Origin of the sequence: Streptococcus downei MFe28 (assembly GCF_900459175.1) — a bacterium.
In the GTDB taxonomy this organism is placed as follows: Bacteria; Bacillota; Bacilli; order Lactobacillales; family Streptococcaceae; genus Streptococcus; species Streptococcus downei.
The window spans coordinates 518043-575713 of the sequence record NZ_UHFA01000002.1 but is presented as its reverse complement, the minus strand read 5'-3'; the positions used below and the strand labels follow the sequence as shown (position 1 = coordinate 575713).

The following is a 57671-nucleotide window of genomic DNA, read 5'->3' as shown; positions in this document are numbered from 1 at the left end:
TCGTCTTGAAGTAGCGTTGAACAATCTGGGGAATTTCCGTTCGAATCCGATAGTGGATTTCCATGACGGTTTGCCCCAAGAAGCGCTCTCTTACTAAACGACTGAGCACCAAGAGATCCTCATCAAGAAAATTCTTAGGAATGGCAAATTGGCTGGTAACCGTATTGGAATCATCAAAGGTCATCACCGCTAGGGCATCATGATGACTGAGTTTGACAATATCAAATGCGCTCAAGCGCTGATTGCTAGGTTCCACATCCAGGGTAATCGCCGTGCAAGCCGTCAGCTCGGCCAGGACATCACTAGCTTTTTTAAGAACATCTTCCAACTTGAAGAATTCAAAATCAAAAGCCTTGATAACCTGGTAGGCATCCCCCTCGTCAACCCGCTCTAAATTAAGAAGGTGGCTGACATAGTACTGAAAACCCTGCCGACTGGGGAGACGACCACTAGAAGTGTGGGCCTTTTCTAGGAGCCCAACTTTTTCCAAAGCTGCCATATCATTACGAATGGTAGCGCTACTGGAAGAAATATAGGACTGTAAGGCCTTGGAACCAACGGGCTCGTGAGTTTGGGTAAACAGTTCGACGATGATGGATAAGATATCATTTTGCCGTTGTGTTATCATCTCAGCGACCTCCGTTCATTCTATTAGCACTCTAAGTCATCGACTGCTAATTCATGGTTCTATTATACCGCTCTAAAATGACCTGTCAAGAGGAAAACTCAAAAAATTAGCACTCTTTTTTAAAGAGTGCTAATTCATCTATTCCTCTAAATACATCCCTTAACCATCATATTGGGTTAGATTTTTTTCCTGAATAATGGCAATTAGTTTGTTGGCATACTCAGGGTCAGTGTCCACCCCTGCCTTTTGCAGGGCACGAGCAGCCGTCGTATATTCTTCTGTAGTAGCCAAAGTTGTGTAGAGCTGCTTGCCCCAATAGCCTGAACTAATTTCCTCCATATAATCATAGAGGCTATCCTGCCAGTCCTTATAAATCTTATAAGGTTGCTTAACCGTCTGCCACTTGCCTTTTTCATAGGACTGGGTGGTCAAGACGATTTTCGGATCACCAGGCTGGGCTAGGACTCCCAGATAATTATGGTAGCGAACGGCCAATAAATTGGAACCGTAGTCGGTCGACTGGGCCCCCTGCGCAATCAGCACCGAAGCCTTAACCCCATAGGCCTTGGACAACTTCTGGGCAACTGGTGCCACCTCCTTGATAAAGGAAGCCTGACTATAGCTGGTTGTCACCTTCGTATTGGCTGCCTTGGTTCTCATATTTAACAGGAGCGGTAAAAGGACAAGGGCCAGAATGAGCCCAAAGACCATTATGAAAGGCCGAAACTTTAGCCTTGACTGCATCTTTATTTTCCTCTCTAATTGCGACGTCTATGTGGGTTAATTGGAAATAGCAACCTACATTAACTTGTAAGTGGGCTAGAGATTTTTATAAAAAGCCCTTAGACACTTCATCTCTATATTCGAGTTTTACAGAGGTTGCGAGAAATTCTGATCTCTTATTTTTTCAATTGGGCGACATATTCTTCCAAGCTCAGGTTATGCTGGGTCATATACTTGGCAGAGGCCTTGCCGACATATCGGAAGTGCCAATCTTCGTAATCAACACCGGTTGACTCACTCTTGTCCTTTTCGAAGCGAAGGACAAAGCCATAATCTGGAGCAATTTCCTTAATCTGTTCAACCACATTAGGATCACTTTCATTGAGGCTATCAATAGTACTCATGTCGATAGCTAGCCCGGTCTGATGCTCGCTGGCTCCAGCTGGTTGCGAATAGGTTTTGACCTTTTCCTGGGCCTGCTCCTCGGTCAAACTAGGGTCATTGGACATTTCTTGTTTGACGTAACTATCAAAGAGTTCCTTTTGATAGGCAACACTGCGATAGCCGGAGATCAGATGCTCACTACTGTCAATCTTCTGAGCGGCTGCCAGAAATTCCTTGACATTATCGGCAATCCGAGCATCGACCTTGATATTATCAACGGTTGTTAGGTCTGGGTTAAGCTCCTTAGTAACATTATCACGATTGACCAGAATCAACTGCCAGTCGTCCTTGGAAACATCTGGCAATCCTGAGTCCGAGCTTGAGGAAGCCGCATCAGACGAGGAGTTGGCATCAGCTCTTGCCAGCTGCTTGCTCTTTGTCGTCTGACCAGCACTTTCCTTAGCCTCTTGGCTAGCCTTTTTATCATGGAAATAGGCAAAGCCAAAAATAAGGATTAAAACCGCAAAAAAAATCGTCAAAAATTGCTTGGTCCGCTTATTCATTTCTTTCCTTTTCTAAAATTTCCCGTCCTTTATGGCGGTAGCTCATATCTCCGATGGCTTCAATATGGAGGTCCCCATCCTCATAGGTTAGCTGACAGATACTGCCATTATCCAAAGCCAGACTCCTTGGCTGACTAGGGTCAATAAGCCCCATAAGAGTGGCAATGGTCATGCCGTGGCTAACCACGATGGCATCGCCACCACCCTTGCTTTCAACTTCCTTGGCAATATCGGTAAAACCTGAAATAATGCGGTCCTTAAGCACTTCCCAAGGTTGAGCCCAACCAGCTGTATCAACGGCCATAATGGCCTCTGCCATATCTTGGTAGGTCATTTCTTCCACCGGTTTGTCAAAGACCCGCGGAATAACGCCATTAAAGAGCTCGGCATCGTAACCACCATCCAGGCTACCGAAACACCATTCGCGGATGCGCTTATCTCGCTTGTAAGGAATGGTTTCTTGACCCAACTCCCGTAGGATAATCTCCATGGTCAAGAGGGTTCTGCCACTATCACTAGAATAGGCCGCCACAAAATGAAGACCTGCCGCCTTGAGACCTAGGCCCAGTTCTTGGATACCTTGCTCACCCTCCTTGGTCAAGGGCGTGTCAGACCAACCTTGGGCCCGGCCGATAGTATTAAACATGGTCTTGCCATGACGGGCAATAAATAAGCGTGTTTTCGTCATAAGACCTTTCTCCTTGATTTTCTTTCTATTATAACAAATTTAAGGAAATTAAAGAAGACGGCAAATATACCTGCTTTCCTAGGGATGGAAAACCCTTCTCCTGCTAGAAACCGTCCACCTTTTGATAGTCTCTGATGAATTGTTTGGGGCTAAGAAGCCGCTCATTTGTCAAGTCAATATAATCACCAGGATTGGCAAGGGCATAGATCCCATAGCCCCAGTAACGGCTAGACTTATGCCAATGAGGGAAAAGGCTAGGAATCAGCACTTGAAGTGTATTATCTTCCTTCCAGATTAACTCATTCTTCTTTAAGGCCTTAGCAACCCAGTCGGGGTAAGGAGCATTTGGGTCAACTCGCCAGACCTGGGCCGGCCTACCTTGGTAGAACACTGGCATAGAATCACCTCCATAACTAAAGCATAACATAATTTGACTGGATTAGACTGACAGGAAGAAAAACAATTGCCAAAGAATTTTGTAAGAAGTTCCTGCCAAAGTTAGTTGCCTCGCTTCTGTTGGGCAAAGGCTAGACAAAGGGCTAAGTAGGAAGCTCATCAAATCAATAAATTCCTTCTCCTCTCTACCATCTGTCAACTCTCTAGCTTAAGACTTCATCTTGTCATTACCGTAATTTCATGATATACTTCTCCTACCAAAGGAGGCTGCATGATGACTGTAAAAACACGAAAACAAGGTAATTCCATTATGATTACCATTCCAAAAGACTTTAACATTCCGACCGGCAAAGAGTACGAAGCTAACCTAACCGTAAACGGCGAAATTGTTTTCACCCCTAAGGAAGATGAGACCGCTCACTTTGTATCTGACATTGAGGCCTTTAAAAATGTCGATAAGATTTTGAAGGAGTATGATGGTATCTTCAAGGAATTAGTTGAACGATGACAAAGTACTTAACCGAAAGCCAAATTATCGCTCTCAATAAAAGAGTTATCGAGCATTATTCTCCCAATGAAAACATTGAACTTATGAGTGCATCTGCCTTAAATATGATTGTAAATTTACCAGAACAGTTTGTTTTTGGTCAGAAGCTATACCCAACTCTTTTTGACAAAGCAACCATACTTTTTGTTCAGTTGGTGAAAAAACACGTCTTTGCTAATGCCAATAAACGAACGGCCTTTTTGGTTTTAGTCAGCTTCCTACAATTGAATGGCTACCAGTTACTTGTTGAACAAGAAGAAGCGGTCGAATATACTGTGCAGATTGCGCTCGAGCCACTAACCGATGAAAAGCTGATGACCTACAAAGAATGGATTGCTAGCCACAGCTCCAAACTGTAAGCTAGCTGTCCTGTAGATGAGCTGAACCCTCGCAACGAATTGGATCTTTTCGAGAAGAAGCAAGGAACCGACAACATTTAGAAAGATAAACAAACATCAAGAGCCTGGGGGTCCCCAAGCTCTTTTTGAACCTAAACAAGCCGAAATCATTCAACTGCTCATCAGAATAATTGTAGGTCATTATTGTTTTCCTTTCTCACCATTAGAGTAGATTACTATAACTACCCTTTCAGTTTTTCCTTTCTTAGAATCTAATTTTTTCCAGATTCGCTCTTTTTCGTCCTTGCTTCTTCCAGGTAAACTACCATTGTGACTAATCTTATCCTCCAAAGCATGACCAACTCGATAGGAGACCTCTTTTCCATCCTTAAAAGTAAGCACAAGATTATATGACCAAACACCAGGTATTGAAGTATATTTAGGATTGCTTATTTTTATTTCTTCAATATCTTGATAAGAATCTTTTAGAGACTTTACTAGGCTAACTTCATACTGCCGATTGCGTTTTTCTACCTTTTGAAGATGACGAAAATAAAGGCCACCAGCTATCAGTAGGACAACCTGTAAAACTGCTAAAAACTTTTTCATATAAATCCCCCTGCTGATTAAAATAAACTAAAACAACCTTATTATAACACTCCCATCAAGTCAAACTTTTTCTAAAAGTATGAGCAAGAAAAATCCCCACCGAATTGGTGAGGAAAGATTGAGTTATAGCCGATGAATACTAAAAGTGGCAGGGACACGAAGACTTTTAATTCTTAAAGCTATGGATTGGGGCTGGAATTTGTCCGCCACGGGCGATGAAGTCAGCAGAAGAATTTTTATTGACCGACATGACTGGGGCAGAGCCCAAAAGCCCACCGAACTTGATGGTGTCCCCTTCCTTGCCCTTAGGGATGAGGCGGACAGCGGTCGTCTTCATATTGATAACCCCGATAGCAGCTTCATCGGCAATCATGGCAGCGATGGTTTCTGCTGGGGTATCCTCTGGAATAGCAATCATGTCCAGACCGACCGAACAGATAGCTGTCATAGCTTCTAGCTTTTCTAAATTGAGGGAGCCAGCTTCAACTGCCGCAATCATACCTTCGTCCTCAGAAACAGGAATAAAGGCACCAGACAGACCACCGACCTGGTTGCAGGCCATGACACCACCTTTTTTAACCTGGTCATTAAGAAGGGCCAGGGCAGCTGTTGTTCCGTGTGTCCCGACGGTCTCTAGCCCCATTTCTTCTAGAACCCGTGCAACTGAGTCGCCAACGGCTGGGGTTGGTGCTAGGGAGAGGTCGACGATACCAAATTTAACCCCTAGTCGCTCGCTGGCTAGACTACCAACTAATTGGCCGATACGAGTGATTTTAAAGGCGGTCTTTTTAACGGTCTCAGCCACCACATCAAAGGACTGACCCTTGACCTTTTCCAGGGCCCGCTTGACGACACCAGGACCAGAAACGCCGACATTAATGACCACATCGGCTTCACCAACCCCATGGAAGGCCCCAGCCATGAAGGGATTGTCCTCAACTGCATTGGCAAAAACAACCAGCTTGGCTGGACCCATTTCAGACAGGCGGGCGGTTTCCTTGATAATCTGCCCCATATCCCTGACAGCAGTCATATTGATGCCCGACTTGGTCGAGCCAATATTGACCGAAGAGCAGACAAAATTGGTCTCAGCCAGGGCCTTGGGGATAGACTTGATGAGAATCTCATCTCCCTTTTGATAACCCTTTTGCACCAAGGCTGAAAAGCCCCCGATAAAGTTGATACCGATTTCTTTAGCTGCCTTGTCCATGGCCTTGGCAAGGGGGAGGTAGTCGGTTGCATCCGTCGCTGCACCGATAATGGAAATCGGTGTGACCGAGACCCGCTTATTGACAATGGGAATGCCCAATTCAGCCGAAATCTCATCACCGACCGCAACCAGATTGGCCGCCTTGTCAACAATCTTGCGATAGACCTTTTCGGCAGCCCGATTGATGTCAGAGTCAATACAGTCAAATAGAGAAATGCCCATGGTAATGGTGCGAACGTCGAAGTTCTGCTCCTCAATCATGGCAATGGTTTCTGTAACCTGTTGAATGTCCATGGTAGGCCCCCTTACAACTTATGCATGGCATCAAAAATTGCCGAGCTTTGAATGTTAATCTTGACACCCAGTTGGTCACCCAATTTTTCTAACTCCGAGCGAAGTAGGCTAAAATCCTTCTTTTCTGGGGAGGATACCACCGTCATCATGGTAAAATACTCATCCAAAATCGTTTGCGTAATATCGTCAATATTTAACCCCAAGTCAGCAATCTTGGCCGAAACACCTGCGACAATCCCTTGACTGTCCTTACCAACTACTGTGATAATTGCTTTCATCTTTGCCACCTCTTCTTTCGTATTGTTAGTATTTTAGCATAGATTTACTATTTTTTTCAAAAAATTATCAGAATTTTTCACTAAAAAACGAATGATGGGGCAAAAACAAAAAGTCACCTCCACAAAGACGACTTCTGTGATTAAGGTTAACGATTTACCACCGTAAACCGCTCCTGCTGGTGCTGAGGGTTTTGGATTTCGTCAAGGATGGCTGAGGCCAAGGTTCCTGTTGAAGTCTCGGATTTTTCACCGCTGTAGAGGATGGTATCCGTTCCCAGAATACTGTCGGTCTTTTGGCCGTCGGTTAATAGGAAACCTGGTGAGATGGCTACCCAATTGACATTATCCACCTGATTGAGGAAATCAAATTCCTTGGCCTGTTGGCGAGGGGCATTAATCCAGGCTGCGACGTCTGGATTTTTTTCCAAATCGTCCAAGACACGCCCACCCTTGCCATTCTTAAGACTACCAGCTCCTAGGATGAAGAAGAGCCTTGGGCTTTGAGCCTCCCTAAAATAGGCAATCAACTTGGTCGCCAAATCAATATGCTGATAGGCAATGTCCAAACCCGCTGGAGATAAGGCATTAACCACCACATCGAAAGCTGCTAGATCTTCCTTGGTCAAATCAAAGGCATCCCGATGAAGATAAGAAACAGTATCACCAAAAAGGTCCTTGGCCTTAGCCAGATTGCGGACGATAGCTGTCGTTTCCAGACCACGCGCTTGGGCTTCCTTAGTAAAGCCCGTCCAGCTGCTCCTGTTGCTCCAATAATTCCAATTTTTGTCATAAAAAACCTCTTTCTGTCTGCTTTGTCTGTCTAGTTTACAGGCCTGCCTCCCCCATGGAAAGTGAGAATTGGGTTAGGAGACCAAGTTAGTAAATTGATTATATTTTTCCCAGAAATGATGATAGAACCAATCTTGCTTGTCAATTCATCCTAATAAGTCGATGGGAAGGGATCATCAATAATCCGTGAAACCTTGAAGTCTCCTTGCAGGGCTGAAGCTAATTGGAGGAGAACCGAGGCTGCACCAGAGGCTCCTTCGTAAAAGCCAATCAGCGCCGAAATATTATCGGGTTCCACTCGGGTATAGGCCTCTTCCCATTTAAAGGTTTCTTGACCATCAGTCGAATCCTTCTGCCCATCAGTCAAGAGTTGAAGGGCTGTTCGTTTGGCATAATCAAGGAAAACTTGGTCTCCCGTCACCTGCCAAGCACTCAGGAAGGCATTGAGGAAGCCGGCACTACCGCAGCAGTAGGCAATGGTATGCCAGTAGCCGTCTGAATGGGTTTCTGGAGCCCCTAGGTCTACAATACTATGAAGCAACTGCTTGATTTCGGCCAAATTAGTTGAATCCTCAGTCACCTTGTAATCTTCATAGAGGTAGCGGATGAGGCCAGCATTACCACCACAGTAGCCCAGATAGTGAACCGTATCCTCTGGTGTCTGACCATCACCAGTCAAATCGTGGGGAACAGAAATGGTTTCGTCGTCAATTTCATAAATGGCATGGTAGAAATCCTTGACACCCTGGGTCGCCTCCAAGAAAGTCTTGTCTCCACTAGCCTGATAGAGCTTGAGCAGGGTATAGGCAACACCGCCAGCCCCAATTGGAAAGCCAGGGATAATCTTGCCACCAAAGGAGGACCCTTCAAAATAACGACCGCCTCGAGGGAAGTCCTTGCCTTGCTCAAGCAGGACGCGACCAGCTTGGACAGCGAAATCACGCCAATCTTGGCGGTCAAATTGGTCGGCTAGGCTAAGAATCAAGAGGAGGGTGCCTGAGTCGGCTAGAATTCCAAAGGAACCAGACCAATAGGCCCCTTCTCCATCTTCTGCTGGTTTGGCATCGGCAATCGCACCAGCCACGACCTCTTCAACAAAGGTCTTGTAGGCTGGATCTGGTGAGAACTTGTAGAGCTCGGCAACCGCAAAGGAACGCTGTTGGAAAGATTGGTCAGCCATTCAAAGAGGCGGGCCCAAAATTTCACCCGATAATAGCGAATCAGGGCGATAGGTACCCCCAAGAGCAGACCCAGAGCAAGGGCCGAAAGACTGAGGTAGAGAGTGATTGGGGTATAACGCAGGGCAATCAGGATGCACTGCCAAATAAAGTGATAATCCATGCAAACCTCCTTGGAAAGCGAGAGGGTCGGTCAAGAAAAGTCAGAAAAGGGAGCAGCTAGTCAAAGAAAATCAAGCTTGTTCAGTTAGAAAAGAGGGGTTCGTAAAAACTAGCCATTAGTCAAGAGAAGGCCAGCCCGACTAGTCTCCTGGCAAAGCTTAGGAAGTGGAGAAAATCGACCAGTCCTGTCTGTGGAAAAATATTGATTTCCGAAGACTATTAGTTGGTATAATCCCCACCCAGATACTTCTTGGAAAGTTTCTTGAGGGTACCGTCCTTCTTGAACTTCTTGAGTACCTTGCTGACAGCATTATTGAGCTTGGCTTCCTCCTTGTCATTCTTTCTGAAAAGATAATAGGTGGAAGACTTATTGATGACCTTCTTGGAAGCGACATATTTTGAGCCCAGTTGCTTGTTGGTATAGTCAACTGTATACTTGGTCGCCAGGGTCGCATCAACGGTGCTATTCTTGAAGTTTTCCAGCAGAACCTGGTCCGACCAAGATCCGTAAACAATCTTGAAGGCTCCTAGATGTTCCTTAAGATAGGCCTCTAGGAGAGCTGGGGCATTCCCGCCTGCAATGGCATAGACCTTCTTGCCCTTGAGGTCATCCAGGGATTCATAGCCCCCTGTCAGAGACTGGATATGCAGGTCATAGTGGGTGTAGCCTACCTTAGAAAAAGCGTAGTCCTTGCGCCTTTCGGCATTGGATTCCAGCTGGTTAGCGACCAGGTCAAGCTTCTTATTTTTTAGAGCAGGGAAGAGGTTGGAAAACTCATAGTGCTCGATTTTAAACTTATACTGGGGCAATTCATCATCAATAGCCTGTAAGAGAGCAATTTCATAACCCGTATCATTGCCCTCCTTATCTTGGTAGACAAAGGGGCGAAAATTCGAGCCTGTCCCAATGGTAATGGTCTTGGCATCCGCATTATTTTTAGCCGACTTGTGGGAAGAGCTCTTATTGCTCAAGCCATAATAGAGACCCCCACCAATGATAACTAGGACCAAGAGCAGGCCTAAAAGCTTTTTTCTATCCCAATTTTTACTCATAACTTAACTCACTTTCTTTGAAACTTGTCTGATGAAGACCAATGCTTTGCTTGGGTTTGCTAGTAGTTTCTCCTAAATCAGATGCCGTATTTTCAACTAGGCTTTCCTCATTCTTAGCCTCGTCTGCACCAAAGAAGAGCTTGAAGGCCAAATGAATAACCACGCTGAGGACGATAAAGATAATACTTGCATCAATGAAGGCCTCAATCTGGTGGGCCGTATTGGTCCCGACCAGCTGGGCCTTACCCATGATGTCATAGATGCCCAAATAAGTGGCCAGAGAGGAATTTTGCAGGAGGGAAACGATGGACAACTCAATATTGGGGATCATTTCCTTGACGGCTTGGGGCAAAATATAGTAACGATAGGTCTGAACCTTATCCATGCCGATAGAATAAGCCGCATCGAACTGATGTCTAGGAACATTAGCGATAGCTGAGCGAATGATTTCGCCGAAGTAGGCGCCAGCATTGAGGCTGTAGGCAATATACATAAAGGTCAATTTGCTGACACCCGCTATATCTATGCCCAAGAGACCCAAGAGATAAGGAACCCCATAGTAAACAATAAAAAGTTGAACAATGACGGGGGTTCCTTGAATAAAGGAAGTGTAGACCAAGGTCAACTGATTGAGAATCGGTACCTTCTCCAGTCGAACAACCGCAAGTAGGAGACCTAAAAGCGAGCCCGCCAAGGTTGAAACCAAAACAATGAAGAAGGTGATGGGAAAGGCCTTGAGAATCTGAGGAAACAAGTCCAGCAGATAATGAAAATCGAAAAACATAGGGACCTCCATTCTTGATAAGTGGGGATGAGATAGCTAAGCCCTGCTGATCTTACAAAGCCAAGTAGCTAAAAAGCACTCCCATCCCTGATAAAACCCTCACTTGAAGGATAAGCCAGCTCTGACAAATGCCAGATTGGGCTGCCAATCAAAGGGTTAACAAGGACGAAAGTGCTTTTTCCCGCGGTACCACCTTACTTGAATAGGAAACCTATTCCACTCTAGCCATCTCCAAAATTCCTAGAAATTAAATCTTTGCCTCTCAAAAAGCTTTGGAAATCGCTTGTCCTGTAACGGGAACCCCCGAATCTAACTTGCCTAGGCTCGCTAAATTTGGCTTCAAGACCATCTTGGATCAGCTTTGGTTACCACTTTTCACCACCAGTAGCTCTTTGAAAACTGCGACTGACTTACTCATCTTTTTATCACCTATGTTTAATTTATTTTTGTTGGGGTCTATTGTACAAGCCTCGACAAAGCCCGTCAAATTAAGCTTTTTTATAGTTGGTCATAATTTTTTCTTATGAGATACTGACCTTGAGGCAAAGAAATAGCCTGATGAGCTTTCCTTAGGCTTACTCATGTTATGAAAGAGACAAGATCTTCTCCGAATGCCAGAGAAAAGAGCAAGGGCAATTTACAAGATCTCCCACTTTTTCAGCATCAAAAAAAGCCAGCCCAGCTGACTCAATTACTATTTTCACTTTCTGCTAGGCTCTCCTTGATTCGCTCAACGAAGGCCTCTAGAATGGGCGTGCTTTTACGTTTGTTATTGGTCACATAACCCAAGGTGTGAACAGGACTATCTGCCAAAGGAATCAGGACTATCTGCTCCTTGATAAAACCATTGACAATCCCTAAGCCCGAAGCATAGGCATCCGAGGCTGTTAATAAATTCATGACCGTTCCTCGGTCATTGCTGTACATGATGGTCTGATTATCCAAGACTTCCAGCGTATCCTCATCAAAATGGAGACCCGACTTCTCCTGGCGAAAACGGACCTGTGGATAACCCTCCAAATCTTCTTGGATCAAAACCTGGCGGTCAGCCAAGGGATGGCCCCGCCGCAGAAAAACTTGAGTGGGAAATTCTCCCAAGGAGGTAAAACTCAAATCTTGATTGGCCAAGGACTTCTCCAAGATATGGCGATTATTGGAATCCAAATAAATAATCCCCATGTCACTTTCAAAGTTATCCACACTCTCTAAAATCTTCTTGGTGGTCGTCTCGATCAGTTGGAACTCCTGGTAATCCGCCTGAAAAGACTGGACTACCTGAGTCAAAGGCAGTGAGAGAAAATCATAATGGTGGGAGGCTACCGTGAAACTCTTGCGAAAGTTATGCTGATAACGACTTTCTAGCAAATCCAATTCGCCAATAATCCGCTTGGCATACTTGACAAAATCATTGCCATCATCCGTTAAGCGGGCACCTGTATTGGATCGGACAAAGAGTTGCACGCCCAGCTCTTCCTCCAAATCCTTGATGGAGGCTGAGAGATTAGGTTGGGTCACAAAGAGCTTTTTGGCCGCCTGACTAAAAGATCCCATCTCGGCAATAGCCTGAGCATATCGACACTGTTGAAAATTCATTGACACTTTCACCTCCAAGCAAAACCGGGCCGCCGCTTGGGCCCTGTGCAATTCCGAACTTGCCTTCCGATAAGTTGGATAAGCGACCAATATCGGCCCCCTTATCCAACTGTCCAATTCATTATAGCAGAGCCCTAGCCTAATGTGGGAGCAAGCCCAATAAGAATATCTAAAGGGTCTATTGTATTTTTTAATGGCGGGTATTGTACCTAGACGATAAAAATTGCTAGATAAAAGCGTCACTTTGAATAGAGACTTAAATAACTAATTAGTATCAATTTAAGCTTAATACAGAAAATTACTATTTATCCTCACTTCCCCAGTTAGGCTTGTAAATCACTAGTTGGTGACACTAGCTTAGCCATATTCAAAAAATTACTAATTAGTGCCATATCCAAGCCGACAAAAAAGCCCACCCCACCTGACCTCCAAAGAAAGTTAGACTGGGTTGGACTTTACCGATTAGCAAAGCTAAACTTATTTGAGATTTTTAAAATGTTCAACATCACGGGCAATCATCAGCTCTTCATCGGTTGGGATAACCAAAACCTTGACCTTGGACTCTGGGGTTGAAATATCACCAACATAACCAAAGACATTCTTTTCAGGGTCGATTTCCATGCCGAACCAGGAAAGGCCAGCAATGATGTCCTGCCGCATATTGACGGCATTTTCACCCATACCAGCAGTGAAGACCAGGGCATCAGCACCATTGAGAACAGCAAAGTATTGACCGATGAATTTTTTGAGGCGGTCGATAAAGATATTGTAGGCCAGAACGGTATTCTTATCATGGGCCTGAATACCAGCCTCAATATCCCGCATATCGCTAGACTTTTCAGAAACACCCATGAGACCAGATTTCTTATTGAGCATTTCGACCACATCGGCCGCCGTTCCCAGTTCTGGATCCTGTTGAATCAAGAAAGGAATAATAGCTGGGTCAATATCACCCGAACGAGTTCCCATCATCGGACCAGCTAACGGAGTCAAGCCCATAGAAGTATCAACAGACTCGCCATGATAGTTAGCTGTAATTGAAACCCCATTTCCGATATGAGCCGTAATCAGCTTCAATTCATCCAAAGGCCGGCCCAAAATCTTAGCCGCTTCCTGGGCGACATACTTATGGCTGGTGCCGTGGGCCCCGTACTTACGCACCTTATAATCACGATAATATTTTTGCGGAATCGGATAGAGGTAAGCATACTTGGGCATGGTGGTATGGAAGGAGGTATCAAAGACAACCACGCTGGTAATGTCTGGCAGGATGTCACGGAAAGCCCGAATACCAGCTGCTGCACCTGGATTGTGCAAAGGGGCCAAGTGAGAAAGCTCTTCAACCTGCTCAATAACTTTTTCATCAACCAAGGCAGATTCCTTGAAATATTCACCACCAGCCACAACTCGGTGCCCAACACCAGTGATTTCTTGGTAATCCTTAATCAGACCGTGCTTGAGCAAATCCTCCAGGAGAATCCGAACCGCCATGGTGTGGTCAGGAATATCCAGCGTTTGCGAATCAGATTTATCATCATATTTGACCGTTGAGATTGAATCATTTAAGCCAATCCGCTCAATCAGCCCCTTGGCCAAGACTTCCTCTTCGGGCATTTGGTAGAGCTGCCATTTGAGACTGGAGCTGCCGGCATTGATTGCGATTGTTTTTGACATAGGCCACCCCTTCTAATGTAAACGTTTTCTAAACTCAAGTTTCATTATAGCAAAAATTTTCCTCAAAGAATATAGTCAGCTGACCATTTCTTGAAATTTTCCATAAAATCCAAGAGCTTATCTCGGTCTTGCAAATCACTCAGCGGATAGACGAAGGTCTCGGGCGCCTGAACAGTCTGCTTCTGCAGGACAAAGATAGACTTGGCATTGGCCGGATTGCCAAAAAGTTCCTCAGGTAGGGTAATGACGGCCACGATGTCAGCATAACCCTTGAGCCAAGCCTTGAGCAGATCACTCTGGGGACTGGTCAGAAGATTGACTGGAGCCAAGAAAATGGCAAAGCCCTTGGCTTTCAAATACTTGAGTGACTGCTCCATCAGCAGGTGGTGGGCGTATGTATGTTCATTTTGCGCAGCTACCTGATAACGACTGGCAATGCTATCGTCAGGATAGTAGCCAAGAGGCAGGTCACTAACTATAATGTCGCTCTCCTTAAGCAGGGAAGGTCTTACTGCATCCTCTTGGGCGAAGCTGAGTTCCGACCCCACCACATCAGCAATACTGGCTGACAAATCAATGAGGAGGTCATCCACCTCCAGCCCCAGGTAATCCAGCTTCTTACTGCTGTTATTAATCAGGATTTGAGCCAGATTACCCGTCCCAGAGCCAATCTCCAGGACATCTAGTTTTTGCTCCTTGGTCAAATTTTCCAACAAGAATAGCAGAACAAAGCCAATACTATCTGGTGTAAATTGATGGTTAGCCTGCAGGGGCTCAGACTGGGCCAGCTTGATAAAGAGAAACTGGTAGGCCCGTCGCCATTCTTCCTTGGACAAGCCTAGGTCGCGCAGAGTCTGATGATTGGCTAAAACCGTCTCATTTTCAGACTTGGCATCCAAATAGATGACATTTTGCTCAATCAAGGCATCATAAGCATTAGTTTTCAGGTCATTTTGCAGGAGCTGGACATTCTCCAAAAGCAGCTCATAGGCTTTTTCAATCGATTCAAAATTCATGCTTCTATCATAACAAAAATGCCAGAAAATGGGAATGAGGAGGGATTCTGAGGTCACATAATATGATATAATAAAACCACTATTATTCATTGAAGAGAGGAAAGCTAATGCAAGCACAAGCTCACAAGCTCACAAGCTCACAAGCTCACAAGCTCACAAGCTCACAAGCTCACAAGCTCACAAGCTCACAAGCTCACAAGCTCACAAGCTCACAAGCTCACAAGCTCACAAGCTCACAAGCTCACAAGCTCACAAGCTCACAAGCTCACAAGCTCACAAGCTCACGCTGATTATGTAATCAAGCGTCTTTTTTGTCAAGCCTTTTTACTGACATCTCCGTCATTTTTGATTGGGGGTGTTTTCTAATGTCCGAAAAAAACTTTATCGAAAGGCCCCACCAAAACGAGAAACAAGAGGCTTTGGCCTATATTAAAGTTCTTATGGACCGAGCACACAAGAATGACAGACTAGAAGATATTCCAAAGTTAGAAAAGCTCGCCAAGCTCATCAACTCCAAACGCTACGGCCTAGTCTGGGAAGAACATGCAGAATTAGTCGAAGAGGAAATGGAAACCAAGCTGCCTGTATTCGTGGAGATTGACGAACGAAAAATCCACGGTAACCCTGACAGCTCTGACTACAATTTCCTCCTAGAAGGGGATAATCTCCACAGCCTCCACCTATTGGAAAAGACCCATACTGGTAAAATTGATGTTATCTACATTGACCCGCCTTATAACACAGGAAATAAGGACTTCATCTACAATGATAAGATTGTCGATAAAACGGATGGCTACTCCCACTCCAAGTGGCTCTCCTTCATGAGTAAACGCCTAGAAATCGCTCAGAGACTCCTGAGCGACGAAGGAGTTATCTTCATTTCTATTGATGATAATGAACAAGCACAGTTAAAATTGCTGTGCGATGAGGTATTTGGGGAGGGGAATTTTCGAAATTCTTTTATAGTTAGAAGAAGAAATAAAAGCTTAAATGTTCAGTTCGCTAACAAGGGACTAAAGACATTAAATGTGGGATGTGAAACTATCTTATGCTACGCAAAGAAAAATTTTTTATTTAATCCCGTAAGAATGAAAAAGAAAAACTTTAGTGAAAAGGGAAAGTGGAATGTCTTTTGGAGTAACGCTGATAGGCCTACCATGAGATATGAAATTTTAGGTTTCAAACCTGAATCCGGTCAATGGAGATGGTCAGAAGAAATCGCTAGTATTGCTGCAAAAAATTACCAAGAATATATTGAAAAATTTAGTGATAAAGAAAGCCTAGAGGAATACTGGGAGAGAACTGGGAAGAAAAAAAGATTCTTGAGAAGGATTAAAAATGGGAAGGGAAAAAATGGAGGCGTACAATCTTGGGTATCGCCAAGTAGTACAACGCTAAGAACAAGTAATTGGACAGACTTAGAAGTCTCTCAAATTTTTAAATTAGCAAATATCGAATTCTCCAACCCCAAAAATATTGATCTAATTAACTTAATAATAAGTTGTAGCCCTAAGAAAGATGCCACAATACTCGATTTCTTTGCCGGCTCAGGTACCACGGGACACGCTGTTGCCCAGCTCAACAAGGAAGATGGTGGCAATCGTAAGTACATCCTCTGCACTAACAACGAAAATAAGATTGCCGAGGAAGTTACCTACCAACGGCTCTCTAAAATTCAAGACGAACTTCCCCACAACCTCAAATATTTCAAGACGGACTTTATTGAAAAAGATAATGATGACTTAGAATTTACCCTACTCGACCATGTGAAAACATTAATCGAGTTAGAACATGGCATTGATTTACAGGAGAGCGATAAGGCTACCGCCTTTAATCTTGAAGCCGTTAGAACACTTGATTTAGAGGGCGTCAAAACAGTTTATATGCGACAACAATCTCACGCCATGATGGAGATAAAAGATTTAGAACGCTACAAATATATTACTATTATTGATGTTCCCGACTACTACTTTGCCAATGAAATGAAGGAGGCTGGCTTATGATTGAATTATTCCCTTTTCAGGAACAGGCTGTCAGGACCTTATCAGATAAATTTTTCAAGTCTGACAAACAAACAACAGTATTTTATGCTCCGACAGGGGCCGGCAAAACGATTATGCTCATCAACTTTATGGATAATGTTATTGAGCTCAATCCCCATACTTACGACTATGTATTTGTTTGGTTAACTCCTGGTAATGGCGAGCTTGAAGAACAATCCTGGAATAGAGCCAAGGACTATGGGAAATTAGTCCGTGCAATTAATTTGGACGAGGCCTTGACAGCTGGCTTTCAAGCAAATACCGCAACCTTCCTCAACTGGGAACGGGTCAAGAATGACAAGGCCATTGCCCTAAGAGAGGGAGAGACTAAAAACCTCGATGATATTATCGCTGATGCCAGATCGAAAGGTCATCGTTTTGTTCTTATCATTGACGAGGAACATCGAGACCAGACTGAAAAAGCCCAAAAAATTATTGATAAGTTTAAAGCCGATAAAATCATACGTGCCTCTGCTACGCCAAAATCAGACTCACCTAGCTATGATATTGTACAAGTTAACGATGAAGATGTCATCGCTGCTGGCCTAATTGTCAGAAATGTTGAACTGAACCCTGATGGAACAGACGGTGATATTGTCGCTAATATGGTGCAGTATTTCCTAGATCAAGCAGATGATAAACGCCGACAAATCAAAGCTGAATATCAAAGATTAGGCTTAAATATTAATCCACTCGTTCTAATCCAGTTTCCTGATGCTAAAAGGGCTAACAAAGAAGAAAGAGATGACCTGATTAAGCAAGTTCGGAACTACTTACGCGAAATTGGTCAAGATGATAGCGAGGTCGCTACTTGGTTAGCCAACGAAAAACTAAATATCGCTAATATTGAAAAAACTGACAGTCCCGTCAATTACTTACTGATGAAACAGGCTGTCTCTACCGGATGGGATGCTCCACGAGCTAAAATCCTGGTCAAACTTCGTCTAAATACAGACCCCAATTTTACCTTGCAAACCATTGGTCGTATCCGTCGAATGCCAGAGAGAAAGCACTATGATAACCCTCTACTTGATAATGCTTTTATTTATTCTAACGACCAAAAGTATATCGCCGAAGTCCTCAGTAAAGGAGAAGCAAGCTACATTGCAACCTACGATGTGAACGAAGATACTCCTGATTTTGGCTTAACGTCCGTCAAGCCAAATGCTCATACCGGACTAACCAATAGCGAGGTTGTCGCTGGCTTGCGGAATCAGTTCAAAAAAGATTACGGACTAGTTGAACAAAATAGCAAGCAGAACCAGGAAAAACTAGAGAGTTTTGGATTTATCTTTGGGACATTCATCAATCAAAAGCTACAAAGGTCTGATGACCTTGCTAGAGACATTATTTCTGACAAGCTCCAATCTTTCGGCCTTTCTATCCCTGTCGATACCCAAAGTCACAGTTTGGAGTTACTCAATGTCCAGCAGAAAATCCAACCTCTTCTTCAGCGAGAAAGACCCGCTGATATTTCTGCAATTTTAATTGAACTTTTCTCCAACCGTAGCGAAAGTCCTACCAAGAGGTTTTTAAATCTCAAACCAAGGGAGTTAATGGCTTTTACCATCAACAACTATCGACTAATCCGTGATACAGCCAAGAGAGCAGATGCAGACCACAAGTTTGATAAACAACTTTCCTTGGAATTTGGAATTACTCACGGCGAACTCGAGCTCGTAAAATTTAATGCCCCTAAGAATGAAATGTATCAACGGTTTAAAGACAGTCAGGATGAGGTTTTCACCAAAAACATCTACAAAGGTTATGGTAAGAGTAACTGGGTTAAAACTTCCAAACCCGAACAAGCCTTTGAGACTTGGCTGGAAAACGAAGATAAGGTCGCTTGGTGGTACCGTAGTAAAGATAGAGGAGAAAAGTACTTTTCTATTGCCTACGGTCAGAAAAGAGAAGGCTTCTTCCCAGATTACATCTTTCTAGGAATCGACGGCCTGACCTATGTGGTCGAAACTAAAGGTGGGCAGAATGAAAACATTGATGCCTATTCGGAAGCTAAATTCAAGGCCCTACGAGAATGGGCAGAAAATAAGGATGCCAATCCAAATGGAGCTAAATTTGCTTTTGTCCGACCTCTAAAAAATCACCAAGGAGATATTACAGGACTTCTCTTCAATAACACTCATTGGGATGACGACCTGAATAATCGTCAAGTTTGGCGACCAATATCCGAAATTTTTAGTAACGACATCTTTCACTAATTCAGCTTAAAAGCCCTGTCCAAAACGGACAAGGCTTTTAAATTGGATTAATCAGCCAACCCTCGCTGACTTAAAACAGCCTTGGAACGTGCTTTTGATACTGCCGAAGCACTCTCCAGGATAGCTTTTTGTGTCTGAAAGCCGTCCTCAAAGGACTGATTTTTCCGCTATTCTTCCAAAAAATCATCAAACTTAATGGTTGACATGAAACTCCTCCTCGAATTCTCGCTTTATGATTTTCGCTCTTTGAATTTCACTATAGGGTGTTTTCTGACTCTTTTTTGTAAAACCATGAGTTATGATAAAGCGATTACCTGATATATGAAAATATAAAGCTCTCTGGATATTTGAGGCAAATTTAGAGCGAATTTCAAAGATTTCCTTGTCCAATTTTTTACCCACTCCATCCGTTGAGCAACCAACAAACCCTTATCCTGGACCATAGAAATTAAGGCCATCAATTTCTCTTGATCTTTTGAGGGTAAAGAATGATAAAATTCCATAAATTCATTGTGACCATTTGGTCTAGGGTAAAATTCAAATTTTGGATTATCCATTACAGCCTCATGATAGCATATACTGTTCAGAAATACAATTATCTTCTAAGTATAATTTAGGAAAGAAGCTACTAACTTCCGTCTCAAGCTTATACCTCCCCCTCACCCAGCGCTCGACTTTTCATCATCCGACTGCGAGCTGGCGGATTGAGTTGACGAAGAAGGTTGGGACTTGTCCCTGCTGGGGTCGGAAGATGAGGAGGATTTAGATTTGTCCTTGCTTTTATCCTTGTCGGAGCTGGAAGAGCTAGAAGACTCATTTTCAACGAAGTCATAGCTATAGCTAGCACCATCCGACAGGCTGACCTTAACAGTCAGAAGCTGGCCCTCCTTTTGATAGCTGGCCTGGCCCTGCTCAAAAGACAGGCTACCAGAGGGCTGCTTGGCCTGATCCTTGACCATTTGGGCTATCAAATAAGCCTGGGAATTATTGGCCAGGGCTTTATTCTGCCTCTGATTGGCCACAACCCGGTCTAGGTAAAATTGTAGGAGTAGGAGAAAAATGGCTGCCATAAGCAGGGCGTAAACCAGAACCCCTGCCTTAAGACGTTTTTGCAAAATCATAGACAAAGGTCCTTTCTAGGCCTGAGGCAAGGGTAACAGAAATAGTAACAGTCTGATCGGTTTGGCTGATGCTGGAAGCCTTAAGGCCAAAAATCATGGGCTGATAGCCTCGGCCGTCGGCATTGGTTTTGCGGAAATCATCTGAGCGGGACTGACCAAAAGCTAGCGCTTGGTCTCCCTTGGTCACATAGAGCTTATTGTCAGCAACTCGATCAAGCTTGGTCCCTGCCAGCTCCGAGCGCAACTGCTGGCAAAAAAGGAGCCAGTCCTCCTCGTCATTTTTACTGATATAGGCCACATTGCTGGCCAAAACCTGAGTCAGACTCTGGTAGACCATGACGCTACCTGCGATAACCAAGAGGGCCACCAGGCACTCTAAGAGGGTGAAGGCTTTAAGTCTAATTTTTGACCACACGAAGGACCTCCTTGCCATCCTCGTAGACTCTAATGCTAGTTGAACTTCGCTGAACCTGGACTGTCACCCCGTTGAGGCTGAGATTGTCCTGCTTGGTCTGAACTGCCATCTGGGCAACATTGAGGACTTCCTGGCGATGAAGACTAGCCACCAGCTCCTGACGATCTCGGTTGATTTCCGTCAAGATTAAGGTGACAATGGTGACCAAGACCGCTAGAGCTATCAGGCTTTCTAAGAGAATATAGGCTTTAATTTTCCGTTTTTTTATAGCGACCACTTCCTATATAAAGTTGATAAGAGACCGAGCCTTCTTTGGTTGAGAAGGTCAATTTTTCTAACGAGGAATTACCACCAGCTGATGAAAATTCGATACTATAAGACTGACTGGGCTTAACCGTGTCAGGAATCGTTAAACTTTCCTGGCCATTAGTCACCTGACCATCAGAGACCTTCAGGGTTAAGGGCTTTTGCTGGGCATTGCTGAGTTTCTGACTATCCTGATAGAGGTGCTCAAAAGAGAGAAAGAAAAGCTTCTCCTGCACGCCCCTAAAAGTTTGCTGGACACCACCCGTAAAGGCTAGGAGCAAGAAACTGGTAATGGCCAAAACTAGGAGACTTTCAAGCAAGGTAAAGGCCCTAGTTCGGAACGTTGCGACTTTCCTTATGTTTCTTGTAATAATCATTGTAAGAATCCGCCTGTTTTTGGGTGATGTCACCATCTGAAACCAGTTTTGATACCGTGGCATCATCGCTATGGTTGAGTTCGTAGAGTTCAGCCTGACTTTCCACCACCTTGACAACTGCTGAACCTCCGGTATCCTTGACCTTGTCTTTTTGCTTGGCCAGATTTGGAACAAAGAGTAAGAGCAGAACGCTGATAATCAAGAGAACGACCAGCATTTCAATCAGGGTGAAGGCCTTGACCTTCTTGCCTTTTAAGCGTTTAAAAAACTTTTTCATCATAGGGGTACCTCCATATTGTGATACATGGGCAGCAACATGGCTGCGTAAATCATGACGATAACAAGGGCTACCAGAATAAAAACCAGGGGCTGAATCAGCTGAGTGGCCCGATTAACCCGGCTAAAGAATGCTTCCCAGGTCTCCTGAGCATAGACTTCCAGTTCGCTACCTAGCTTGGATTTAACCTGGCCATATTCAATAATCAGGCTCAATTCTCGCAAGAAGAAGGGATAGTCTAGGACCTTGTGGTGGAATTCTTGACCAGCCAGGAGGGCTGCTTCCATCTCCTGACCGATTTCCTGGAAAAGTTGAGACTTCTGCCTTTGCATGAGCTGGACAATCTGACTCATTTCCACCCCTTGGCCAATCAGATTCCCCCACTCCCTAGCATAATAGGCAGTCAAGTAGAGTTGGACAAATCTCCCCAGCAGAGGCAACCTAGACAAATGACTGTACCAAACAATTTTTCGCGACCGCCTCTGCACCCAGACCAAGCCCAGAATGACGAGGGCCAGCACCAGCACGCCCACTAGAAAGACCAGAGGAAAATGGTTGATGACCTTGGTTGCCAGATTGGTCCCTTCCAACTGGGGCAGGAGATAATTGCGCAGACCCAACATAATCAAAATCAGAAAAATTAATAGAATAATTGGATAGGTCGCAACCTCCCAAAGCTTACGCTTGACGGTCATGAGGTTGGCTAAGTAGCTTTCGATTTTTAAGAGGCTACCTTGGGTATTCCCATGGAGTTCCGCCAAAGAAAGCTGGGTGACCACAGCATCAGAAAAACCTAGTTTGGCCATCATGTCCGCCAAATTCTCCCCTGCCAAAAGCGAGGAGCGCATCTTCTGGGTATAGGCCCTCTCAAGTAGATGACTGCGGTCAAGAAAATCCACAATCTCGCTCAAGGTGAAGCCCGACTCTAGGAGATTATTAAAAAGTTGAATGACCTTGCGCTGCCGACTAGTCCTTAATTTTTTCGGCCTGGGATTCTTCCTTAGTGAGATGTCCTGCTGCAAAAAGCTGGTCAATCTTCTCATTCCAGTTGTCAGCCTTGTGGTTTTGAAAATGGTCTTGGGCAAAATCAATCAATCCTCCTCCCCCGATTAAGCGTTGGTAGGCAATACCAGCCAGGCAATTATCCAATTCATCCTTAGAAACACCCAACTCTAAAATTCTGGCGTAAACCCCAGGAATACTCTTGGCATGGACCGTTGAGAAAACTCGAATCCCCGTCAGGCTAGCTCTAATGACCGCCTGGGCTGTCTCCTTATCGCGAATTTCTCCGATAATTAGAACATCCGGACGGTGTCGTAGGGACAACTTAATCAGATTATCGTAAGTCATTTCGATAGAAGGATTGAGCTGGAGCTGGAGCATCTTTTCCTGCTTAATCTCAACAGGGTCCTCGATGGTAATAATCTGACTGTCCGGATACCTACGGCTGACCAATTCATACATGAGGGTAGTCTTACCCGAACCAACGGGACCTGAGAAAAGATAGAGGCCCCGACTGATAATCTTAGGTAGGAGAGCATTGAGCCCATCGAACCAAAAATTTAAGGCCCGCCTTCTATCAAAGAGTAGGCGGATAACCAGACTTTCTCGTCCTTGATAGTCGCCAACCGTTGATAAACGCAGGGCTGCCCTCTCACCATCGGCGAAGGCATAATCACAGGCACCCAGTTGGGCCCGCCGCTTCTCACCAACATTCATCCCGGCCAGAAATTTAAAGTGACTGATGAGACCCTGAGCCTGTTCTAAGGAACAAGTCTGACCAAGGTGCCTCTTTTCACCTATTCGAAGAAAGATCTGATAGGCTTTTGCCTTAGGAATGACATAAACATCCTGAGCCTGCTCATCAACCGCCTGTCTAATCAAGTCTTTTGCCAACACTTGAACCTCAACCATAAGGTCTCCTTTCCATGCCTACTTACCTATTTATCCGTAAAGAAAAATAAAAATTAAGCAGTTAAAAAGCTTTTTTGAAAAAACCAAACTAGTTTGATAATCAAAGGATTTTGGGCCAAAAGAAAAAGACCAAGCCTTGCGCTTGATCCAATTTTCATCTTACTTCTCACCTGCTGGGGCCTTGATCTGGCATTGGAAGGGAAGGGGGCTGTCGTTGCTTCTGGCATAGCCTGGACGATACCAGTCCTTGGGGATTGCCTCCCAATCCTTGAGCAGGGCCAGGGAATAGTACTGCTGCAAGTCCTCACCACACTCCTCGCACCAGCGTTGGTCCTTACTATCCCAAAAGGCCGTCATGACGCTACTTTTGCTATTAAAACTCGGATAGCGGTCCGTGAGGGCGAACCACTCTTTTTTATAATACTTGAGCGCCTCATAGTAGTCCTCAAACTCCTGGGTTTCGACCACATCGTCCTTCCAGCCTTCGAGGAACCACCAAGGCTCCAAATCTCCATACATTTTTATTACTTGATACATAATTAATCCTAACTTATCCTGTATTATATAAGAAATAATTTCAAATTAAAAAAATTTTGTTTGAAAATATCAAACTATTAGAAAACCTAAGCCAAACTTAGCTATCCAAGGGAAATTTTTCTGAAAACCCCTAGTCTAAAATTTTTCTGGAAAATCATAAGGATTCTGGCATTCTCATCCCTACCATGATAGAATAGAAGGCAATCACATCAAGATAAAAAGAGGATATTATGAGCGATAGTAAAGAATTCAGGGGACTGACCAGCCAAGAGGTAGCCAGTCGTATTGCCAAGGATCAGGTCAACAAGGCAACGACTTCCGATGTCAAGACCACCAAGCAAATCATCAAGGAAAATACTCTGACCTATTTCAACCTGATTTTTGCAGTCTTGACGATTTTATTACTAATTAGTGGTAATATCGGTATTAGTAATTTTACCTTTCTGCCAGTTGTCTTCATCAATGCCATTTTGGGGATTGTTCAAGAAATTCGCTCCCGCAAGATTGTTTCAAAATTAGCCATCGTCACCACGCCCAATGTGACCGTTCTGCGAGATGGGCGCCTGACCACTATTCCCATCGAGGATTTGGTCTTGGATGATGTCATCCAACTCTCGGCTGGTAATCAGATTTCCGTTGATGCCACGGTCCTCAGCGATACGGTTCAGGTGGACGAGTCCATCCTGACTGGGGAGGCCGACGAAATTTCCAAGGCCCCAGGCGATGAACTCATGTCTGGTAGCTTCGTCGTCGCTGGCACCTGTCTGGCCAAGGTCATCCGAGTCGGCGAAGACACCTATGCGGCCAAGCTAGTTAAGGAAGCCAAGGCTGTTGATAGTAGCGAGCAATCCGAAATGATTCGCGCCATCAATGCCATTGTCAAATGGGTGGGAATTCTGATTATCCCCTTAGCCCTCATCATGCTCTACCAAAGTCTCTTTATCAATCAGACCGGCTTCGGTGGTGCCGTTAAATCAATGGTGGCGGCTGTTATCGGGCTGATTCCAGAAGGGCTCTACCTCTTGACCACCATCTCTCTGGTTGCCAGCACCATGCGGCTGGCCCGCAAACAGGTCGTCCTTCACGATATGAAAAGTGTCGAAAAGCTGGCTCGGGTCGATGTCCTCTGTATTGATAAGACAGGGACCATCACCGAAAATAGCATGTCGGTCCAAGACTATATCGCTACTGCTGCCTTTGATAAAAGTCCTGATACAGGCCTTCGTCTCGATAGCCTGATTGCTAGAGTGACCAATGAATTGGCCAGCGACAATGATACCATGGAGGCCCTCCAAGCCTACTTCACCAAGGAGCAAGCCAATGGCCTGACCCTCAAGAAGAAGAGCCTCCAGCCCTTCAAATCCTCCAATAAATACAGCGGTGTTATCTATGATGGCTTCTCCTATCTGATTGGGGCACCGCAAATCCTCTTGGGAGACGACTGGTCGACCTATGAAGAAGAGGTCAACCACTATGCTGCTCAGGGCTACCGGGTCCTGGCCTTTGGAAAATTGACTTCCGAACAGGTCGAACCCCTTGCTGCTCCCATCACGCCCTACGCCTTTATCCTAATTTCTAACCCTATCCGCCAAGAAGCCCCTGAAACCTTTGCCTACTTTAGCCGTCAAGATGTGGCCATCAAGGTCATTTCTGGGGACGACCCCGTGACCGTTTCCCATGTGGCTGGTAAGGCCCAAATCAAGGAAGCTGAAAACTATGTCGATGCCAGAACTCTGGTGACTGGTGACATGGTTAAGGAAGCCTCCCGCACCTACACCGTCTTTGGTCGGGTAACACCTGAGCTCAAACGCCAACTAGTCTTAGCCCTGCAAGGGGACGGACACATCGTTGCCATGACAGGAGATGGGGTCAATGATGTTCTGGCCCTCAAGGCAGCTGACTGTAGCATCGCCATGGCTTCTGGAAGTGATGCCGCCCTCAACGCTTCGCAAATCGTCCTAGTTGACTCCAACTTTGCCAGCATGCCATCGGTTGTGGCCGAGGGCCGTCGCACCGTCAACAATATCGAACGCTCAGCCAGCCTCTTCTTGATTAAGAATGTCTTCTCCTTTCTGTTGGCCATTTTGTCCATTATCTTTGCCATCACCTACCCGCTCAAGGCCTCACAGATTTCTCTCATTTCAGCCTTCATGATTGGCCTGCCAAGTTATCTCTTGACCCTAGAAGCCAATAACAAGCGGATTTCTGGCCACTTCATGCTTAAGGTCCTCAAGAACGCTCTCCCTGCAGCGGTGGCCGCCGTTGCCGCTATCGGCCTTCTGGTCGGAGCAGGAGTCTTCTTCCAGATTGACTACAATCAAACCTCAACCGTCTCCACCTTCCTCCTCTCCATCATCGGCTTTATGGCCTTGGTCCGCCTGTCCAGACCCTTGACCAAGAGCAAGGTGGCCATTATCGCTGTATCTATCCTAGCCTTCATCATCTCGGCCCTCCTACTCAAGAACATCTTCGAGCTCAGCCATGTTACCCTAGATGTCTTCCTCCTTGGCCTGGTCTTCTTCCTAGTCGGAGAGTCCATCTACCGCAACCTCTCCACCTTCTTTGACTTCATCGCCAACAAGGGCTGGCGCCGCTTTAAGTGGTTTAGGAAGTAGGACACGCAGGGACGGAATTTAATTAAAACAAAAACGCATAAAATCATTGCTTTTAGAGCGAAGATGTTATGCGTTTTTATTGATGCTTATAATGAAAAAATTGAGACGTACCCGTGGTGCTAGTTCACAATAAAATAGCTCAGATTATAGGTTAGTATAATTTGTTCTAGCATTAGCTGAATCCCAGCTAGACCTCTGGCTCATGTATGCTCGATTCCAAACAAACTACAGAGCTCGGAAAAGCGTGTCTCAATGGTTCTACGCATGGCTAGTAACTTCCAGTTGTTGTGTTCAGTTGAACCCTGCATATTTTGTCGCCAAGGTGTCCATAAGTGATAGCCCCTCTTGTTTAGTTCCTCTTTAAGGGACTGACTAAGGTAACCTAAATCTCCTAGAATAAACGGTTGCCTACAGTTTTCAAGTAATTCATCAACAGCTCTGATATCATGAACAGAGGCTGGCGTGACAACATAGTTCAAAATATAGCCCGATAAAGTCACTAACATGTGAACTTTAAAGCCATAAAACCACATCTGCTTGGAAGCATTGTAGCCAATATCCGCTAACCCATTGAGGATTTTGACCCTATGATTGCGAACGGGTTGACAAAGAGGCAAGGGAAAGCTATCAATAATGACAATGGAATCTGCTGGTATTTGTTGGTTCAGGCCTTGTCGAATCAACTGAATGAGCCAAATCAGATTTTGGGATCGACGATTGAAGCGACTTCTTTTGAGTCTCTTTTCCAAGCAAAATAGATGACACATCTGGTAAAAGTGATGTTGTGACTTAATTCCCAGTTCTGCTTGTAGGACAAGTAAGGTTAAGAGGGACTCATCGGAGACATGAGCTAATTTGACATTATGTCGGTGCTTAATAGCTTCTGGACAATAGTTTTGATAGAACCAATGACAAATTTTGGACAATTGCTTCACCTTATATTGTAAGTGATGACAATTAGCGGTATACTGTAAGTGGCTCATTTGGACAACCTCCTGTTTGATTTTTGCACTTACAGTATAGTCCAATTGGGCTTTTTTCGTAACTTTTTAACTAGCACCACGGGTGAGACGTATCTTTTGATACGCCCCTACATGTATCCTTGACGAACAAGGCTTTAGACTAGTTATAGTCTATCAAAATAATAGAGAAAATCAACCTCTACTTATTGATTTTCAGCTAATTTGGTACATATCTGGTTAAAGTTAAAGTCAATCTCAAGCACAGACGGAGTGTTCAATCTTAAACAAACTTTTCCTTACTCCTTCTGACTTGGTGTATAATGTAAGGGACACATCAGAAAGTTAGGAGAAGGGAAATCTCATGAAAATTGTCTATGCTAGCCGTCAGGGCAAAACAAAAGAATTAGTCCAAGCTCTGGGATTTGACCAAACCCTTCAGATTGAAAGTGGTCAGGAAGTAGTGAACGAGCCCTTCGTCCTCTTCACCTACAGCGACAAAGTTGGAGAAACACCTGATTTGGTCAGCCAGTTTTTGGAAAGGAATCATCAAAACCTCCAAGCTGTTGTTGCAACAGGCTCTCTTGAGCGCCATCGGGAAACCTTCTGCTTCGGTGGTCAAAAAGTTGCCCTCAAATACGGTGTTCCTCTCTTAGCCACAATCAACGGGCGTGGAAGCAAGACCGATGAAGCCAAAATCCTAGAAGCCCTTGCCCAACTAGGATAAGTATACAGGGATGGCTCTTATGGTGACGAGCACCACTTCATCTTCATACTAGTGCAAAAAACTCTAAACAGGGAATCCTGTCTAGAGTCTTTATTTTAATTAGTTTTTAAGGGCTGTAAGGCTGGAACCAAAGATAGCCTCGATGGCTGCTGGATCGCGGTGGTCGAAGAATTGGCTCTGGCCCTTGTCCAAGTTAGCCATGGTTTCCATGTCTTCTTGGTCTAGGCTGAAATCAAAGACATCAAAGTTTTCTTCCATCCGTTGCCGGCGGACAGATTTTGGAATGACGACAATGTCTCTTTGCAGAAGCCAGCGCAGAATGACTTGACCGTTGGTCTTGCCATATTTTTGCCCGATTTGAGCGATAGTTGGATTAGTAAAGATGTCATGCTTGCCTTCGGCATAAGGAGCCCAGGCTTCTACCACCACATCTTCCCCTTGGAAATAGGCAACATCGGACCCTTGTTGAAACCAAGGATTGACTTCAATTTGATTGAGAACTGGCTTCACCTGGCTCATCAAGGTCAGATTCTTATACTGGTCAGGATAAAAGTTAGACACGCCCAAGGCACGCAACTGACCAGCTTGATAGGCTTCTTCCATGGCCCTCCATGCCCCAGCCACATCACCATAGGGTTGGTGCAGCAGATAAAGGTCGATATAATCGGTTCCCAACTTCTTTAGAGAAGTTTCAATGGCCACCTTAGCCTTTTCATAGCTGGCATCAGCTACCCAAAGTTTGGTGGTTAGAAAAATTTCCTGGCGTGGAATGCCACTCTTCTTGATGGCAGCCCCTACTGCTTCTTCATTCCCGTAAGCCGCAGCCGTGTCCAAGAGGCGATAACCGGCCTCCAAGGCATTGAGTACGGCTTCCTCACACTCCTTCAAGTCCGGAACTTGGAAAACCCCGAAGCCCAGTTTAGGCATTTTCAAACCATTATTCAATGTAAGATATTCCATTAGCTTTACCTCTTTTCTTTGATAAGCCTATTCTAACTCAGATTTCTAGACTTGAACAGAAGCAAGTTTGTATGCTAGTATACAGTTAACGTATACTAAAGGAGCCAAGCATGCTGGATAATGATTTACTAGAGCAATTAGTCACCTTTGCAGATTTGGGGACCGTTTCGGCTACCGCCAAAAAATTATTGGTAAGCCAGCCCTCCATCACACGGGGGCTGCAAAAACTGGAAGAAGAATTGGGGGTCAAACTTTTCGACCGCCAGGCCAATAAACTTAGCCTGACTAAAACCGGAACTCTGGCGGTTCAGGAAGCTCGCTCCCTCCTGCAAGCTCAGGCCGATTTTATCAAAAATCTTCAAGCCTTTGACCAGAAACAAAATAAAATCAAAATCGCCTCTGTTGCTCCAGGCCCTCTCCTACTACTATCGGAGCGCTATTCCCAACCAAACCAACTTAGCCTGCCAGAGGAAGAGGACTTCATCAAATCCGACCAGATTCAGGACTTGCTTGAGCGACAGCAGCTAGACCTAGTTTTCAGCAACCAAGAAATCCAGACTGATAAATTAGAATCGCTTTACTTGGGACAAGAACAACTCTTTGTTAATCTAGATCCCTTTACAGCCCTGGCTGCCAAACAGAGCTTGCATTTTCAAGACTTGAAAAACATGAACTTCATCGTGCAAGAAGCTATCGGTATTTGGCGACAAATTATCGAAGAGGCCGAGATTCCTGGACTTAAATTTCTTTACCAAACAGATGACCAAGCCTTCTCAGTCATTACCAGTTATTCCAACTTTCCCTATTTCACCAGCAACCTAACCTTGGCCCTTGAACCAGATAGAAGCAAAGATCGCAAAGTTTTGCCCCTAATGGACGAACGAGCTAAACTGGACTTCTACCTAACCTACCCCAAGGAGAAAAAGGCTAAACTGGCCAACTTTATCAAGGAAGTCCAGACAATCTGGCCGAGATAAGAGGAAAGTTGGCGAGCCACTGAGGGTCGTAAAGAAGGTGTAAAATTAGTGGTCTATAAATCTAGTCGTCAAGTTCTCTATACCCTTTGCTCAAAAAGTTGCATTTGTTTAACATTTGCGATTCAATTTCCTTGAAATAGATAAGGAGGACAGACCATGGCAAAAACTGCAAATATTAACTTGAGAATCGAACCCGAAACCAAGGCATGCGCAGAAAGTCTCTTTAATAGTTTTGGGATTTCCGTGACAGATGCTATCAATATTTTTCTCAACACCTCTATCATGGAGGGGGATTTCCTTTCCAAATTAAGCAACCCCGCTACAATCATGAAACTGAGGCTGCCATCGAAGAGGCCCGTCGTATCATAGCTAAAGAGGAAAAAGCGAAAACCTATGCAAACTTGTCTGAACTCTTGGACAACTTAGATGAGGACTAGCTTATGCTCAAGCTTGTTGCTACCAAACAATTCAAAAAAGACCTAAAGGAAATTCGTAAACGAGGGCTAGCATTAGATAAGCTAGAATCTCTCATCGCTCTCCTACAAGCCGAAGATGTGCTTCCCCAGAGTTACCGGGACCACGCCTTGGTCGGAGTTTTCGAGAATGTCAAATCGAACCAGACTGTCTCCTAGTCTACGCCGTAGATAAAGACCAGCTAATCCTGACGGCCACCAGAACTGGCAGTCACTCCGATTTATTTTAAGGATAAAAAGAAAACGAGTACAAAATCGTACTCGTTTTTTGTCTTTATTGAAATTCAGTCCCCAACTTGACACAGTCATCTCTATCACTTCCCCATCCGATAGAATCATCGGTGTGAAAAGTTGACAGAAAGGAAGGTAAACCTTGGTAGCAAGATTATTCGATTAGCAATTACGACTTACTTGGTCAAGTTTCGCAAAATTTCTTCTTCAATATCCGCCAAGTCTCGGGCTTCTTCCTGACTAACTAATCCCAAAACCTGGGTCTGATAGAAATAGGTTAAGAGCGGTCCGACCATTCGTCGAATCAGACTGGCTAGAGGTAAATCCTTACGAAAATTTGGATCACTGAGTTTAATTTTTTGCAGGACCTCCAAATCTTCTAAGCCCTGAAAGTTCTTCAAGAATTCCATTTTAAAATTTTGATTGGTCAAAAACTGCTGCATAAGAATCTTGAGTAAGGGCGCATTGGCCTTGATAAAAGTCCAACGGTCCTGCACCAAGAAATGTACTGCCTCCTGCAATTTTTCATAGGCCAAAAGATTGCTAAAAAATTCATCCTTAATCTTAGGCATTACCGATTCTAGAATAGCCAGTAGCAAATCTTCCTTAGTTTTGAAATATTTAAAAATCGTAGCCTGGCTGACCCCAGCCTGGGCTGCAATTTGGAGGGTTGAAGTCCCATCAAAGCCCTGGCTAGCAAAAAGCTCAATGGCAGTGGCCAGGGCCCATTTTTTGCCCGGCGGCATCTTCTCCTCCGACAAAATCTGAAGGTAATCCTTAATAATATTTTGTGGCATAATTTCCTCAATCCGTTTTATTACTAACTAATTATATCTACTCTTGCCAGTCTTGACAAGATATTTACTGCTAGTTTAGGTAAGCCGAAGCAGGGTTTTGTATCTGATGGCTTTAAAACCAGACAATCGGTTATAGGGCTTGGCTAGAATTTGCAAGAAGCCCAAACCGCCCTAGCAGTTCTTGTAGTCAGTCTAGTAAAAAACAATAGACTGACTTTGTCCTTCAGACTTTCCGGTAGCGTTTCATGCCCCAGATGTTAAGAATGGTTAGGATGACTACAAAGAGGAGGAGAATCCAGAGGTCGTTACTGATAGCTAAGAAGCCTTGACCTCGCATCATGACCTTGGTCAGGGCATCGCCCGAATAGGATAGGGGCAGGATTGTTCCAATCACCCGAACCCAGCTGGCCATGGAGTCCAGAGGGATCAGTCCTGAGAAAAAGATTTGAGGGATGACAATTAAAGGAATGAATTGCATCATTTGGAATTCGGACTTGGCTAGGGTAGACAGGAGGATACCAAAGACCAGAGCAACCAGAGCCATGAGCACATTGACCATGATAACATAGCCGATATTTCCCACTACCTCAATATCTAGGAGCCAGACAGTAGCAAAGACGATGACCAGAGTTTGCACCACAGCCAGGAGGCCATATGCAAGCAGGTAGCCGAAAACGATGTCACTGCGTTTAACGGGTGTGGCCAAGAGACGATCCAGGGTTCCACTAGTGCGTTCCTTGAGCAAGGCCATACCTGAAATCAAGAAAACAAAGAAGAAAACGATATAGCCCATCAGGATGGGAATCATCTTATTGAAAAAGTTAGAATCCTTATTTCCGTAGTTATAGCTCTCCTTGAGACTGATCTTGGAGATCTTGGGACTAACTTCTTGATTAGCCAGCTGTTTTTGGGCTTGTGGCGGTAGTGATTCTTGCACTTGCTTGAGTTTAGTGCTCAAGCCTTTCATCCCATCCACCAACTGACTGGTTGAGTCCTTGGCAATGGCTGCCTTTAGGGCCTGTTTGACTACGGCGGTCTTTGAAGCATCTGTATTGGCATAGCGGACCTTAAGTTCCTTATCTCCTTTCTGGGTCAAAACAGCATCGACCTGGCCCGTCTTCATATCAGCCTTGGCCTGCTTGAGGCTAGTATAATTTTTCAGGGTCACATGCTTAGTGTCTTGAAGATTTTTGACCACCTGACCGCTAGTATCAACCCTTGCAATGGTGACATCAGTAGTGGTATTGGCCGAGAACATAACATTCATCAGCCACATAATGATAATAGGGGCGACAAACATGAGGGCCAGCGTCCTTTTATCCCGCAACATTTCCTTAATAATTCTTTTACTAATAGCTAGAATTCTCATAATCTTACTCCTCGCTTGCTTCTGCTTCTAAGAAGACATCTTCAATGGAATCGACCCCGTAACTCTCTTTAAGCTTTTGCAGCTTATCGCAAGCGATAATTTTACCTGCCAAAAGTAGAGCAACACGATTGGTCAGTTCCGCCTCGTCCATAACATGGGTAGTAATGATAATGGAGCGTCCCTGATCTCGGATAGTCCTCAGCTCCTTCCAGACTTCCCTCCTCAAGGCAGGGTCAATCCCAACCGTAGGCTCATCTAATACCAAGAGCTCAGGATTGCCCAGTAGAGCGATTGCCAAAGATAAACGTCGCTTCATTCCACCAGAATAGGCGGAAACATAAATTTTCAAGCTATCTTGTAAATCCACAACTTTGGCCACATGAGCGATTGCTTGGGCTAAGTCCTTATGCATCAAACCCTTCATCTGGCCGAAAAATTCCAAATTCTCCAAACCTGTCAAACTCTCATAAAGGGCATCAGACTGAGCCATATAGCCGATTCCGCCTAGAACATGGCGATTAGGCATCTGTTTATCCAAGACCAGAGCCTGACCGCTATCCGACTTTTCCATGCCCAACATGGTCTTAATCAAGGTGGATTTACCAGCCCCAGAAGGCCCAATTAAGCCTAGAATTTCTCCCTTGGATAAGGTCAAACTAACCCCATCCAAGACCGTCTGGGTCCCAAAGGCCTTGTGCAAATCCTGCAAAACAATCCGATTTTCCATAACTGTCACTTCCGTTTAAAGAGCAAGAACAAAGGTAGGATAAAAGGCTATCCCAGTCATTTGTTCAATCTAGAGAGGTGAGTGACCACTCACCTTATTACAAGTTCTATTGTAGTGAGTGTTCACTCACCTGTCAAGAAAAATTCCACAAATTTTTATGGTATAGTAATTGATATAAAAAGAAAGGTAAAGCGAGGTCCTATTATGTCTACTTTGGCTCCTGATAAAAAGATTATTAATTTCCAAGCAGACCGAGGATTAGTGGACAAAGCAAAACTAATTTTAGAGCAACAAAATACAACGATGTCAAAGGCCTTCAACCTCTTTTTAAAGAACATCGTCGTCACTAAAGAACTTAACTTACTAACAGAAGACGAATTAGAAAAAGAGCAACTGTTCAAGCAGTTGCAAGCGGAAGCCCAAGCCTCCTACGCTTCATTTGAAAAAGGTGATTACTATACGGACGACGAATTAAAAGAACGCTATGGACTATAAAAAGTATAAAATCGTCTACTCCAAGTAAGTCATTCAGCCACTTGATGATGTTTTTGACTATATCAGCAAGGAACTGAAATCCCAAGTTAATGCTAGAAACAAGATTGCCAGCATTCGACAGGATATTCAATAGCTAGAGTTCTTCCCAGAAGCCGGTTCTAATGCCGATGAACGCTTCGGCAAGAAATTAGATCCCAATTTTACAACCAGAGGATTTCCCTTAAGTCGGGACTACCTTGTTCTCTACACGATTGTCGAAGATGAAGTTAGGATTGCCTATCTCTTTTCCACAAAAGTGATTATATAAAGTTATTAAAGCCATCCTCAAAGAAATAGCAAAAAGCCTATGAAACTGATGTTTCATAGGCTTTTATACTGTCAGAATCAGACAAATAATTGGTCACCTGATACTCGTAAGCTTTTTATATTATTACTAACTAAAGATAGTACAACATAAAAAAACGAACCTCAATGGGGTCGATTTTTTAGATTTCTTGTAATGAGTCTGGGACAAAATCCGTTTGAGCTCGAAAAATAGAGGATCACTTGTTGGTGACCCTCTATTTTTTAGGTTCGGTTGCTTCTCCTGTTATATTTGATGAGATTATTGGCCATAAGGGCCAATCCCATGTCAATCTTGACCTGTCGTTTCCCCCGCAGATTACACCTTTTGTAACCCAAACAAGCCTTTATCTGCCCAAAGACAGGCTCCACATCAACCTTGCGTTGTGCGAAAACTTGACTGCCCTCAGGAGATAAAAGCGCTTGAGCTTCTTTTTGCTTTAAGTATTGGTACCGCTCGTTGATATATAGCCCCTTTTGAGGAGCTAATTCAGGCTCCTCAGCCTGGTAGACCTTAATCTCTTGTTCAAAACCTGTTTGCGTTTTCTGGTGTTTGAGATGATGAAACACCTATTTCCAGCCCTCCGGATGGGTGTAGCTATCCTCTTTTTCATTATAGTGCCAATTGGCTAGATTCTTGTCAGACTTTCTGTAGCCCCTCTTTTGTTCCTTATCAAACCTGCCATACTTAATCAAGTGATTAATTTCCTCTTGGTCAAGAGTTAGTAGGTTCTCTTCACTACCATAACCAGCATCTGCGACAATAGTCTTGGCGTCATGGGGATAGGAGTCTAAAAATGGTAAGAGGGTCTTGGTGTCTGTCGGATTTGGGAAGCTATCATAGTGGAGAACAAATTGATTCTCAGTAGCGATTTGGAGATTGTAGCCAGCCTTCAGTTGACCATTTCTCATGTGGTCGTCTTTCATCCGCATAAAAGTGGCGTCTGTATCTGTCTTTGAAAAACTATTGCGACCAGTGAAAGTGGCTTGATAGGTCTCATACTTTTGTGCACGGGCTGAAAAATCATCCCTTACCTTTCGAAGGACTTTCTTGAGTTTCCGACGCTTTGTTTGACGCTCATCCTTTCCTTTGACAGGATTTTCTTCGATGGCTTGGTTAACTGATTTCAATTCTTCCTCAAGGATTTGGGAAAACTCTGTCAATTGTTCAGAAGTTACAGGCTCTTGGTCATCTAAGACAATGGCCTCTTGAATCAAAGGATTAATTTCCTCTTGAAAATAGGTTTTTAGAGTCGCTTGAAGTTTGGCAGAAAATTTATCAACAGCCTTCCGCCAAACAAAACTGTACCTGTTAGCGTTAGCCTCAATCTTAGTCCCGTCAATAAACAAACACTCTAAGGACACTAATTCCTCCATTTTCAACTGAAGGTTGAGGTCAATAAAGAGATTACGAATCAGCTCCTCCATCCCAGGAGCCACACGAAAACGATTGATTGTCCGGTAAGAAATCACCAGCTGACCTGTTAAGTATTGCATGGCAAGATTTTCCACCATCATTTTTTCTATCTTTCGTCCGGAAAAGATCCCTTGAGAATAAGCAAATAAAAGGGCTGCTAGGAGTAATTGGGGATGGTAAGAAGGCCGCCCAACCTCATGATAAAAGTTTAGAAAGGCATTATCATCTAGTTTATTGACCACCTTTTCAATCGTAAAAACGAGATGGTTGTGGGGTAAGAATGCGCTTAATTCTAGTGGCAGAGTCGTTTGATTTGTGTTATAGTGACTGTACATGAGGTAGCCTTTCTATTATTTTTTTGTCAACGATATTTTATCAAGACTACCTATGTCAAGCAAAAAGCAACGGCATCAAAACCGTTGCTTTTTCGTTGGCTGAGGGATGGTTTTGTCCCAAGCTCAACGCTGTGATAAGGACTGACCACATCATGGCTGGTGGGTAGAAAGTCAAGGTCAGAATAAAGCCCAGTAACTTGATGGCAATGTCCCAGGCCATGAATCGGTTGTGCGACTTGGCCATGGACTTAGTCATGGAAGTTCCTGACATCTTAGCCAACTCGGCATACATCCAAACATTGGTAAACGACACTAGGAGGACAATGACACCGTAAGCCGCTTGGGCAATGGGGTTATTAAAACTTTCCGAAACAATGGTGGTCACGTAAGGGAAAAGAGAGGAGAAAAAGAGCAAAAGAAGGGAAATCCAAACCAGCTTGTTGTTGATTTTCTCAAGGCCATCCCAGGAGCGATGCAAGTTGACCCACATGGTTCCCAACCAGAAGAAGGAAATGGTATAAGCAAAAAAGTTCATTCGCAAAGCCCAAAATCCAGCCAGACTGATAACCTCTGGCTTTTTCAATTCCAAGACCAAGATAGTCATGATAATAGCCAAGACGGCATCAGTAAAGGCTACCAGACGTTCTTTATTCATGAATAGCACCTCCAAAACAGACCCCATTATAACCCAAATAGCCGACTTTGACAAAAAACGAGATTGGTTTGAACCTGCTTCCGCACTTCCTGTCAGTTGACTACAAAAAGGCCCACGTCATAATCGTGCAAGTCCTTAAGATCAATATCTCGAGGATTGCCCATTTTGTGAGATAGTCGCAATCAGCCTTCATCTACTAGCTTCCAGACTAGCTAGCTACTCGTTTTCCTAAATAGCGAGGTTTCAATCTACTTATTACTAACTAAAGATAAACACACAAAAAAATCGAACTCCATCAGTCTCGATTTTTTAATCTTGATTTCCTTCGTCCGCTGGAAAAATTTGCTTTTCGAAGAGGATTATTTCAGCCGGCGGTTCCGCCACCAGTTGCCCAAGATATATTGCAAAAAGACTGTCAGAAGCATAAAACCAAAGCAGATCCAGCCACGATTGGTGCCGTAGTCACCAGTTTCGTGATAGCTAGAGCCCAGCTTAATCAACCGATAGATGGGCAGGCCAAAAAAGCTGATGGTTGACTGGGCCAGCTGAGCCTTGTAGGCAGCTTGAATACCAAACCAAATCTTGATGGACAGGACTGCCATGCCAGCCAGAAGCCCAACCAGGAGAGTGAGAATCATTTTCAAACCGGATTTAATTGTTGGTCCCATTAGGCATCCTCCTTATTTTTCAAGGTCTTTCAGGGCAGCCTCCAGGACCTGCTTGGTTGCTTGATAATAAGCTAGACCATACTTAATGGTGATTTCTTGAGTACTGGTCAGTCCCCCTTCCCCCTGCCAAGCTTGGAGATTATCCTGCAGTTGCTGAATTCTCTCCTCCTTGCGAGCAATTCCTTCCGTCAAAAGAGGTTGCAGGTTCTCCTTAGATAGGTCTGGGGCGAAGAAAAGTCGCATGAGTAGATCTGATTTAACCGTTTCAACATCAACATCTGACTCAAAATAAGCCGCAAACTCTTCTCGGCCAGCCTCAGTAATAGCAAAGACATTCTTATTGGGCCGTCCTTCTTGAATGACGATCTCTTTTTTTATCTTGCCCTCCGCTTCAAGTTTGCGCAGGGTAGGATAAATCATCCCATAAGTCCCATCGTAAAAATAAGAGAGCTGAGTTTCCAAAATATTTTTAATATCGTAACCCGTCCGCTCCTTGCGGCTCAAAATCCCCAAGATAACATCTCTGCCTTTCATGGCCTGTCCTCACTTTCATTTTAATTATAAAGGTATTTCAAATAACTGTCAACAAAAATATAGTTGACATTATTATTTATTTAGTTTATATTATTATCATTAATATAAATTACAAAAAGAAGGTACTCCTATGAAACGTCTATTTACTATTTTCGCTATGTGTATCGGCATTTTTCTCTGCATGCTAGACACTACCGTCATGAACATCGCCCTGCCTACTATCCAAGATAGCCTCAAGGTCAGTCTCAACAACCTCCAATGGGCCCTCAATGTTTACACCATCGTCTTTGCCTCCCTGACCATTCCTCTTAGTAAATTAGCCGAGAAATATGGCAAGCAAAGATTTTACCTTTTAGGCTTGACCACTTTTATGCTGGGTTCCCTCCTTTCCGCTATCAGCCAGGACCTAAGCTTCTTGATTGTCGGTCGGGCTATCCAAAGTCTTGGGGCAGCCCTTGTCTTCCCTCTCTCTATGACCTTGGGAATCAGTACAGTCAGTGTCTCGGCCCGTACCAAGATCATTGCTGCCCTTGGGGTAACCCAGGGCCTGGCTGCCGCCCTGGGGCCAACTATCGGTGGCATTCTCACCCAATATTTGGGTTGGCGATGGATCTTTCTCGTTAATCTCCCCTTGATGATTATTTCTTTAATCATTTGTCTGATTTGCTTCAACCGCCAAGAAGAAAAAGAATCAGCCAAGATTGACATTTTGGGGGCTATCCTCAGTATGGCAACCCTCTTTTCTCTGACCCTGGGTCTGGTTCAAGGACGCTCTTGGCATTGGACCAGTCCTGCTATACTGGGCCTTTTAACTGGTTCTGTCATCCTACTAATTCTATTCATCTGGTGGGAAGGCAAGGCAGAAGATCCAATGATACCCTTAACTCTCTTTAAAAACAAAGAATTTACGGGATCGGCTATCACAACCGTCCTCTCTAATATCTTTTTAGTCGCAGTAACGGTTGTCCTACCAACCTACTTTACCCGAGTTCAAGGAAAGACTGAATTGGAGGCGGCCCTTCTAGTAACTCCCATCACCGTCATGATATTTATCTTTTCCGCTCTAGCCGCCCTCCTACTCAATAAGTTTGGGGCTCGCTGCATTATCACTCTTGGTTTTACTCTCATGACCACTGCCTATATCCTCTTCACTAAGATTGATATGACTAACAGTCTACAGACAACTCTAACCTGCCTAGTCTTAGGGACTGGTTACGGAATTATTGCTGGTCCCATCACGGTTTTGGCAGCTTCGGATTTTACCGGCAAACTTCTGACTGCCTCCCAAAGCGTGGCTGGAGTCTTGCGTCAGGTCGGGATTGTGCTTGCCGTTGCCATCTATGTGACTGGTCTTTATAGCAACCTAACCACAGCAAGAAATGAATCGGTTAGCTATATTAAAGACCAAGTCAAGACGGTCCAAGTTTCCAAGGATAAGCAAAAGACCATCGCCGACGCTTCTATCAAGGCCCTAGGTAAGACCAAACAAGCTAAAACGACCAAAGACCATTTTAGTAAAGAAGACAGACAGGCCATCATTGAGCAAAACTACCAGAAAACCTTGAGGAATTATCCAAGTCAGCTACCTAACCAAGCCAAGCAGGCTATTCACAGTAAGGTTAAGACCCAGGTTCAGGCCAAACTAAGAACCATTAACCAGCAGATTAACAAGGCCATCGCAACTATCAAGAACTATGCCAAAGGTCGCTATACCAAGGCCTTTACCAAACTCTATCAATACTCCATCTGTTTTGTCGGACTGGCCATCTTCACTTCACTGCTCTTTCCCAAGAAAAATAGTGAGGTAGTTGGGTAATTTTTCAGGCTAGCAAAAAAGCCTCGAGCTTACTTTAGTTGATACTCGGGGCTTTGGCCTTCCAAATGGACACTTTATGTTTCCAATAATTATTAGTTCCTAAAAAACCCTCATTCAAAATCCCAAGTTTTCTTACTTAAGACCCCACAAAACAATCAATCCGCAAAAATAGAGGCTTCACCTTTTGCGAGTCTCTATTTTTGCGAGTCCAAGCGGGAATATCCCAAAACTCATTTTTATTTCTTATAATTTTCAGCCTCTTGGTCGGTCGCATAGACGAAGTGACCAGAGGTGATTTCGTGCATGATACGGGCTTGGCCATCCTCTTCCAGACTTGGGTCGTAAACCTGTGGAATGCGGTTGCGTTCGCTTTCTGGATCCGGCTCTGGAATAGCCGACAAGAGCGACTTGGTGTAGGGGTGGATAGGGTTATTGTAAACCTCATCCGCTGGTCCTACTTCTAAGAGCTTGCCCCAGTGCATAACACCAATCCGATCAGAGATATATTTAACCATAGACAAGTCATGGGCGATAAAGAGGTAGGTCAGGCCTTGGTCATGCTGGAGTTTTTGCATGAGGTTGACCACCTGAGCCTGGATGGAAACATCCAAGGCAGAGATAGGTTCATCGGCCACGATAAATTTAGGGTTAACGGCCAAGGCTCTGGCAATCCCAATCCGCTGGCGTTGACCACCGGAGAATTCATGGGGATAGCGAGAGAGATGGTCCTTATTGAGGCCGACCAATTCGATCAGCTCTTCCACCTTCCGCTGCCGCTCTTCCTTACTGGCGGTCAAGTGGTGAATATCCAAACCTTCGGCGATAATGTCCCGAATGGTCATCCGACCATTAAGGCTGGCCTGAGGGTCTTGGAAAATCATTTGGGCATCCTTGCGGAAGTCGTGCAGGCCCTTACCCTTGAGGCTGGCGACAGATTTCCCATTGAAACTAATGTCGCCACCATCAATATCATAGAGCTTGAGGATGGAGCGACCAATGGTGGTCTTACCAGAACCGGATTCCCCAACCAGACCGAAGACTTCACCTTCATAGATGTCGAAGCTGACATCGTCAATGGCCTTGACTTGGTTAGATTTCCCCCGATTGAAGGTCAGGGAAACGTTCTTGACTTGGACTAATTTTTTGCGGTCTTGGGTCATTTTTGTCTCCCTTCTAATGCTTGCCAGTCTTGCCAACGTTTTTGGATAAAGTCTGGCGGGGTCACTTGGGGTGCTCGCTCATCCAAGAGCCAGGTGGCTGCATAGTGGCTATCAGATACCTTAAACATTGGCGGCTCTTCCTCATGGTCAATATCTAGAGCAAAGGCATTTCTGGCCGCAAAAGCATCACCCTTGGGTGGATTGAGCAAGTCTGGTGGCGTTCCTGGAATAGCTTGCAGGCTGCCAGACTGGGTGCCGGTTGTCGGCATAGAGCCTAGCAGGCCCCAAGTGTAAGGGTGTTGAGGATTGTAGAATACCTCATCAACGGTCCCGTACTCAACAATCTTACCAGCGTACATGACAGCCACTCGGTCAGCCATGCCAGCCACCACACCCAAATCATGGGTGATGAAGATAATGGAGCTCTCGGTCTGCTTTTGAATGCCCTTCATCAGATGCAAAATCTGTGCCTGAATGGTCACATCCAGAGCCGTTGTCGGTTCATCGGCAATGAGGATTTCTGGATTAGCAGCCAGGGCAATGGCAATGACAGCCCGTTGCCGCATTCCTCCAGACCATTGGTGGGGGTAATCATTAGCGTGTTCACGCGCATTAGGAATACCAACCTTCTCCATCAAATCAACAGCGATTTCAAAGGCCTGGTCAAATTCCATTTCCTCATCGTGAATGAGGATAGGCTCAGCAATCTGTTTCCAAATCTTCATGGTCGGATCCAGACTGGTCATGGGGTCTTGGAAAATCATGGCAATCTCATTACCACGCACATCGACCCAATCTTTTTCACTTAGGTCATTAAGATTGCGCCCCTTGAACTGAATGTCCCCTTCGACCTCAGCATTCTTGGCTGACAGCCCCATCAGGGTCCGGGTGGTCACGGATTTCCCTGAACCAGACTCACCAACGATGGCCAGAGTTTCCCCCTTGTGCAGGTTAAAATTAACCTTACGAATAGCCTTAACATCTCCAGCATAGGTGTGGAAGGTCACACGGAGGTCTTTGACACTTAAAATTTCTTCTTTTGACATAGCAACCTCCTTACTCATCAGCATTTGACTTAGGGTCAAAGGCATCTCGCAGGCCATCACCCAAAAGGATGAAAGCTAGGGAAATGAAGACCAGAGCCAGGGCCGGAATAATCAGCTGGTAGGGATAGTATTGCAGGTACTCTTGGGCATCGGTAATCAAAGACCCCAGAGAAGCCGTCGGTGGCTTAACCCCCAGATTGATGGCTGAAAGGACCGCTTCATACATGATGGCACTCGGTACGGTCATCATGATTTGAACAATAATAATCCCAGAGATATTGGGCAGGATATGCTTGAAGGCAATCTTGATTTTACTTTCCCCTAGGGTCCGTGAAGCTAGGACAAAGTCCCGCTCCTTATAGGACAGGGTCATATTACGGACCTGACGGGCCATGGCCGTCCAACCTACGATAGCAATGGAGATGATAATGGCCGTTACCCCATTTCCCAGAAGGAGACCCAACATGGTCACGATAACTAGGTTAGGAATGGAGGAGATAACCTCGATAATCCGCTGCATGATGGTGTCGGTCCGACCACCGATAAAGCCGGAAATCAGGCCGTAAGTGACCCCAATCAAGAGGTCAATCAGGGTCGCCACAACGGCAATCAGAAGGGAAATGCGAATCCCAACCATGACCCGTTTAGCGACACTACGGCCTAGGTTATCGGTTCCCAGGATAAATTTCTTGCCCTTGGGAACCTCTTGTTCCTTGTAAACATCGGTTTTCTTATCGGCACCAGAGTATTTGATAGTTCCGTTCCAGAAAGGCAGATGGTCACTAATTTTAGGCGGTAAATTCCGATAGGTGGTCACCTTATTACTGTTAAAGGTATTAGCATCTTCCTTGCTGACAAAGGCTGTTGAAGCTACTGCAAAAACCAGCATGAAGGCCAAAAACCAGAGGGCCACTAGAGCCAATTTATTCTTTTTCAACCGTCGCCAAGCATCCTGCATAAAGGTCAGGGTTGGCTTTTGGATTTTTTCTTGCGAGAGGGAACTGCCCGCACCCACAAGTTTGAATTTTCTTGTATCTTCCATGATGTCCCCCCTACTGCAAGCGAACCCGAGGATCGGCAATACTAATGACAATATCGGTCACCAGAATGGCCACCATCAGCATGAGGGCGTAAACAATGGTGGTCCCCATGATGACTGGGTAATCCTTGGTCGGAATTGAACTGACAAACTGTTGCCCGATCCCAGGAATAGAGAAAATTTGCTCAATCAGGGCCGAACCAGTCAAAATATTAGCCGCCAGAGGGCCAACCAGAGTCAGAACCGGAATCATGGAGTTGCGGTAGGCGTGTTGACCTATAACTTCAGCTGAAGTCAGCCCCTTAGCTCTGGCTAACTGGATATAGTCTGTGTTGAGGGTCTCAATCATCTCACTGCGGAAGAAACGCGTCACCTGGGCGAAGACCGGAATGGCCAAGGCCAGGGTCGGCAAAATCGATTGGGCAAAGCTTCCCCAACCCACCAAAGGCAGGAGATTCCACTTGAAACCAAGATAGTCCAAGAGGAAGAGCCCGATAATGAAGGAAGGAACGGAGATACCAAGGGTTGAGATTACACTCAAGACACCGTCAATCCAGTTGTTCTTATTGCGGGCGGAAACCGCACCGACAAAGAGACCAGCAATAATTCCAACAACCAGGGCCTGAATTCCCAGCTGGGCTGAAACTGCCAAGCGTTGACCAATCAGGGTCGAAACCTTTTGATTGATGGAGGCGTAGGAAGTTCCCAAATCGCCGTGCAGAATATTCCAGAGATAGGTCAGGTATTGTTGCCAGAGGGGTTTATCCAAGCCATACTGCTTGTTCATCATGGCAATCATCTGGTCGGTCAACTTGGGATTGTTGTAAGGAGTCCCTGGTAGAACCTGCATGAGAAAGAAAGATAGGGTGATAACCACCCAAAGGGTGACCAGCAAGATTGCTAGCCTTTTCAATAAATATTTCACCATAATTTTGATTCCTTTAAAGGGGGCAAGCTAGAAAACTGGGCAGGAAGAAAGGCTAATCGGTCAGGTGGATCTTGCGATTTCTTCCCCAGCCCTATCTTGCCTCTTTACTTCTTGTAGGCGTAGGTAAAGTCGACTTGCAAACCTGTCGCATTATGAACGACACCCGTCAAATTCGGATTTTGCAGAGCTTTGGTCGAGCGGAAATAAATAGGATTGTAAAGGGCCTCATCATAGAGGGCCTTTTCTGCCGCCTTATAATCGTCAGCACCAGCAGCTGGGTCCAAGGCATCGGTTGTCAATGCTTTTTGGTAGGCTGCATCGTAATCAGCGTTGGAGAATTTCCCATAGTTATAAGCGGAGTCAGATGGGAAGAGGCCGTAGAAGGTTGAACCTTCTGGATAGTCACCGCCCCAGAGAACCAAGGCCACATCGAAGTTTTGGTTTTTGGTGTCCTCCAAGCGTTGCTTAAAGGTGACAAATTTTTCCTCCACCGTTAGACCTGGCAGGGCACTTTCCCAAGTTTCCTTTATATAGTCAACCGCTGCCTTACCAACTGGACTATCCGAGTCAGCCGTAATGGTCAGCTTAAGCGAGCTTTTGCCGATTTCCGACAAACCAGCCTTAAAGTGTTGGGCAGCCTGCTTAGGGTCATAGGTATAACCTGGGGCGACATAATCGGTCAGGTCTTGACCATTTGGTAATTTTTCCATACCAGATGGAACCAGGGCTGTCGCTGCCTTAGAACCTGTATCGACTGCCGCCTTGACAATGCCTGGACGGTTGGTAGCCAGATTGAGGGCCTGACGAATATTTTTATTACTTAGACCTGGAACCTTGCCCGTTTCATTGTAGACAATGTAGCTGGTCGTTGCTTCAGGAACCTTGATGACATCCTTATTGTCCTTATTGGCATTGTACATGGCTTGGGTACTTGAAATGGTCGCATAGTCGACATCGCCCTGTTTGTACATCTGCACAGCTGTATCTGGCTTCTTGATGGTCTGCACAGTGATGGTTTTCGTCTTGACATGCTTAGCATCCCAGTAATACTTGTTTTTAACTAACTTATAGGTCGTATTGGTCCCATTCCAGCCTTCAACCTTATAAGGGCCTGAGTAGAGGGAATATTTAGAAGCCGTTCCGTAATTATCCCCAGCCTTATCCACAAAAGCCTTCTTTTGCGGAACAAAATTCGCAAAGGAAAGAAGGTTTTTAAACTGAGGAGCAGGCTTGGACAGAGAAAAGATAATCTTATTGCCTTGGGCCTTGACACCTAGATCAGAGAGGGGTTTCTTACCAGCAATCACCTCATCAGCATTCAGTAGATGGACATCTTGAGTTAAATAGGCATATTCAGAAGCCGTCTTGGGATCAACAATCCGCTGCCAGGAATAGACGATATCTTGAGCCGTTAAATCGCTCCCGTCCGACCACTTGAGGTTATTTCGTAAGGTGGCTGTATAGGTCAGGCCATCTGATGAGACCTCAACCTTCTTTGCTAAATCGGGCTTTAAATTTCCCTTCTTATCAACACGAAGGAGATTACTACCCGAGTTCCCAATGGCAATGGAGGAATAAGTATCCGTCACCTTGGAAGCATCCAAGGTAATCACTTCAGTCGGGGTTGTCCAGTTAATCTCATGTTTTGTCTCATCAGGCTTGCTCATATTATAGGCAAGGCCAGCACCAACCAAGACTAGGCCAGCAACCGCAATCCATTTGGCATTCTTACGAAGTTTTTTTCTGAATTTTCTTTTTATTAATACCATAAAATTCCTTCTCACTTAGATGTCAGGGCGCCCCGACAACTGGATTATCCAGTCAAACAAAAATAGACCTAGACCGACCAAAGACTGAGGTCTGTCTAATCCATTTTCAGTGACTGTAACGTTTTCAATTATAGCAGTTTATTAAGGAAATGTAAATATTCCGTTTCGTTTTCTTATCAGCTTTGAGGTATCAAACCAAGTTAAACCTGGTGATTTCCCTGATTTGACAAGGAAAAAAGCCCCTCCTAGCAACTAGGAGAGACTCAAATCTTCTTTTTATATCTATACAGATTTTAAGAGTAAGTCTGATATTTTATTCAGCAACTGGGGCTTCTTCTGCACTTGGTCCCACTTCTTCTTCAATGATTTCAACCTCATTGACGGCCTGTGGTTCAATGTTGCGGTAGCGGGCCATACCAGTACCAGCTGGAATAATCTTACCGATGATAACATTTTCCTTAAGACCCAGCAGGTGGTCCTTCTTACCACGGATAGCCGCATCGGTAAGGACACGAGTGGTTTCTTGGAAAGAAGCTGCTGACAAGAAGGAGTTGGTTTCCAAGGAAGCCTTGGTGATTCCCATAAGGACTGGACGGCTGGTTGCAGGAATACCGCCAGCGATAACAATTTCCTTATTGGCATCGGTAAAGTCAGCGATGTCCATGAGGGTACCTGGCAGAAGCTCAGTGTCTCCTGGATCCATAACCCGAACCTTGCGAAGCATTTGCCGAACCATAACTTCGACGTGCTTGTCACCGATTTCTACCCCTTGGCTACGGTAAACCTTTTGGACTTCGGCCAGGAGGTAAGTTTCAACGGACAAGGTATCACGCACTTCCAGCAAGTGTTTTGGTTGGATAGACCCTTCGGTCAGGGCAGCACCACGAGAAATCTCATCGCCCACTTGGACTTTCATCCGAGCAGTAAATGGTACCACGTATTCACCCTTACCGGTCTTGCCTTCAACGTAAACCTTCTTGGTTCTTGTTGCCGCATCTTCTACGATGTCGGTTACGCGACCCTTGACTTCTGTGATGACCGCTTCCCCTTTAGGGTTACGGGCTTCAAAGATTTCTTGGATACGTGGCAAACCTTGGGTGATATCGGTATTAGAAGCAACACCACCGGTGTGGAAGGTCCGCATGGTCAACTGGGTACCAGGTTCCCCGATAGATTGGGCAGCAACTGTACCGACAGCTTCCCCAACTTCAACGGCATCACCGGTTGCCAGGTTGATACCGTAACAATGACGGCAGACCCCATGGCGGGTGTTACAAGTGAAGACGGAGCGGATGGTAACTTCTTCAACGCCAGCCTTGACAATTTCAGCGGCCATATTTTCGGTAATCAAGGTGTCAGGCTCAACCAGAACTTTACCAGTCTCTGGGTGCTTAACACTCTTCTTGGTGTAACGACCAACCAGGCGTTCTTGCAAGGTTTCCGTTACTTCCTTACCATCGGTAATAGCTGTAATGGTCAAGCCACGGTCAGTGCCACAGTCATCCTCACGGATGATAACATCTTGAGCCACGTCAACCAGACGACGAGTCAGGTAACCTGAGTCAGCAGTCTTGAGGGCCGTATCGGTCATACCTTTACGAGCACCATGGGTTGAGAAGAACATTTCCAAAACGGATAGACCTTCACGGAAGTTAGACAGGATTGGCAATTCCATGATTTGGCCATTAGGAGCAGCCATCAGACCACGCATACCAGCCAATTGAGAGAAGTTAGAGATGTTACCCCGAGCTCCTGAGTCCATCATCATAACGATAGGGTTCTTAGGATCTTGGTTGGCAATCAGGGCTTCTTCCAATTCTTCCTTAGCTTCACGCCAAGTATTGGTAACAGCTGTGTAGCGGTCATCATCGGTCATGAGACCTCGACGGAAGGCTTTGTTGATTTGGTCAACCTTAGCATGGGCCGCATTAATGATTTCTTGCTTATTGTCAATAACTGGGATATCGGCGATACCAACGGTCAAACCAGACAGGGTTGAATGGTAGTAACCCAGGTCTTTCAAACGGTCAAGGAAGGCAGATGTTTCTGTCGTCCGTAGGCGTTTGAAGGTTTCAGCAATGATATTACCCAAGTGTTTCTTCTTGAAAGGTTCATTGATCTCAAGAGCTTCAATAGCTGGCTTGATATCGGTACCTAGTTCCAAGAAGTACTTATCTGGGGTCTTTTCTGTTAAGTTGCTGTTGGTTGGTTCTTGTAGGTAAGGCAATTCTGCTGGCATGATGTCGTTGAAGAGAATCTTCCCAACTGTCGTAATCATGACCTTGCCCTTTTGGTTTTCGGTCCAAGGCTTTTCAGGCATGCTATCGGTTGCAATACCAACACGAGTATGCAAGTGGGCAAATCCATTGCGATAAGCCATGATAGCTTCATCCTTATCCTTGAAGACCATACCTTCACCTTCACGACCGGCATCTTCCATGGTCAGGTAGTAGTTCCCCAAAACCATATCTTGAGATGGGGTAACGACTGGTTTACCATCTTTAGGGTTAAGGATATGTTCTGCCGCCAACATAAGGAGGCGGGCTTCGGCTTGAGCTTCCTCAGACAGAGGCACGTGGATAGCCATTTGGTCCCCGTCAAAGTCGGCATTGTAGGCTTCACAAGCCAGTGGGTGCAAACGCAGAGCCTTACCATCAATCAGAACTGGTTCAAAGGCTTGGATACCAAGTCTGTGCAGGGTAGGTGCCCGGTTAAGGAGAACTGGGTGTTCCTTGATGACATCTTCCAGAATATCCCAGATACGTTCGTCACCACGCTCAACCATGCGCTTAGCAGCCTTGACATTGCCGGCATATTCGCGAGCCACAATTTCCTTCATAACGAAAGGTTTGAAGAGCTCGATAGCCATTTGCCGAGGCACACCACATTGGTACATCTTGAGGGTTGGACCAACAGCGATAACGGAACGACCTGAGAAGTCAACCCGTTTACCCAGCAAGTTTTGGCGGAAACGCCCTTGTTTACCCTTGAGCATGTGGCTGAGGGATTTAAGGGGACGGCTACCTGGACCTGTGATTGGACGGCCACGACGACCGTTATCAATCAGGGCATCGACAGCTTCTTGCAACATCCGTTTTTCATTTTGGACAATGATACCTGGTGCATTGAGCTCCAGAAGGCGAGCCAAACGGTTGTTCCGGTTGATAACCCGACGGTAGAGGTCATTGAGGTCAGAAGCCGCAAAACGACCACCGTCCAACTGAACCATTGGACGCAGATCCGGTGGAATAACTGGCAGGATGTTGAGCACCATCCATTCTGGCTTGTTAGCAGATTTTTGGAAGGCATCGAGAACGTCCAAGCGACGAATAGCCTTAATCCGTTTTTGGCCTGACGCTGTCTTCAATTCTTCCTTGAGCTCAGCAATTTCAGCATCCAAGTCTACTTGCTTCAGGAGGTCTTGAACAGCCTCTGCCCCCATTTTAGCCACAAAGGAACCATAGCCGTATTCTTGCAATTTTTCACGGTATTCCCGCTCGGTCAAGATAGACTTGCGCTCCAGCGGAGTATCCTTAGGATCAATAACCACGTAGGCCGCAAAGTAGATAACTTCTTCTAGGGCCCTTGGGCTCATATCCAAGGTCAAGCCCATGCGCGATGGGATACCCTTGAAGTACCAGATGTGAGAAACAGGCGCCTTCAATTCGATATGACCCATACGTTCCCGACGAACCTTGGCACGAGTCACCTCAACCCCACAGCGGTCACAGACAATCCCTTTATAGCGGATTCGTTTGTATTTACCACAGGCACATTCCCAGTCCTTAGTAGGGCCAAAGATGACTTCATCAAAGAGCCCTTCACGTTCGGGTTTGAGCGTGCGGTAGTTGATTGTTTCAGGTTTCTTAACTTCCCCGTAGGACCAAGAGCGGACCTTATTAGGAGAAGCTAAAGTGATTTGCATACTTTTAAAACGATTTACGTCAACCACTAGTATTACCTTTCTATTTATCTGGCTGAAGTAGAAAAATATTCTTTTTACTTCAGCTGATGATGAGACGGATCTGAAAACCTGCCGACCCAAGGAATTCCTTGAGGCCAGCACACTTCCTAGTCTCATTCTTCAGTCTTTTGCGCTTGTTCAGCTTCCTTGGCTAATTTGGCAGCTTCGGCTGCTTGTTTTTGACGAGCCTTTTCCAAATCATCAACGTGCATAACATCATCATCTTCACCTTCGTCAAGATCACGCAGTTCTACTTCATTATCATCTTCATCAAGAACACGCATATCTAAGCCCAGTGATTGCAATTCCTTAACCAAGACACGGAAGGATTCTGGTACCCCTGGTTTTGGAATTGGTTTACCCTTGGTAATGGCTTCATAGGCCTTGAGACGGCCAGTCACATCATCTGACTTATAGGTCAAGATTTCCTGGAGGACATTTGAAGCACCATAGGCTTCCAGGGCCCAAACTTCCATTTCCCCGAAACGTTGACCACCAAACTGAGCTTTACCACCCAGCGGTTGTTGGGTAACGAGTGAATATGGGCCGGTCGAGCGAGCGTGAAGCTTATCGTCAACCATGTGGTGGAGCTTGATCATGTACATAACCCCAACAGATACACGGTTGTCAAAAGGTTCCCCAGTCCGACCATCGTAGAGGACGGTCTTGGCATCGCTGTCCATACCAGCCTCTTCAACGGTTTCCCAAAGGTCTTCGGAAGTTGCCCCGTCAAAGACTGGTGTCGCAATGTGAATACCCAGGTTACGAGCTGCCATACCCAAGTGGAGTTCCATAACTTGTCCGATGTTCATCCGAGATGGCACACCCAGAGGGTTGAGCATGATGTCAACAGGTGTTCCGTCGGGCAGGTAAGGCATGTCTTCAACTGGGACAATCCGAGAAACGACCCCCTTATTACCGTGACGACCGGCCATCTTATCACCGACCTTGATTTTACGTTTTTGAGCGATGTAAACCCGCACCAGCATATTAACGCCAGATTGGAGCTCATCGCCATTGGCCCGAGTGAAGATCTTCACATCACGGACGATACCAGCACCACCGTGAGGTACCCGCAGAAACGTATCACGCACTTCACGAGACTTATCGCCAAAGATAGCATGGAGGAGGCGCTCTTCGGCTGACAGGTCTTTTTCTCCCTTAGGAGTCACCTTACCAACCAAGATGTCGCCTTCCTCAACTTCCGCACCAATGCGGATGATACCCATTTCATCTAGATCCTTGAGGGCTTCTTCCCCGACATTTGGAATTTCACGAGTGATTTCTTCAGGGCCCAACTTGGTATCACGGGTTTCAGATTCAAATTCTTCCAAGTGAACAGAAGTATAAACATCCTCTTTCACCAGGCGTTCACTCATGATGACCGCATCCTCGAAGTTGTAGCCTTCCCAGGTCATGTAAGCGACAATTGGGTTACGACCCAGAGCCATTTCTCCCTTTTCCATGGAAGGTCCATCAGCGATGAAGTCACCCTTTTCAACCTGGTCACCAACCTTAACCAAAGTGCGTTGGTTATAGGCCGTACCAGAGTTAGAGCGACGGAATTTGGTGATGTGGTAAACATCCAAAGAACCATCTTCCCGACGAACTTCAACCTTTTCAGCATCGGAGAAGGTTACCCGACCAGGATGTTGGGCAATGACTGCAGCACCAGAGTCGTGGGCTGCTTGGTATTCCATACCGGTACCAACAAAAGGTGCCTTAGGATCAATTAATGGCACAGCTTGCCGCTGCATGTTAGCTCCCATGAGGGCCCGGTTAGAGTCATCGTTTTCCAAGAATGGGATACAAGCTGTCGCAACCGCAACAACCTGCTTAGGAGAAACGTCAACGAAATCAACGGTGCTAGCCGCAAATTCTTGGTTATTACCTTGATGACGTCCCATGACAATTTCTTCAGCGAAAGTGCCATCTTCATTAAGCTTGGAATTGGCCTGAGCAACGGTATATTCATCCTCTTCATCGGCCGTCAACCAAACGATTTCATTGGTGACCTTGCCAGTTGAGCGATCGACCTTACGGTAAGGGGTTTGGATAAAGCCATACTTGTTGAGGTGACCATAGGAGGACAGGTTATTGATCAGACCGATATTTGGTCCTTCAGGGGTTTCAATTGGACACATCCGACCATAGTGAGTGTAGTGCACGTCCCGCACTTCGTAACCAGCTCGGTCCCGAGTTAAACCACCAGGCCCTAAGGCTGACAGACGCCGTTTGTGAGACAGTTCAGACAGAGGATTGTGTTGGTCCATGAATTGGGACAATTGCGAGGAACCAAAGAATTCCTTAACTGCAGCCGTCACAGGACGGATATTGATAATTTGTTGTGGGGTCAGAGCTTCGTTATCTTGGACAGACATGCGTTCACGCACATTACGTTCCATCCGAGTCAAACCAATCCGGAATTGGTTGGCCAAAAGTTCACCAACCGCACGAATCCGACGGTTACCCAAGTGGTCAATGTCGTCAACCTTACCAAGGCCTTGAGCCAGATTAAGGAAGTAAGACATTTCTGCCAGAATATCGGCAGGGGTAAGGGCACGCACCTTATCATCTGGGTTAGAATTACCCACAATAGTGACAACCTTGTCGGCATCTAAAGGTGAAACCACCTTGAACTTTTGTAGAATGACAGGCTCAGTCACCACAGCATAATCATTTGGTGTGTAAACAAAGCTGTTGAGGCCATTGTCCAAGGCTTCTGCAATAGAGTCGATGACATCACGAGTCATGACCGTGCCGGCTTCAACCAAAATTTCACCTGTTTCGCCATCCACGAGATTTTCAGCCAGGGTTTGGTTGAGCAGGCGAGTCTTGACATTGAGCTTTTTATTAATCTTGTAGCGACCAACTGCAGCCAAATCATAACGGCGAGGGTCAAAGAATCGAGCGGTCAAAAGGCTCCGTGAGCTATCAGCCGTTTTAGGTTCACCTGGACGCAGACGCTCATAGATTTCCTTGAGGGCTTCATCAGTTCTGGCATCTGCTGGATTCTTATGAATATCCTTTTCAATGGTGTTGCGAACTAGGTCGCTATCCCCAAAGATGTCAAGGATTTCATCATCACCAGAGAAGCCGAGAGCTCTTACCAGAGTGGTAAAAGGAATCTTACGGGTCCGGTCGATACGGGTATAGGCAATATCCTTAGAGTCGGTTTCTAATTCCAACCAAGCCCCACGGTTAGGAATAACCGTTGAACCGTAGCCAACCTTACCATTCTTATCAACCTTATCGTTGAAATAAACACCAGGTGAGCGAACCAATTGCGAAACGATAATCCGTTCCCCACCATTGATGATGAAGGTTCCCATTTCCGTCATGATTGGAAAATCGCCAAAGAAGACTTCCTGAGTCTTGATTTCACCAGTTTCCTTGTTAATCAAGCGGAAGGTCACAAAGATAGGAGCTGAGTAAGAAGCATCGTGAATCCGAGCTTCCTCTAAGCTGTACTTAGGTTCCTTCAACTCATAACCAACAAATTCCAATTCCATGGTTTCTGTGAAATTGGAAATCGGAAGTACGTCTTCAAAGACTTCCTTGAGACCATTCTCTAAGAAATCCTTGAAGGAATCCGTTTGGATCTCAATTAAATTTGGTAGATCAAGAACTTCCTTGATTCTTGAAAAACTTCGACGGGTGCGGTGTTTCCCGTATTGAACGTCATGTCCTGCCAAGTTTCTATCTCCTTTATAGTAAGATACAAAGACTTCCCTAGGGTTAGTCCTAGGTCAGTCGAGGTCAATTAACAGCTTATACTCTTCAAAAATCAAAACTATCCATCGTTAACTCACTTTGCCGTATTTACTGAGGAAAGCAAAGTTTCCCCTATTTCCAACCTCAAAAGGTCTACCAGACCTTTTGAGCTGCCTGCAATTTGTGCGACGCAGAGCAAAGTTGGTCGATTTCACCAACTTTGTGAGGTTAGCAAGGGAGCTAGGCAATCGCTATGGAGATTGTGCCGTTTGGGAGTAAGACAGAAGGGCTTTGACAGATGTCAAAACCTTCGTTGTCTTTCCCCAGCAAGGGTGACTAGCTGTCTGCTGTGCCACAAAGTGGCGAAAAGATAGCAGACACCTACTGCGACATCAGTCACTTTAGTGACTTGATGTCATTGCTCCTTGCCTTGACAATTTTTTGATTTTTATTGAGTATTACTTGTCATCTTTCTAATTTTTTTGGCTAGTTTTTAGAATTTTTATGTTTAGGTTACATTTATAAAAATCCTCAAAATAAGGCACAAAAAGAGCAGCTAAATCTGACTAAAAAAGTTTGATTTAACTGCTGTTTCGCTTGATTGGACAATATTTCAATCAAGTTAGACGACAAATAGTTACTTGTATTATAACTTATTTCGTCCAAAATTGCAAATTTAGTTGCGCTACTTGGACTAAGCTTTTGGAGTCGCTAGGAGCCTACCAATCAGGTAATTATGGCCAAGGACGATTTTAAGTCCTTACCACTTGAAATCTCGCAAGTTCTGACGGATAGTCTTAATGGTTTCATCATCCAGACCCTTGCGGTCTTTTACCGTCTGGTCTAAACCTTGCAAATAGGCCACAAAGTTATCCGCCAGATGGTTATATTGGTAATTACTGAGGTGCTTAAGCTGCTGGCTGATGAATTCCTCAGCCTGATCAAACTGTTCTCTTTCAACAAGCTGGTCCAGATAGTCATTACCACTAACCTCTTGCCCATTTTCATCCTTGACCCGACCAAGGTCCAGCCTGATGTTTTCCAGTTTGAAGGCCTTGTCCATCCCTGTCGAGGTCGGTCTGATTTGGCGAAGTAGATCATCATTATTAAAAACTGTTGGCATAAAAAGCACCTCCTGTCACTCAAGAACTAACTAGAATACTGCCATCTTCATTATAAATGGTCCCATAATCCTTGATAAATAATTTTTGCCCTTGGGAAAAATCCTCACAATAGTGAAAAAAGCTCTGATTAAAGAAGGCTAATAACTTCTTGCTTAAGTAAAGGCTTTATACTCAATAAAAATCAAAAATGGCCAAGGCAACGAACTGCAGGCAGCTCAAAAGGTCTGGTAGACCTTTTGAGGTTGGAAATAGGGGAAGCTTTGCTTTCCTCAGTAAATACGGCAAAGTGAGTTAACGATGGATAGTTTTGATTTTTGAAGAGTATTAACCCTATTTTTTGATTGATTAGCCAACTAGCCTGCCACTTCGGACCAACCGGCAAGCTTACTGTCCCCCCACCGACTTCCAGGCGGTGGCCTTGTCGCTGTCGCTACCACCAATCATAAAGTCATAGGTGGAGTCTCCTAGTCCGTTCTTGGCCCAGTTGCTGGTCGTTGTCTCCCCGCTCAGATTACTGGTCTTACCGTCATGGGAGACCGAAGCCGGCTTAAGTCCCGTTGACTTAAGGACATCAGCCCTGATGACGCTATCGTCTAGGGCAAATTTTTGACCAGAGCCAAAGACTGAAGCATCAGCCGAATTGATAGCGTTGACCAAATTGGCCATATAGAGGGCATTGTTTTCATAACCAGCATTAGAGCTAAGAGGGGAATTATCATCATGGCCAGCCCAACCACCTAGGGTTACAGTCGGTGTTGCCAGCATGAGCCAAACGTCGCTGTAGTTGTCCGTCGTTCCAGTCTTACCAATCCAATCTGCACCTGACATGAGGCCTGGATTGAGACCATTGAGGTCGTCCTTAAACTTGGTCGTCTTGCCCGAAGAAATTGGTCCCCGAAGCAGGTCCGTCATAATACTGGCTGTTGCCTTGCTGTAGACTGATACAGGATGCTCCTGGTGCTCATAGATGACCTTGCCCTTGCTGTCGGTGATGGATTGCACCAGATAACCTTCTTGGAAATCTCCCCCATTGGCCAGGGTCTGGTAGGCATTAGTCTGTTGCAAGACGGTGGTCTCAATGCCACCTCCCAGAGGCAGGCTTTCAATATCATAATTATCAATTTGATAGCCCATCTTGGTCATGTAGCTTTCGACATCAACCCCCTTTTGCCTTAGGAGTTGGTAGGTCCAATAAGCAGGGATATTCCAAGAGACATCCAAGGCTTCTTGCAAGGTGACTGGCCCAGTTCCTTCATCATTACCATGCATAATCTTGATACCACCTGAGAAGCTAGCTGGGTAATTAGATAAAATGGAAGCTGACCCCATCAACCCCTGATCAATCGCAATCCCGTAAGCTAGAATCGGCTTGATACTTGAGCCAGGCGAACGCTTGGTATCAAAGGCGTGGTTGTTCTGATTGCTGGCATAATCGCGACCACCGACAAAACCAAGAATGGCCCCTGTCTTATTATCCATGAGGACATTACCAACATCAACAGGACCGTTATTGCCTACATCTAGCTGGCCACCAGCATTCTTGGCTGTCTCCTGCATAGCCTTGTAAACCGCTTCATTGACGGTCGTTTTGACTTGATAACCACCTGTCTGCAGAGCCTCCAAAGCCAATTGCTTATAATTAGCAACCGTTTCCTTTTGACTTAAATCCTGACTGGTCAGGCCATCTCGCCTAACTAAGTAGGCATACATCACCTTCTGGGCCTCATCCATAACAGCATAGTATAGATAATCGTGAGTCTTAGAAGTCGCTGTCCCCGAAGGAATGAAGTCTTTAGTAATATCATAGGCTTGATAATTTTGGTAAGTCTTTCGGCTGAGGTAACCTGCCCGATACATATTGTAGAGAACCGTCTGCTGTCTTTGCAAACCATAAGTCAGATTTTTCGCATCCTTGAGACTACCATCAGGACCATAAGGAGAATAAACAATCGGACTCTGGGGCAGGCCAGCAATATAGGCCGCCTGGGGAACCGTCAAATCCTTGGCGGATACCCCGAAAATCCCTTGGGCTGCTGCTTCCACCCCAGCGATATTTTCTCCCTTATTATTCCGCCCAAAGGGAGAAACATTGAGGTAGGCCGTGAGAATATCGTCCTTTGTCATGTAACGCTCTAGCGCTAGCGAATAGATGATCTCCCTAGCCTTTCTTTTAAAGGTCGGATTATCCCCAACCACCTGTTGCTTAATTAACTGTTGGGTCAAGGTCGACCCACCATTCGTGGAGCCCACACCGAGAACAGAAGAGACCAAGGCCCGAAAAACCGCCTTGGGCACGACACCCTGGTGGGATTTGAAATTTTCATCCTCCGTTGCAATAATGGCCTGCTTGACATTGTCCGAGATGGCATCATCCTTCACCGGACTCCTCATCAGATCGGTATCAACGTCAGAAATTTCCTGACCATTAGCATAATTTAGCTTGGAAATTTGACTCACCGAGCTAACCCGCGTCAAAAGAGAGGACTTGGCTGGTACCTTAACACTATCAATCTGGCTGGCAAAATAGCCAAGCCCCAGACCCGCTCCCAGCATACAAAAGAGGAGGGCAATGATATAAAAAAAGTCTGATACTATTTTTAAGCTCCGCAAAAAGACCGACCCTATATCCGCCTTGCTAAGCTTAAGCTCTTGCTTAGGATTTTTAGGTGACTCTTCTTGAGGGTAAATGCGCTTCACTATCCTAGTCGGCCTAGT

At 45.2% G+C, this 57671-nt stretch carries 47 protein-coding genes, 7 pseudogenes and 1 other annotated feature (2 of these 55 cut by a window edge); of the genes and pseudogenes, 11 read left to right on the top strand and 43 right to left on the bottom strand.

Annotated features, from left to right (window positions below):
• The 5 genes from hrcA to DYE66_RS02800 form a co-directional block, all read right to left on the bottom strand.
• On the bottom strand, nt 1-628 hold the 5' portion of the coding sequence (gene hrcA, locus DYE66_RS02820; RefSeq protein WP_003000694.1) for a heat-inducible transcriptional repressor HrcA. It extends 407 nt beyond the left edge of the window; the window shows 628 of its 1035 coding nt (coding positions 1-628); the start codon lies at nt 626-628; its stop codon lies beyond the left edge, outside the window.
• A 159-nt stretch (nt 629-787) separates the two neighbouring features.
• Nucleotides 788-1372: a glycoside hydrolase family 73 protein gene (locus DYE66_RS02815; RefSeq protein WP_115324879.1), complete on the bottom strand. Its 585-nt coding sequence runs from the start codon at nt 1370-1372 to the stop codon at nt 788-790.
• Between the two features lie 155 nt (nt 1373-1527).
• Nucleotides 1528-2298: a M15 family metallopeptidase gene (locus tag DYE66_RS02810; protein ID WP_019782181.1), complete on the bottom strand. Its 771-nt coding sequence runs from the start codon at nt 2296-2298 to the stop codon at nt 1528-1530.
• Nucleotides 2291-2986 carry a histidine phosphatase family protein gene (locus DYE66_RS02805; protein ID WP_115324877.1) on the bottom strand — a complete coding sequence of 232 codons (696 nt, stop codon included), beginning with the start codon at nt 2984-2986 and terminating at the stop codon, nt 2291-2293. Before DYE66_RS02805 ends, DYE66_RS02810 begins: the two co-directional genes overlap by 8 nt.
• A 103-nt stretch (nt 2987-3089) precedes the next feature.
• Entirely contained in the window at nt 3090-3383 is a 294-nt protein-coding gene (locus tag DYE66_RS02800) for a hypothetical protein (RefSeq protein ID WP_115324875.1), read from the bottom strand.
• A 273-nt stretch (nt 3384-3656) separates the two neighbouring features.
• On the opposite strand from DYE66_RS02800, the gene mazE reads away from it, so the two are divergent.
• Together mazE and DYE66_RS02790 are read left to right on the top strand one after the other, a co-directional pair.
• Nucleotides 3657-3890, top strand: coding sequence for a type II toxin-antitoxin system PemI/MazE family antitoxin (mazE, locus tag DYE66_RS02795; protein WP_115325185.1), 234 nt, complete (start codon nt 3657-3659; stop codon nt 3888-3890).
• Entirely contained in the window at nt 3887-4288 is a 402-nt protein-coding gene (locus DYE66_RS02790) for a type II toxin-antitoxin system death-on-curing family toxin (RefSeq protein ID WP_115324873.1), read from the top strand. Before mazE ends, DYE66_RS02790 begins: the two co-directional genes overlap by 4 nt.
• A gap of 180 nt (nt 4289-4468) precedes the next feature.
• On the opposite strand, the gene DYE66_RS02780 is transcribed toward DYE66_RS02790, so the two are convergent.
• The 10 genes and pseudogenes from DYE66_RS02780 to DYE66_RS02730 form a co-directional block, all read right to left on the bottom strand.
• On the bottom strand, nt 4469-4876 hold the full coding sequence (locus DYE66_RS02780; protein ID WP_115324871.1) for a hypothetical protein: 408 nt from the start codon (nt 4874-4876) through the stop codon (nt 4469-4471).
• 166 nt (nt 4877-5042) lie between these two features.
• Nucleotides 5043-6380, bottom strand: coding sequence for a PFL family protein (locus DYE66_RS02775; protein ID WP_003000661.1), 1338 nt, complete (start codon nt 6378-6380; stop codon nt 5043-5045).
• Nucleotides 6381-6391: 11 nt separating this feature from the next.
• A complete protein-coding gene (locus tag DYE66_RS02770; protein WP_003000666.1) occupies nt 6392-6658 on the bottom strand; it encodes an ACT domain-containing protein in 267 nt (88 codons plus the stop codon).
• A 146-nt stretch (nt 6659-6804) separates the two neighbouring features.
• Nucleotides 6805-7448 (bottom strand): annotated as a pseudogene (locus tag DYE66_RS02765) (NAD(P)-dependent oxidoreductase).
• Nucleotides 7449-7598: 150 nt separating this feature from the next.
• On the bottom strand, nt 7599-8627 hold the full coding sequence (locus DYE66_RS02760) for a lanthionine synthetase LanC family protein (protein WP_244914161.1): 1029 nt from the start codon (nt 8625-8627) through the stop codon (nt 7599-7601).
• Nucleotides 8628-9006: 379 nt separating this feature from the next.
• Entirely contained in the window at nt 9007-9840 is an 834-nt protein-coding gene (locus DYE66_RS02750) for a transporter substrate-binding domain-containing protein (protein ID WP_003000751.1), read from the bottom strand.
• Nucleotides 9833-10624 (bottom strand): amino acid ABC transporter permease, encoded by a 792-nt coding sequence (locus tag DYE66_RS02745; RefSeq protein ID WP_115324869.1) that lies wholly within the window; start codon nt 10622-10624, stop codon nt 9833-9835. Before DYE66_RS02745 ends, DYE66_RS02750 begins: the two co-directional genes overlap by 8 nt.
• A gap of 158 nt (nt 10625-10782) precedes the next feature.
• Nucleotides 10783-11059 (bottom strand) — a binding site (T-box leader).
• 252 nt (nt 11060-11311) lie between these two features.
• A complete protein-coding gene (locus DYE66_RS02740) occupies nt 11312-12217 on the bottom strand; it encodes a LysR family transcriptional regulator (RefSeq protein WP_115324867.1) in 906 nt (301 codons plus the stop codon).
• A 477-nt stretch (nt 12218-12694) separates the two neighbouring features.
• Nucleotides 12695-13891, bottom strand: coding sequence for an acetate kinase (locus tag DYE66_RS02735; RefSeq protein ID WP_115324865.1), 1197 nt, complete (start codon nt 13889-13891; stop codon nt 12695-12697).
• Between the two features lie 62 nt (nt 13892-13953).
• A complete protein-coding gene (locus tag DYE66_RS02730) occupies nt 13954-14907 on the bottom strand; it encodes a class I SAM-dependent methyltransferase (RefSeq protein ID WP_115324863.1) in 954 nt (317 codons plus the stop codon).
• Nucleotides 14908-15272: 365 nt separating this feature from the next.
• Here DYE66_RS02730 and DYE66_RS02725 point away from each other — a divergent pair, with 365 nt between their 5' ends.
• Nucleotides 15273-16910, top strand: a complete 1638-nt coding sequence (locus DYE66_RS02725; RefSeq protein ID WP_115324861.1) for a site-specific DNA-methyltransferase — start codon at nt 15273-15275, stop codon at nt 16908-16910.
• Nucleotides 16910-19168: a DEAD/DEAH box helicase family protein gene (locus DYE66_RS02720; protein WP_115325184.1), complete on the top strand. Its 2259-nt coding sequence runs from the start codon at nt 16910-16912 to the stop codon at nt 19166-19168. Before DYE66_RS02725 ends, DYE66_RS02720 begins: the two co-directional genes overlap by 1 nt.
• A 53-nt stretch (nt 19169-19221) precedes the next feature.
• On the opposite strand, the pseudogene DYE66_RS02715 reads toward DYE66_RS02720, so the two are convergent.
• The 10 genes and pseudogenes from DYE66_RS02715 to DYE66_RS02670 form a co-directional block, all read right to left on the bottom strand.
• Nucleotides 19222-19374: pseudogene (locus DYE66_RS02715) on the bottom strand (helix-turn-helix domain-containing protein); the annotation flags it as partial.
• Nucleotides 19361-19725, bottom strand: a pseudogene (locus DYE66_RS02710) (type II toxin-antitoxin system RelE/ParE family toxin). The pseudogenes DYE66_RS02715 and DYE66_RS02710, both read right to left, overlap by 14 nt.
• A 102-nt stretch (nt 19726-19827) precedes the next feature.
• Nucleotides 19828-20289: a competence type IV pilus minor pilin ComGG gene (comGG, locus tag DYE66_RS02705; RefSeq protein ID WP_115324859.1), complete on the bottom strand. Its 462-nt coding sequence runs from the start codon at nt 20287-20289 to the stop codon at nt 19828-19830.
• Nucleotides 20267-20722, bottom strand: a complete 456-nt coding sequence (comGF, locus tag DYE66_RS02700; protein WP_425328989.1) for a competence type IV pilus minor pilin ComGF — start codon at nt 20720-20722, stop codon at nt 20267-20269. The genes comGG and comGF overlap by 23 nt, the downstream gene beginning before the upstream one ends.
• On the bottom strand, nt 20688-20981 hold the full coding sequence (gene comGE / locus DYE66_RS02695) for a competence type IV pilus minor pilin ComGE (protein WP_003000730.1): 294 nt from the start codon (nt 20979-20981) through the stop codon (nt 20688-20690). The genes comGF and comGE overlap by 35 nt, the downstream gene beginning before the upstream one ends.
• Entirely contained in the window at nt 20953-21387 is a 435-nt protein-coding gene (comGD, locus tag DYE66_RS02690; RefSeq protein WP_244914159.1) for a competence type IV pilus minor pilin ComGD, read from the bottom strand. The genes comGE and comGD overlap by 29 nt, the downstream gene beginning before the upstream one ends.
• Complete coding sequence (comGC, locus tag DYE66_RS02685; RefSeq protein WP_003000683.1) at nt 21341-21667, bottom strand: competence type IV pilus major pilin ComGC; 327 nt, start codon at nt 21665-21667, stop codon at nt 21341-21343. Before comGC ends, comGD begins: the two co-directional genes overlap by 47 nt.
• A complete protein-coding gene (gene comGB / locus DYE66_RS02680) occupies nt 21664-22707 on the bottom strand; it encodes a competence type IV pilus assembly protein ComGB (RefSeq protein ID WP_255267048.1) in 1044 nt (347 codons plus the stop codon). The genes comGC and comGB overlap by 4 nt, the downstream gene beginning before the upstream one ends.
• Nucleotides 22631-23578: a competence type IV pilus ATPase ComGA gene (gene comGA / locus DYE66_RS02675; RefSeq protein ID WP_115324855.1), complete on the bottom strand. Its 948-nt coding sequence runs from the start codon at nt 23576-23578 to the stop codon at nt 22631-22633. The genes comGB and comGA overlap by 77 nt, the downstream gene beginning before the upstream one ends.
• Before the next feature lie 159 nt (nt 23579-23737).
• Nucleotides 23738-24115: a DUF1033 family protein gene (locus DYE66_RS02670; RefSeq protein ID WP_002997597.1), complete on the bottom strand. Its 378-nt coding sequence runs from the start codon at nt 24113-24115 to the stop codon at nt 23738-23740.
• Between the two features lie 230 nt (nt 24116-24345).
• On the opposite strand from DYE66_RS02670, the gene DYE66_RS02665 reads away from it, so the two are divergent.
• Nucleotides 24346-26730: an HAD-IC family P-type ATPase gene (locus DYE66_RS02665; protein WP_115324853.1), complete on the top strand. Its 2385-nt coding sequence runs from the start codon at nt 24346-24348 to the stop codon at nt 26728-26730.
• A gap of 119 nt (nt 26731-26849) precedes the next feature.
• Here DYE66_RS02665 and DYE66_RS02660 read toward each other — a convergent pair.
• Nucleotides 26850-27713: pseudogene (locus DYE66_RS02660) on the bottom strand (IS982 family transposase).
• Between the two features lie 340 nt (nt 27714-28053).
• On the opposite strand from DYE66_RS02660, the gene DYE66_RS02655 reads away from it, so the two are divergent.
• The gene (locus DYE66_RS02655; protein ID WP_002997640.1) at nt 28054-28416 is read left to right on the top strand and encodes a class Ib ribonucleoside-diphosphate reductase assembly flavoprotein NrdI; all 363 of its coding nucleotides are present in this window, start codon (nt 28054-28056) and stop codon (nt 28414-28416) included.
• Nucleotides 28417-28515: 99 nt separating this feature from the next.
• Here the strand turns inward: DYE66_RS02655 and DYE66_RS02650 are convergent, their stop codons facing one another.
• Nucleotides 28516-29376, bottom strand: coding sequence for an aldo/keto reductase (locus DYE66_RS02650; protein WP_002997608.1), 861 nt, complete (start codon nt 29374-29376; stop codon nt 28516-28518).
• A gap of 110 nt (nt 29377-29486) precedes the next feature.
• Here DYE66_RS02650 and DYE66_RS02645 point away from each other — a divergent pair, with 110 nt between their 5' ends.
• The 3 genes and pseudogenes from DYE66_RS02645 to DYE66_RS02635 all read left to right on the top strand — a co-directional run bounded on the left by DYE66_RS02645 (nt 29487) and on the right by DYE66_RS02635 (nt 31056).
• A complete protein-coding gene (locus DYE66_RS02645) occupies nt 29487-30353 on the top strand; it encodes a LysR family transcriptional regulator (RefSeq protein ID WP_002997648.1) in 867 nt (288 codons plus the stop codon).
• Nucleotides 30354-30509: 156 nt separating this feature from the next.
• Nucleotides 30510-30790 (top strand): annotated as a pseudogene (locus DYE66_RS02640) (type II toxin-antitoxin system RelB/DinJ family antitoxin).
• Nucleotides 30791-30793: 3 nt separating this feature from the next.
• Nucleotides 30794-31056, top strand: a pseudogene (locus tag DYE66_RS02635) (type II toxin-antitoxin system RelE/ParE family toxin).
• 177 nt (nt 31057-31233) lie between these two features.
• On the opposite strand, the gene DYE66_RS02630 reads toward DYE66_RS02635, so the two are convergent.
• The 3 genes from DYE66_RS02630 to DYE66_RS02620 all read right to left on the bottom strand — a co-directional run bounded on the left by DYE66_RS02630 (nt 31234) and on the right by DYE66_RS02620 (nt 33950).
• Entirely contained in the window at nt 31234-31854 is a 621-nt protein-coding gene (locus DYE66_RS02630; protein ID WP_002997591.1) for a TetR/AcrR family transcriptional regulator, read from the bottom strand.
• Nucleotides 31855-32077: 223 nt separating this feature from the next.
• A complete protein-coding gene (locus DYE66_RS02625) occupies nt 32078-33223 on the bottom strand; it encodes an ABC transporter permease (protein WP_002997643.1) in 1146 nt (381 codons plus the stop codon).
• A 4-nt stretch (nt 33224-33227) separates the two neighbouring features.
• Complete coding sequence (locus DYE66_RS02620) at nt 33228-33950, bottom strand: ABC transporter ATP-binding protein (protein WP_019787999.1); 723 nt, start codon at nt 33948-33950, stop codon at nt 33228-33230.
• 204 nt (nt 33951-34154) lie between these two features.
• Between DYE66_RS02620 and relB the strand changes: the two genes are divergently transcribed.
• Nucleotides 34155-34445: a type II toxin-antitoxin system RelB/ParD family antitoxin gene (gene relB, locus DYE66_RS02615; protein ID WP_002997623.1), complete on the top strand. Its 291-nt coding sequence runs from the start codon at nt 34155-34157 to the stop codon at nt 34443-34445.
• A 567-nt stretch (nt 34446-35012) separates the two neighbouring features.
• Here the strand turns inward: relB and DYE66_RS02610 are convergent.
• The 4 genes and pseudogenes from DYE66_RS02610 to DYE66_RS02590 form a co-directional block, all read right to left on the bottom strand.
• Nucleotides 35013-36539 (bottom strand): annotated as a pseudogene (locus DYE66_RS02610) (IS1182 family transposase).
• Nucleotides 36540-36594: 55 nt separating this feature from the next.
• Nucleotides 36595-37194: a TMEM175 family protein gene (locus DYE66_RS02605; RefSeq protein ID WP_002999033.1), complete on the bottom strand. Its 600-nt coding sequence runs from the start codon at nt 37192-37194 to the stop codon at nt 36595-36597.
• 359 nt (nt 37195-37553) lie between these two features.
• Nucleotides 37554-37862, bottom strand: a complete 309-nt coding sequence (locus DYE66_RS02595; protein ID WP_002999029.1) for an LlsX family protein — start codon at nt 37860-37862, stop codon at nt 37554-37556.
• Between the two features lie 12 nt (nt 37863-37874).
• A complete protein-coding gene (locus DYE66_RS02590; protein ID WP_002999074.1) occupies nt 37875-38396 on the bottom strand; it encodes a PadR family transcriptional regulator in 522 nt (173 codons plus the stop codon).
• Nucleotides 38397-38526: 130 nt separating this feature from the next.
• On the opposite strand from DYE66_RS02590, the gene DYE66_RS02585 reads away from it, so the two are divergent.
• Nucleotides 38527-40212, top strand: coding sequence for an MFS transporter (locus DYE66_RS02585; protein ID WP_002999014.1), 1686 nt, complete (start codon nt 38527-38529; stop codon nt 40210-40212).
• Nucleotides 40213-40448: 236 nt separating this feature from the next.
• Here DYE66_RS02585 and DYE66_RS02580 read toward each other — a convergent pair whose 3' ends face one another.
• From DYE66_RS02580 to pbp1b, 9 genes are all read right to left on the bottom strand, one after another.
• Nucleotides 40449-41372 carry an ABC transporter ATP-binding protein gene (locus DYE66_RS02580; RefSeq protein ID WP_002999065.1) on the bottom strand — a complete coding sequence of 308 codons (924 nt, stop codon included), beginning with the start codon at nt 41370-41372 and terminating at the stop codon, nt 40449-40451.
• Entirely contained in the window at nt 41369-42418 is a 1050-nt protein-coding gene (locus DYE66_RS02575; protein ID WP_002999036.1) for an ABC transporter ATP-binding protein, read from the bottom strand. The genes DYE66_RS02580 and DYE66_RS02575 overlap by 4 nt, the downstream gene beginning before the upstream one ends.
• 10 nt (nt 42419-42428) lie before the next feature.
• On the bottom strand, nt 42429-43460 hold the full coding sequence (locus DYE66_RS02570) for an ABC transporter permease (protein ID WP_002999038.1): 1032 nt from the start codon (nt 43458-43460) through the stop codon (nt 42429-42431).
• Between the two features lie 10 nt (nt 43461-43470).
• Entirely contained in the window at nt 43471-44385 is a 915-nt protein-coding gene (locus tag DYE66_RS02565) for an ABC transporter permease (protein WP_002999070.1), read from the bottom strand.
• Between the two features lie 104 nt (nt 44386-44489).
• Nucleotides 44490-46154: a peptide ABC transporter substrate-binding protein gene (locus DYE66_RS02560; RefSeq protein WP_002999023.1), complete on the bottom strand. Its 1665-nt coding sequence runs from the start codon at nt 46152-46154 to the stop codon at nt 44490-44492.
• A 313-nt stretch (nt 46155-46467) separates the two neighbouring features.
• Complete coding sequence (gene rpoC, locus DYE66_RS02555; protein ID WP_044123864.1) at nt 46468-50106, bottom strand: DNA-directed RNA polymerase subunit beta'; 3639 nt, start codon at nt 50104-50106, stop codon at nt 46468-46470.
• Nucleotides 50107-50231: 125 nt separating this feature from the next.
• Nucleotides 50232-53813, bottom strand: coding sequence for a DNA-directed RNA polymerase subunit beta (gene rpoB / locus DYE66_RS02550; RefSeq protein WP_115324851.1), 3582 nt, complete (start codon nt 53811-53813; stop codon nt 50232-50234).
• A gap of 779 nt (nt 53814-54592) precedes the next feature.
• The gene (locus DYE66_RS02545) at nt 54593-54955 is read right to left on the bottom strand and encodes a hypothetical protein (RefSeq protein ID WP_002999043.1); all 363 of its coding nucleotides are present in this window, start codon (nt 54953-54955) and stop codon (nt 54593-54595) included.
• A 385-nt stretch (nt 54956-55340) separates the two neighbouring features.
• A protein-coding gene (gene pbp1b, locus DYE66_RS02540) for a penicillin-binding protein PBP1B (RefSeq protein ID WP_044123857.1) crosses the window boundary here: on the bottom strand, nt 55341-57671 show its 3' portion. It continues 72 nt past the right edge of the window; 2331 of the gene's 2403 nt are visible here — the last part of the coding sequence; the start codon falls outside the window, past its right edge; the stop codon is at nt 55341-55343.

What these genes read in the sequence shown, in the direction of transcription:
- DYE66_RS02645 (WP_002997648.1), top strand. Translation starts at nt 29,487, where the DNA reads ATGCTGGATAATGATTTACTAGAGCAATTAGTCACCTTTGCAGATTTG.
- DYE66_RS02730 (WP_115324863.1), bottom strand. Translation starts at nt 14,907, where the DNA reads ATGAATTTTGAATCGATTGAAAAAGCCTATGAGCTGCTTTTGGAGAAT.
- comGD (WP_244914159.1), bottom strand. Translation starts at nt 21,387, where the DNA reads ATGATTATTACAAGAAACATAAGGAAAGTCGCAACGTTCCGAACTAGG.
- DYE66_RS02650 (WP_002997608.1), bottom strand. Translation starts at nt 29,376, where the DNA reads ATGGAATATCTTACATTGAATAATGGTTTGAAAATGCCTAAACTGGGC.
- DYE66_RS02585 (WP_002999014.1), top strand. Translation starts at nt 38,527, where the DNA reads ATGAAACGTCTATTTACTATTTTCGCTATGTGTATCGGCATTTTTCTC.
- DYE66_RS02810 (WP_019782181.1), bottom strand. Translation starts at nt 2,298, where the DNA reads ATGAATAAGCGGACCAAGCAATTTTTGACGATTTTTTTTGCGGTTTTA.
- DYE66_RS02725 (WP_115324861.1), top strand. Translation starts at nt 15,273, where the DNA reads ATGTCCGAAAAAAACTTTATCGAAAGGCCCCACCAAAACGAGAAACAA.
- DYE66_RS02605 (WP_002999033.1), bottom strand. Translation starts at nt 37,194, where the DNA reads ATGAATAAAGAACGTCTGGTAGCCTTTACTGATGCCGTCTTGGCTATT.
- DYE66_RS02545 (WP_002999043.1), bottom strand. Translation starts at nt 54,955, where the DNA reads ATGCCAACAGTTTTTAATAATGATGATCTACTTCGCCAAATCAGACCG.
- DYE66_RS02750 (WP_003000751.1), bottom strand. Translation starts at nt 9,840, where the DNA reads ATGAGTAAAAATTGGGATAGAAAAAAGCTTTTAGGCCTGCTCTTGGTC.
- DYE66_RS02590 (WP_002999074.1), bottom strand. Translation starts at nt 38,396, where the DNA reads ATGAAAGGCAGAGATGTTATCTTGGGGATTTTGAGCCGCAAGGAGCGG.
- DYE66_RS02805 (WP_115324877.1), bottom strand. Translation starts at nt 2,986, where the DNA reads ATGACGAAAACACGCTTATTTATTGCCCGTCATGGCAAGACCATGTTT.
- DYE66_RS02800 (WP_115324875.1), bottom strand. Translation starts at nt 3,383, where the DNA reads ATGCCAGTGTTCTACCAAGGTAGGCCGGCCCAGGTCTGGCGAGTTGAC.
- DYE66_RS02595 (WP_002999029.1), bottom strand. Translation starts at nt 37,862, where the DNA reads ATGGGACCAACAATTAAATCCGGTTTGAAAATGATTCTCACTCTCCTG.
- relB (WP_002997623.1), top strand. Translation starts at nt 34,155, where the DNA reads ATGTCTACTTTGGCTCCTGATAAAAAGATTATTAATTTCCAAGCAGAC.
- comGF (WP_425328989.1), bottom strand. Translation starts at nt 20,722, where the DNA reads ATGGCAAGGAGGTCCTTCGTGTGGTCAAAAATTAGACTTAAAGCCTTC.
- DYE66_RS02575 (WP_002999036.1), bottom strand. Translation starts at nt 42,418, where the DNA reads ATGTCAAAAGAAGAAATTTTAAGTGTCAAAGACCTCCGTGTGACCTTC.
- mazE (WP_115325185.1), top strand. Translation starts at nt 3,657, where the DNA reads ATGACTGTAAAAACACGAAAACAAGGTAATTCCATTATGATTACCATT.
- comGB (WP_255267048.1), bottom strand. Translation starts at nt 22,707, where the DNA reads ATGAGAAGATTGACCAGCTTTTTGCAGCAGGACATCTCACTAAGGAAG.
- comGA (WP_115324855.1), bottom strand. Translation starts at nt 23,578, where the DNA reads ATGGTTGAGGTTCAAGTGTTGGCAAAAGACTTGATTAGACAGGCGGTT.
- comGC (WP_003000683.1), bottom strand. Translation starts at nt 21,667, where the DNA reads ATGATGAAAAAGTTTTTTAAACGCTTAAAAGGCAAGAAGGTCAAGGCC.
- DYE66_RS02760 (WP_244914161.1), bottom strand. Translation starts at nt 8,627, where the DNA reads ATGGCTGACCAATCTTTCCAACAGCGTTCCTTTGCGGTTGCCGAGCTC.
- DYE66_RS02815 (WP_115324879.1), bottom strand. Translation starts at nt 1,372, where the DNA reads ATGCAGTCAAGGCTAAAGTTTCGGCCTTTCATAATGGTCTTTGGGCTC.
- DYE66_RS02780 (WP_115324871.1), bottom strand. Translation starts at nt 4,876, where the DNA reads ATGAAAAAGTTTTTAGCAGTTTTACAGGTTGTCCTACTGATAGCTGGT.
- DYE66_RS02655 (WP_002997640.1), top strand. Translation starts at nt 28,054, where the DNA reads ATGAAAATTGTCTATGCTAGCCGTCAGGGCAAAACAAAAGAATTAGTC.
- DYE66_RS02745 (WP_115324869.1), bottom strand. Translation starts at nt 10,624, where the DNA reads ATGTTTTTCGATTTTCATTATCTGCTGGACTTGTTTCCTCAGATTCTC.
- DYE66_RS02625 (WP_002997643.1), bottom strand. Translation starts at nt 33,223, where the DNA reads ATGAGAATTCTAGCTATTAGTAAAAGAATTATTAAGGAAATGTTGCGG.
- DYE66_RS02620 (WP_019787999.1), bottom strand. Translation starts at nt 33,950, where the DNA reads ATGGAAAATCGGATTGTTTTGCAGGATTTGCACAAGGCCTTTGGGACC.
- DYE66_RS02775 (WP_003000661.1), bottom strand. Translation starts at nt 6,380, where the DNA reads ATGGACATTCAACAGGTTACAGAAACCATTGCCATGATTGAGGAGCAG.
- DYE66_RS02665 (WP_115324853.1), top strand. Translation starts at nt 24,346, where the DNA reads ATGAGCGATAGTAAAGAATTCAGGGGACTGACCAGCCAAGAGGTAGCC.
- DYE66_RS02580 (WP_002999065.1), bottom strand. Translation starts at nt 41,372, where the DNA reads ATGACCCAAGACCGCAAAAAATTAGTCCAAGTCAAGAACGTTTCCCTG.
- DYE66_RS02565 (WP_002999070.1), bottom strand. Translation starts at nt 44,385, where the DNA reads ATGGTGAAATATTTATTGAAAAGGCTAGCAATCTTGCTGGTCACCCTT.
- DYE66_RS02770 (WP_003000666.1), bottom strand. Translation starts at nt 6,658, where the DNA reads ATGAAAGCAATTATCACAGTAGTTGGTAAGGACAGTCAAGGGATTGTC.
- DYE66_RS02560 (WP_002999023.1), bottom strand. Translation starts at nt 46,154, where the DNA reads ATGGTATTAATAAAAAGAAAATTCAGAAAAAAACTTCGTAAGAATGCC.
- DYE66_RS02740 (WP_115324867.1), bottom strand. Translation starts at nt 12,217, where the DNA reads ATGAATTTTCAACAGTGTCGATATGCTCAGGCTATTGCCGAGATGGGA.
- DYE66_RS02790 (WP_115324873.1), top strand. Translation starts at nt 3,887, where the DNA reads ATGACAAAGTACTTAACCGAAAGCCAAATTATCGCTCTCAATAAAAGA.
- DYE66_RS02570 (WP_002999038.1), bottom strand. Translation starts at nt 43,460, where the DNA reads ATGGAAGATACAAGAAAATTCAAACTTGTGGGTGCGGGCAGTTCCCTC.
- comGG (WP_115324859.1), bottom strand. Translation starts at nt 20,289, where the DNA reads ATGATTTTGCAAAAACGTCTTAAGGCAGGGGTTCTGGTTTACGCCCTG.
- DYE66_RS02670 (WP_002997597.1), bottom strand. Translation starts at nt 24,115, where the DNA reads ATGTATCAAGTAATAAAAATGTATGGAGATTTGGAGCCTTGGTGGTTC.
- DYE66_RS02630 (WP_002997591.1), bottom strand. Translation starts at nt 31,854, where the DNA reads ATGCCACAAAATATTATTAAGGATTACCTTCAGATTTTGTCGGAGGAG.
- DYE66_RS02735 (WP_115324865.1), bottom strand. Translation starts at nt 13,891, where the DNA reads ATGTCAAAAACAATCGCAATCAATGCCGGCAGCTCCAGTCTCAAATGG.